47 protein-coding genes and 4 pseudogenes are annotated in these 52,611 nt (G+C 60.3%); 25 read left to right on the top strand and 26 right to left on the bottom strand.

The window, feature by feature from the left end:
• Window positions 1-58 precede the first annotated feature (58 nt).
• Window positions 59-370, top strand: a pseudogene (locus IFS44_RS19495) (YihY/virulence factor BrkB family protein); the annotation flags it as partial.
• Between the two features lie 547 nt (window positions 371-917).
• On the opposite strand, the gene IFS44_RS19490 reads toward IFS44_RS19495, so the two are convergent.
• From IFS44_RS19490 to IFS44_RS19475, 6 genes and pseudogenes are all read right to left on the bottom strand, one after another.
• A complete protein-coding gene (locus tag IFS44_RS19490; RefSeq protein WP_192003659.1) occupies window positions 918-2,204 on the bottom strand; it encodes a glycoside hydrolase family 130 protein in 1,287 nt (428 codons plus the stop codon).
• A 245-nt stretch (window positions 2,205-2,449) separates the two neighbouring features.
• Window positions 2,450-2,659, bottom strand: coding sequence for a hypothetical protein (locus tag IFS44_RS22440; protein WP_244650455.1), 210 nt, complete (start codon window positions 2,657-2,659; stop codon window positions 2,450-2,452).
• A gap of 162 nt (window positions 2,660-2,821) precedes the next feature.
• Window positions 2,822-3,249: pseudogene (locus IFS44_RS22435) on the bottom strand (M48 family metalloprotease); the annotation flags it as partial.
• A 608-nt stretch (window positions 3,250-3,857) separates the two neighbouring features.
• Window positions 3,858-4,202, bottom strand: a complete 345-nt coding sequence (locus IFS44_RS21960; protein WP_206757880.1) for a hypothetical protein — start codon at window positions 4,200-4,202, stop codon at window positions 3,858-3,860.
• An 82-nt stretch (window positions 4,203-4,284) separates the two neighbouring features.
• Complete coding sequence (locus IFS44_RS19480; protein WP_192099722.1) at window positions 4,285-6,066, bottom strand: YbhB/YbcL family Raf kinase inhibitor-like protein; 1,782 nt, start codon at window positions 6,064-6,066, stop codon at window positions 4,285-4,287.
• A 548-nt stretch (window positions 6,067-6,614) separates the two neighbouring features.
• Entirely contained in the window at window positions 6,615-7,463 is an 849-nt protein-coding gene (locus IFS44_RS19475) for a DNA/RNA non-specific endonuclease (protein ID WP_244650454.1), read from the bottom strand.
• Window positions 7,464-7,590: 127 nt separating this feature from the next.
• Here IFS44_RS19475 and IFS44_RS23005 point away from each other — a divergent pair.
• The 7 genes and pseudogenes from IFS44_RS23005 to IFS44_RS19440 all read left to right on the top strand — a co-directional run.
• Window positions 7,591-7,755: pseudogene (locus IFS44_RS23005) on the top strand (patatin-like phospholipase family protein); the annotation flags it as partial.
• A 2,055-nt stretch (window positions 7,756-9,810) separates the two neighbouring features.
• Window positions 9,811-10,245 carry a pyridoxamine 5'-phosphate oxidase family protein gene (locus tag IFS44_RS19465; RefSeq protein ID WP_192099719.1) on the top strand — a complete coding sequence of 145 codons (435 nt, stop codon included), beginning with the start codon at window positions 9,811-9,813 and terminating at the stop codon, window positions 10,243-10,245.
• A gap of 194 nt (window positions 10,246-10,439) precedes the next feature.
• Window positions 10,440-12,614: a PAS domain-containing protein gene (locus IFS44_RS19460; RefSeq protein ID WP_192099718.1), complete on the top strand. Its 2,175-nt coding sequence runs from the start codon at window positions 10,440-10,442 to the stop codon at window positions 12,612-12,614.
• Window positions 12,615-12,877: 263 nt separating this feature from the next.
• Window positions 12,878-13,348 carry a MarR family winged helix-turn-helix transcriptional regulator gene (locus IFS44_RS19455; RefSeq protein WP_192099717.1) on the top strand — a complete coding sequence of 157 codons (471 nt, stop codon included), beginning with the start codon at window positions 12,878-12,880 and terminating at the stop codon, window positions 13,346-13,348.
• A gap of 25 nt (window positions 13,349-13,373) precedes the next feature.
• Window positions 13,374-14,090, top strand: a complete 717-nt coding sequence (locus tag IFS44_RS19450) for a nitroreductase (RefSeq protein WP_192099716.1) — start codon at window positions 13,374-13,376, stop codon at window positions 14,088-14,090.
• A 121-nt stretch (window positions 14,091-14,211) separates the two neighbouring features.
• Window positions 14,212-14,958 carry an NADPH-dependent F420 reductase gene (locus IFS44_RS19445; RefSeq protein WP_192099715.1) on the top strand — a complete coding sequence of 249 codons (747 nt, stop codon included), beginning with the start codon at window positions 14,212-14,214 and terminating at the stop codon, window positions 14,956-14,958.
• A 67-nt stretch (window positions 14,959-15,025) separates the two neighbouring features.
• Window positions 15,026-15,940, top strand: a complete 915-nt coding sequence (locus IFS44_RS19440) for an NmrA family NAD(P)-binding protein (RefSeq protein WP_192071899.1) — start codon at window positions 15,026-15,028, stop codon at window positions 15,938-15,940.
• Window positions 15,941-16,514: 574 nt separating this feature from the next.
• Here IFS44_RS19440 and IFS44_RS19435 read toward each other — a convergent pair.
• The 3 genes from IFS44_RS19435 to IFS44_RS22665 form a co-directional block, all read right to left on the bottom strand.
• The gene (locus IFS44_RS19435; protein ID WP_192099714.1) at window positions 16,515-16,901 is read right to left on the bottom strand and encodes a hypothetical protein; all 387 of its coding nucleotides are present in this window, start codon (window positions 16,899-16,901) and stop codon (window positions 16,515-16,517) included.
• Between the two features lie 296 nt (window positions 16,902-17,197).
• Window positions 17,198-17,326 (bottom strand): hypothetical protein, encoded by a 129-nt coding sequence (locus IFS44_RS22670; protein ID WP_274604255.1) that lies wholly within the window; start codon window positions 17,324-17,326, stop codon window positions 17,198-17,200.
• A 167-nt stretch (window positions 17,327-17,493) separates the two neighbouring features.
• The gene (locus tag IFS44_RS22665; RefSeq protein ID WP_274604254.1) at window positions 17,494-17,628 is read right to left on the bottom strand and encodes a hypothetical protein; all 135 of its coding nucleotides are present in this window, start codon (window positions 17,626-17,628) and stop codon (window positions 17,494-17,496) included.
• A 45-nt stretch (window positions 17,629-17,673) separates the two neighbouring features.
• Between IFS44_RS22665 and IFS44_RS22430 the strand changes: the two genes are divergently transcribed.
• Window positions 17,674-18,264 (top strand): PD-(D/E)XK nuclease family protein, encoded by a 591-nt coding sequence (locus tag IFS44_RS22430; RefSeq protein ID WP_342366503.1) that lies wholly within the window; start codon window positions 17,674-17,676, stop codon window positions 18,262-18,264.
• 276 nt (window positions 18,265-18,540) lie between these two features.
• Here the strand turns inward: IFS44_RS22430 and IFS44_RS19425 are convergent, their stop codons facing one another.
• Complete coding sequence (locus IFS44_RS19425; RefSeq protein ID WP_192099713.1) at window positions 18,541-19,191, bottom strand: TetR/AcrR family transcriptional regulator; 651 nt, start codon at window positions 19,189-19,191, stop codon at window positions 18,541-18,543.
• 81 nt (window positions 19,192-19,272) lie between these two features.
• Here IFS44_RS19425 and IFS44_RS19420 point away from each other — a divergent pair, with 81 nt between their 5' ends.
• Window positions 19,273-20,415, top strand: coding sequence for an FAD-dependent monooxygenase (locus tag IFS44_RS19420; RefSeq protein ID WP_192099726.1), 1,143 nt, complete (start codon window positions 19,273-19,275; stop codon window positions 20,413-20,415).
• Window positions 20,416-20,490: 75 nt separating this feature from the next.
• On the opposite strand, the gene IFS44_RS19415 is transcribed toward IFS44_RS19420, so the two are convergent.
• From IFS44_RS19415 to IFS44_RS19400, 4 genes are all read right to left on the bottom strand, one after another.
• Window positions 20,491-22,194 (bottom strand): ABC transporter ATP-binding protein, encoded by a 1,704-nt coding sequence (locus tag IFS44_RS19415; RefSeq protein WP_342366502.1) that lies wholly within the window; start codon window positions 22,192-22,194, stop codon window positions 20,491-20,493.
• Window positions 22,195-22,738: 544 nt separating this feature from the next.
• Window positions 22,739-23,524, bottom strand: a complete 786-nt coding sequence (locus IFS44_RS19410; RefSeq protein ID WP_192099711.1) for an SDR family NAD(P)-dependent oxidoreductase — start codon at window positions 23,522-23,524, stop codon at window positions 22,739-22,741.
• Between the two features lie 136 nt (window positions 23,525-23,660).
• Window positions 23,661-26,600 carry a TonB-dependent receptor domain-containing protein gene (locus IFS44_RS19405; RefSeq protein WP_192099710.1) on the bottom strand — a complete coding sequence of 980 codons (2,940 nt, stop codon included), beginning with the start codon at window positions 26,598-26,600 and terminating at the stop codon, window positions 23,661-23,663.
• Window positions 26,601-26,823: 223 nt separating this feature from the next.
• On the bottom strand, window positions 26,824-27,540 hold the full coding sequence (locus IFS44_RS19400; protein WP_132741312.1) for a FadR/GntR family transcriptional regulator: 717 nt from the start codon (window positions 27,538-27,540) through the stop codon (window positions 26,824-26,826).
• Window positions 27,541-27,656: 116 nt separating this feature from the next.
• Between IFS44_RS19400 and IFS44_RS19395 the strand changes: the two genes are divergently transcribed.
• From IFS44_RS19395 to IFS44_RS19385, 3 genes are all read left to right on the top strand, one after another.
• Window positions 27,657-28,595 carry a dihydrodipicolinate synthase family protein gene (locus IFS44_RS19395; RefSeq protein WP_132741309.1) on the top strand — a complete coding sequence of 313 codons (939 nt, stop codon included), beginning with the start codon at window positions 27,657-27,659 and terminating at the stop codon, window positions 28,593-28,595.
• A 70-nt stretch (window positions 28,596-28,665) separates the two neighbouring features.
• Complete coding sequence (locus IFS44_RS19390; RefSeq protein ID WP_192099709.1) at window positions 28,666-29,856, top strand: mandelate racemase/muconate lactonizing enzyme family protein; 1,191 nt, start codon at window positions 28,666-28,668, stop codon at window positions 29,854-29,856.
• An 81-nt stretch (window positions 29,857-29,937) separates the two neighbouring features.
• Window positions 29,938-31,227, top strand: a complete 1,290-nt coding sequence (locus tag IFS44_RS19385) for an MFS transporter (RefSeq protein ID WP_342366501.1) — start codon at window positions 29,938-29,940, stop codon at window positions 31,225-31,227.
• Window positions 31,228-31,427: 200 nt separating this feature from the next.
• Here the strand turns inward: IFS44_RS19385 and IFS44_RS19380 are convergent, their stop codons facing one another.
• On the bottom strand, window positions 31,428-31,811 hold the full coding sequence (locus tag IFS44_RS19380) for a winged helix-turn-helix transcriptional regulator (RefSeq protein WP_192099707.1): 384 nt from the start codon (window positions 31,809-31,811) through the stop codon (window positions 31,428-31,430).
• Window positions 31,812-31,900: 89 nt separating this feature from the next.
• Here IFS44_RS19380 and IFS44_RS19375 point away from each other — a divergent pair, with 89 nt between their 5' ends.
• Window positions 31,901-32,506, top strand: coding sequence for an FMN-dependent NADH-azoreductase (locus IFS44_RS19375; protein ID WP_192099706.1), 606 nt, complete (start codon window positions 31,901-31,903; stop codon window positions 32,504-32,506).
• A gap of 320 nt (window positions 32,507-32,826) precedes the next feature.
• Here IFS44_RS19375 and IFS44_RS19370 read toward each other — a convergent pair whose 3' ends face one another.
• On the bottom strand, window positions 32,827-33,408 hold the full coding sequence (locus IFS44_RS19370) for an RrF2 family transcriptional regulator (RefSeq protein WP_192099705.1): 582 nt from the start codon (window positions 33,406-33,408) through the stop codon (window positions 32,827-32,829).
• Between the two features lie 330 nt (window positions 33,409-33,738).
• Between IFS44_RS19370 and IFS44_RS19365 the strand changes: the two genes are divergently transcribed.
• Entirely contained in the window at window positions 33,739-34,377 is a 639-nt protein-coding gene (locus IFS44_RS19365) for a PAS domain S-box protein (protein WP_192099704.1), read from the top strand.
• Between the two features lie 24 nt (window positions 34,378-34,401).
• Here the strand turns inward: IFS44_RS19365 and IFS44_RS19360 are convergent, their stop codons facing one another.
• The 3 genes from IFS44_RS19360 to IFS44_RS19350 all read right to left on the bottom strand — a co-directional run bounded on the left by IFS44_RS19360 (window position 34,402) and on the right by IFS44_RS19350 (window position 37,778).
• Window positions 34,402-34,845 (bottom strand): BLUF domain-containing protein, encoded by a 444-nt coding sequence (locus IFS44_RS19360; protein WP_192099703.1) that lies wholly within the window; start codon window positions 34,843-34,845, stop codon window positions 34,402-34,404.
• Window positions 34,835-36,481, bottom strand: a complete 1,647-nt coding sequence (locus IFS44_RS19355; RefSeq protein ID WP_192099702.1) for a putative bifunctional diguanylate cyclase/phosphodiesterase — start codon at window positions 36,479-36,481, stop codon at window positions 34,835-34,837. The genes IFS44_RS19360 and IFS44_RS19355 overlap by 11 nt, the downstream gene beginning before the upstream one ends.
• A gap of 67 nt (window positions 36,482-36,548) precedes the next feature.
• Window positions 36,549-37,778: a GGDEF domain-containing protein gene (locus tag IFS44_RS19350; RefSeq protein WP_192099701.1), complete on the bottom strand. Its 1,230-nt coding sequence runs from the start codon at window positions 37,776-37,778 to the stop codon at window positions 36,549-36,551.
• 206 nt (window positions 37,779-37,984) lie between these two features.
• On the opposite strand from IFS44_RS19350, the pseudogene IFS44_RS19345 reads away from it, so the two are divergent.
• A pseudogene (locus tag IFS44_RS19345) lies at window positions 37,985-38,107 on the top strand (IS3 family transposase); the annotation flags it as partial.
• A gap of 231 nt (window positions 38,108-38,338) precedes the next feature.
• On the opposite strand, the gene IFS44_RS19340 reads toward IFS44_RS19345, so the two are convergent.
• The 3 genes from IFS44_RS19340 to IFS44_RS19330 all read right to left on the bottom strand — a co-directional run bounded on the left by IFS44_RS19340 (window position 38,339) and on the right by IFS44_RS19330 (window position 43,776).
• Entirely contained in the window at window positions 38,339-39,259 is a 921-nt protein-coding gene (locus tag IFS44_RS19340) for a formylglycine-generating enzyme family protein (RefSeq protein ID WP_244650453.1), read from the bottom strand.
• 29 nt (window positions 39,260-39,288) lie between these two features.
• The gene (locus IFS44_RS19335) at window positions 39,289-42,099 is read right to left on the bottom strand and encodes a TonB-dependent receptor (RefSeq protein ID WP_192099700.1); all 2,811 of its coding nucleotides are present in this window, start codon (window positions 42,097-42,099) and stop codon (window positions 39,289-39,291) included.
• Window positions 42,100-42,180: 81 nt separating this feature from the next.
• Window positions 42,181-43,776, bottom strand: a complete 1,596-nt coding sequence (locus tag IFS44_RS19330) for a sulfatase family protein (protein WP_206757879.1) — start codon at window positions 43,774-43,776, stop codon at window positions 42,181-42,183.
• 139 nt (window positions 43,777-43,915) lie between these two features.
• Here IFS44_RS19330 and IFS44_RS19325 point away from each other — a divergent pair, with 139 nt between their 5' ends.
• Both IFS44_RS19325 and IFS44_RS19320 read left to right on the top strand, forming a co-directional pair.
• A complete protein-coding gene (locus tag IFS44_RS19325) occupies window positions 43,916-44,959 on the top strand; it encodes a LacI family DNA-binding transcriptional regulator (RefSeq protein ID WP_082451767.1) in 1,044 nt (347 codons plus the stop codon).
• Window positions 44,956-46,155: a hypothetical protein gene (locus IFS44_RS19320; protein ID WP_192099699.1), complete on the top strand. Its 1,200-nt coding sequence runs from the start codon at window positions 44,956-44,958 to the stop codon at window positions 46,153-46,155. The genes IFS44_RS19325 and IFS44_RS19320 overlap by 4 nt, the downstream gene beginning before the upstream one ends.
• A 211-nt stretch (window positions 46,156-46,366) precedes the next feature.
• On the opposite strand, the gene IFS44_RS21955 is transcribed toward IFS44_RS19320, so the two are convergent.
• Window positions 46,367-46,546 (bottom strand): hypothetical protein, encoded by a 180-nt coding sequence (locus IFS44_RS21955; protein ID WP_206757878.1) that lies wholly within the window; start codon window positions 46,544-46,546, stop codon window positions 46,367-46,369.
• A 634-nt stretch (window positions 46,547-47,180) separates the two neighbouring features.
• Between IFS44_RS21955 and IFS44_RS19315 the strand changes: the two genes are divergently transcribed.
• On the top strand, window positions 47,181-47,651 hold the full coding sequence (locus tag IFS44_RS19315) for a hypothetical protein (RefSeq protein ID WP_206757877.1): 471 nt from the start codon (window positions 47,181-47,183) through the stop codon (window positions 47,649-47,651).
• A 254-nt stretch (window positions 47,652-47,905) separates the two neighbouring features.
• Complete coding sequence (locus tag IFS44_RS19310; RefSeq protein ID WP_192099697.1) at window positions 47,906-48,100, top strand: hypothetical protein; 195 nt, start codon at window positions 47,906-47,908, stop codon at window positions 48,098-48,100.
• A gap of 14 nt (window positions 48,101-48,114) precedes the next feature.
• Here the strand turns inward: IFS44_RS19310 and IFS44_RS19305 are convergent, their stop codons facing one another.
• Complete coding sequence (locus IFS44_RS19305) at window positions 48,115-48,534, bottom strand: hypothetical protein (protein ID WP_192099696.1); 420 nt, start codon at window positions 48,532-48,534, stop codon at window positions 48,115-48,117.
• Window positions 48,535-48,700: 166 nt separating this feature from the next.
• Here IFS44_RS19305 and IFS44_RS19300 point away from each other — a divergent pair, with 166 nt between their 5' ends.
• The 3 genes from IFS44_RS19300 (at window position 48,701) to IFS44_RS19290 (ending at window position 49,688) form a co-directional block, all read left to right on the top strand.
• A complete protein-coding gene (locus IFS44_RS19300; protein ID WP_206757876.1) occupies window positions 48,701-48,985 on the top strand; it encodes a type II toxin-antitoxin system prevent-host-death family antitoxin in 285 nt (94 codons plus the stop codon).
• Window positions 48,985-49,410 (top strand): type II toxin-antitoxin system VapC family toxin, encoded by a 426-nt coding sequence (locus IFS44_RS19295; RefSeq protein ID WP_192099695.1) that lies wholly within the window; start codon window positions 48,985-48,987, stop codon window positions 49,408-49,410. Before IFS44_RS19300 ends, IFS44_RS19295 begins: the two co-directional genes overlap by 1 nt.
• A gap of 113 nt (window positions 49,411-49,523) precedes the next feature.
• The gene (locus IFS44_RS19290; protein ID WP_192099694.1) at window positions 49,524-49,688 is read left to right on the top strand and encodes a hypothetical protein; all 165 of its coding nucleotides are present in this window, start codon (window positions 49,524-49,526) and stop codon (window positions 49,686-49,688) included.
• 128 nt (window positions 49,689-49,816) lie between these two features.
• Here IFS44_RS19290 and IFS44_RS19285 read toward each other — a convergent pair whose 3' ends face one another.
• Window positions 49,817-50,812 (bottom strand): alpha/beta hydrolase, encoded by a 996-nt coding sequence (locus tag IFS44_RS19285; RefSeq protein WP_192099693.1) that lies wholly within the window; start codon window positions 50,810-50,812, stop codon window positions 49,817-49,819.
• A 225-nt stretch (window positions 50,813-51,037) separates the two neighbouring features.
• Between IFS44_RS19285 and IFS44_RS19280 the strand changes: the two genes are divergently transcribed.
• Window positions 51,038-51,733, top strand: a complete 696-nt coding sequence (locus tag IFS44_RS19280) for an aspartate/glutamate racemase family protein (protein WP_192099692.1) — start codon at window positions 51,038-51,040, stop codon at window positions 51,731-51,733.
• Between the two features lie 57 nt (window positions 51,734-51,790).
• On the opposite strand, the gene IFS44_RS19275 is transcribed toward IFS44_RS19280, so the two are convergent.
• On the bottom strand, window positions 51,791-52,162 hold the full coding sequence (locus IFS44_RS19275) for a hypothetical protein (RefSeq protein WP_192099691.1): 372 nt from the start codon (window positions 52,160-52,162) through the stop codon (window positions 51,791-51,793).
• 307 nt (window positions 52,163-52,469) lie between these two features.
• On the opposite strand from IFS44_RS19275, the gene IFS44_RS19270 reads away from it, so the two are divergent.
• A partial coding sequence (locus IFS44_RS19270; RefSeq protein ID WP_192099690.1) for an SDR family NAD(P)-dependent oxidoreductase occupies window positions 52,470-52,611 on the top strand: 142 nt, incomplete at its 3' end.

The following is a 52,611-nucleotide window of genomic DNA, read 5'->3' as shown; positions in this document are numbered from 1 at the left end:
CAGAGCCTGACAGGTTCATCGTCGATCCGATCCACCAGATGCCGGGACTAAACACCTAAGGTGGGCGACGCCGGGAACAGTGACCGCTACCGTTTTATGGCTACTCGCCAGTTCAGCGTTCAGTATTTACGTGTCGAATTTTGGAGATTATGGCGCAACCTACGGGTCTCTTAGCGCAATCATCGTTGCGCTGACTTGGTTGTGGCTGAGCGTCTACTCGTTCCTTTTGGGAGCGGCGCTCGATGTACAGGCCTACCGGGCAAAAAAATGCCCGTTTAATTCAATGCCAGATGATTGCGATGCTGATTTTGCCGCATTGCTCGCGTCGCATAATTTCGCGGTAAACAAATATTCAAAATACAGATTTTGAATAATGCCGATGTGAATGACCTTCTATAAGATACGTTGCTGCGATGCTGGTCAGCATGTCATACGTTCGAACGTGGTACGAGTATCGATGTCTGGGTACGGACAGTCATGTGAAACAGATTTATCTCTGGTACACGATTCACTGTTTCTTATATCTTGCAGAAAGATTGTCGTACCTACGACGTATTACTCGTTCGGCGCGGTCGCGCCATTCTCGGCGTTCTGTATGATCGCGATGCCACGCAGCAGCGAGTAGCTCCATCACTCGGAGACTGCGGCGGGCATGTTCTCGCAGGATCAGAAGGCGCACCTTGCGTTCTTCGTTATCTAGGTTGCTGAGGCTGAGAAGAGCCTCTTCCGACCATGCCAGCCTGCCCGCATGCAGCCGGGCCCGAGCCCTATATACCGCTAGGGATCGATCATCGGGAGCGTCGTTTGTCATGCGTCCTCTCAGACCCCAACTGCACACCACCGCGGTGGTAAGGCACTATAACCGATTGAAAATGTCTTCAAAAGCCAGCTTCGCCTTTCGCACCCGCTTTCTGGACCTACTCCATGCACGCAAGAAGATTATCAACTGACAGAGAGCCAAAGGCCGAGAAGCTGTCGGCGACCGCATAGGGCAGCAGCAGCGTACGTTCGCTGAGAAGCGCCCCGCAGCTGTAGACAACGTTTGGCACGTAACCATCCCGCTCATGCGGACTGGGAGCGATCACAGGCCGCGGCGTACGTGCCAGCAGCTTGGAGGGATCCTTCTTGTCGAGGAGGCAGGCACCGATGCAATAGTTGCGGACCGTGCCAACGCCATGGGTGAGCACGAGCCATCCTTCGTCGATCTCAAGCGGTGAGCCACAGTTGCCCATCTGCACGAACTCCCACGGGTACCGCGGTTCGACTAGCTTGACGCCGCTATTCCAGTGAAGGAGATCGTCTGAGACGTTCAACCAAATGTTCTTGTTGTCCTGGCGACCAAGGGTGACGTAGCGACCGTCGATCCGGCGTGGAAACAAGGCCATACCTTTGGCGCTGGCGACCTCCCCGGACAGGGCGCGCATCTCGAACGACTTGAAGTCCGTCGTCGAGAGTAGTTCCGACCGAGCTTCGGCGCCACTGAATGCCGTGTAAGTGCCGTGATAGGTGACGCGCCCGTCGTTCTCGACAAAGCGCACAAGGCGCATGTCTTCAATGCCCTGACGCTGGCTTGGCAGCGTCGGGAATAGCACGGTCTCCGATATGCTCCGGGATCCGCCGCAGTCGAGATGGACGACACCATCGTCATCGTCGCGCGGAAGGATAATCGGCGGTACGGACGTTGAGCCCGGATCGTCGATCGTAAGCTTGCCGCCCGGCGTCCAGGTGCCCGTCCGGAACGTGACCGACGAAACATGACCCTCACCAACGCCACGCAGAGACAGGACGAACCGGACCGCACCATCGGAAAGCCCCGTCTGATCGGGATGCAGAACGGCGCTGGGATTGAAGAGCGCCGCGGCCTCGTAAGCGTATTCCTGACTGAAGTAGGCACCGATCAGGCGCTGCTGCTCAGGCGAAAAACTTGCTGCGGAGGAAATGCGGTGGGCCATCTCGCCAAACCGGCGCAGGAGAGTGGTATCCACGTCGCGGTGATTCTCGTCGAGTGACGCCGTGACGCCGGTGAGTTGGCGCTGAAGCTCCTGCCCATCGAGGCTCATGATCAGTTCCACCGTCTCGTCCGTCCGTGTGGGGCCCGTGTCGAAACCCTTGGGATAACCCGGCTCGAACGGTCGTACGACGGTGCGGGAGGGATCGGGTTTCAGAACGACATCGTAGAAGTCCACATGGGCGCGCTTTGTCATTCATCATCCTCGTTGCGCCGTGAAATACGGCTTTACATCTTGAGCGGCTGCCGGGCCGCGAGCCATATCCATGTCGGGGTATGCTCGCTGGTCCTTCCCCAGCCGCCCATCCGCCTGCGCCTTCTCCGAACCGTCGGCAAGCGCAGGACTGAGCAGCGGGATCAATGCGAAGACCGGCGTCCCTGACATGCCCATAGGTCGCACGTCATCCACGATCGCAGCTTCGCCTATCCTCATATCCGCGGCTATGCGGCGACCACGAGCTTTACGAGCGTTCCGGGCTTCAGTGGCTCGTCAGCCGGAACGCCGTTGATGACGATGAAGCGTTCGCGCTTGCCGTCCGCTACCGCCATGCGCTGGCTCAACGTATCGATCGTGTCCCTTGCGCCAACGGTGACGACCCGGATGACCTTGCGACCCTCCTTGCCGTCGCCATAGGGCAGGCCATCGAGCATGCGGAGGAACGCCGTATCCTGGGTGGTTGCGAGCTCCGGCTTGCCGGTGGCCTTCGCCAGTGCCTCTGCGCGCTGTACACGATCGGCTCCATTGGGATGCGTCGATGCCCATGTCGGCGCAGACCGTGCGGTGCCGCTGGCCTGCGCCGTCAGCCCGGTCGACTAATCGAGCGCAGCCAGGATGTCGGCCGAGGCATAGGGCGAGTAGCCCGCAGCGGTGATGTAGCGGACGCCAAGCGCGTCCGCCTGATATTCCTGATCGCGTCCGTACTTCAGCGTGTACAACTGCGCCCCCGTGCCGGCGAGGCGGGTCGCAAGATCGCTTTTCGTAGCCAGGCTGACGCCGCGAGCAAGGAGGCCACCAATCGTCGCACGCGTGTTGCGCGAGGCGGCGTGGCGGGCGGCAACATGGCCTACCTCATGGCCCATCACGGAGGCGAATTCTGCTTCCGAGGTCATCAGTGCGAGCAGCTGACGGGTGACGTAGATGTACCCGCCCGGGATGGCGAAGGCATTCTCGACCGGGGAGTCTAGCAGAGTGACGGTAAAGTCGCTGCCTGCATTCGACAGGCCAGACTGGACCGCGACACNGCGCCTTGTCGGTCGCCGAAATCGAGCGGACCGTATTCTGGGCGGTGACAGGGGCGACGGGTGCGAGCAGGAATGCGCTGGCTAGCAGTGCGGCGATGTGACGGCGGATCATGAAGCTCTCCCGGTGACGAAGGTATAAACCGACCCTTACACCGTTGTTCCGGATGAGCATCGATACCGCCGCAATGATCTACCGATGACCTCGCTAGCTGCTAGCATCGGCGCTCGAACGAGAACCTAAGGCTGCCGCCTGCCATTCCATTGGCGCCGAGATCCACCGATCCAGCTGACTTCGTCAAACCAAATGCCGATGCTGCTCAGCAAGGCAGTATAACCGTTTTCTGAACGAGGCTCCGAAGTCGGGAAGCGGAAATGGACGCTGAATGTTGGATTGTGGATCTAGACAACCCGGGCACTGGATCTTGCGACCGGTAGCGCTCTGATCCGTATTCCGTTCGCGGCCGCCAAGGCGTTCGCAAGCGCTGCGGCGGTCGGTCCCTGCGCGCACTCGCCTGTCCCTAGGAACGGTGTGCCGGGCCGATCCATAACGTCGACGATCACGCTGCGCGGTGCATCGCCGAACCTCAGAATGGGGATAGGTGCCCAATCATAGTCGGTACGGCGCCCGCCATCGTAACCAGCCGCCTCGTAGGCGGTCCAACTGAGTGACTGCACGATGCCACCCTCCACTTGGTTGCGAATACCATCGGCCGATTCCGGCGTCGGGATGGGGGGTAATGTTGCTGCCGTAGATAGTGCCGAACGGCGTCTTGATCGGATAGCCGCCAGCATAGGGCCGGCCGCCTCCGGCCTGTTGGCAGCTGACGCAATTGCCGATCCGCGCCAGGTTCGCACCGCGCGCGACGAGCGCCGGGTCGAACGATCGCGGATTGGGACGCTCGACCGACGCGATGGCGGGGCGATGCGCGATGACGAAAAGGAGCCCAGGCACCGCAACTGCGATAGCGAGCGCCACGCTGGCGAACTTCAGGACGCGGGCTCGCGTCACTGCGCGCAAGTGAGTTCGGCGCTGCTCACTTCGGCTCGGCGTACGTGCCGACAAGGTCGCCCGTCGCAATCACGTGTCCGGCCGCGGCGGCAAGCAGCTGGTCGCGCGTCGCCCCAAGCGGCAGGTCAAGCTGGCGGTCGAGCCCGAGTACCTGGAAGTGGTAGTGATGTGGCTTGTCGCCCTTTGGCGGGCGCGGACCGTACCAGCCCACTGTTCCGCGTCCGCTCGCACCCTGCATGATACCTTCAAGCGGCCCGCCGCTCAGGCGGTCGCGCTTCTGCAACTCCTCGGGTAGGCGGGTGGTGCCCGCAGGTACGTTCCAGGCGACCCAGTGGACCACCGGTTTCGCCGAACCGTCCGGGTCTTCGACGACAATTGCGTAGGCAACTGCGTTCGGGACCGCGGACCAGTTCAGCGCGGGCGAGATGCCAAGGCCGTACTCGCTGTGCTGCCGCGGGATCGGGCTGTTGGCGGTGAAGGCGGTCGTGCCAACGGTGAGCCTTGCCGAGCCGCTTGCACGCGTTTCCGGACGCGTGAGCGCCAACGGGACGTTCGTGCCGCGTGCCGCCTGCTCCAGCATGGGGCCGGGCGGGGGGGCAAGCGGCGCGGCCTGGCCGGTGGCGCTGTCGTAGGTGATGCGGTAGATCACGCCGTTGGCGTCGTCCGAGAGCAGGAGGGAGCCGTCGCGCATGACTGCGACGCCACAAGGCCGTCCGTACTGGCCCGTGCCGTCGCGGCTCATGAACCCGCTGACGAACGTCTCGACGCGGGTCGCCTGACCGTTCGCGTCGAAGAGGATGCGCGCCAGCTCGTAGCCCGATGCGGGCTTGCGGTTCCAGCTTCCGCGAAGCGCGACGAAGGCGTCACCGGCCACGTCCGGGCCGAAGCCGCCGCCCGGATGGAAGGCCATCTGCATGCCCGCCGAGTGTGCGACGTGCATCAACACCGGATTTATCGACGCCGCTGCCCATTGCGCTGCGGTGATTCCGCCGGGCGGCTCATCCTGAGGGTTTCGCTTGCCGTTTTCGAACACGTAGGGCCAGCCGTAGCGGTTGCCCCGCTCGATCTTATTGACTTCCTCACGCTGGAGGTCGTTGCCGAGCCAGTCGATGCCCTGGTCCCAGCCCCACAGTTCACCCGTGCGCGGGTGCCATCCAAAGCCAATCGTGTTGCGTAAGCCCGAGGCCCATACCCGCCGCGTCTTTCCGTCAAGGCTGGCGCGGATCAGCGTCGCGTTCTCCTGGCTGGACTCGTCGCAAGCGTTACAGGTCGAGCCCGCGCTGATGTAAAGCATGTTGTCCGGGCCGACGGCCAGAGTACGGTTGAGGTGTTGCCCGGCGTCGGGCAGGTCATCGATCAGCGTCTCAATGGTGCCGATGCCGCCGTCCGGTCGCAGGGCTGCGCGGAACACCTCCTTGGCGGTCATGAAGTAGAGCATGCCGTCGTGGATCGTCAGCCCGTGTAGGCCGGGTCGGTTGACGATGACGGTTGGCGGGCCGTCCGCACGGCCGTCGCGGTTCGCATCCATCAGCCTGACGATATCGGCCTCCGAGCGCCGACTTACGTAGACCGAGCCGTCCGGTGCCACCGCCATGACGCGTGTGTTGCCCAGGCCGGTCGCCCATACGGTGGCGCGGTAGCCGCGGGGCAGCTTCAATGAGGCAGCGAAAGCGACCCCCGGCTTTAGCGGGGTCAGTTCGTTAAAGTAGGCCTGCACCGGACGCTTATCGTTGTCCTGAGGGCTGCTCTGGGCGGCCGACGGCGAGGCAACGAGGAGGAGCGCGGAAGCTAGCGGTGCGACTTTCATGAAATGCCATCCCCTTATGTCGGGGCTACAACGCGCGAGCCGCCTGAAGGGCGCACGCAGCGGGGGCACCAATTTCCGGTGAACGAGCGGCTGCTTTCGCGATTAGTCTAGGTGTCGCTGAATAGCCCGTTGTAGGTCGATGACGTCGGACTGACCAAGTCGTATGGCCGCCATTCAGAATGACACGCTATGCCGAACCGATGCATTACTGCGTTCAAATCGCTCCTCGGCCGATCGTCATCGATGACGATGGTCTTCCCGTCCCGAACTCGCACGTACTTGAGATCATCTTCCCCATCGATAGCATCGATACGGCCGCGGGCCCGACCAGTTCAATCATAGGCGCCGGCATCGCCAAGATCCTTGTAGCCGACGTCACCGTGAGGGGTGTGGGTCTCTGTTGAAGCGCCGCCTAGATGCCAACGTCAAGGCAGTGTGGGCGTTGGCCGTTGAGGTTCATGGTCTGACACAAAGAGCGGTTTGAAACGCGGAAGCCTATCGCAGCAACACGACTTTTTCGGAGCGCTGCAGCGTCGGACATAGTCTTGTCACTCAGGCGGAATTGTCGAGGGGGCGGGATCGGGCGGGGGCGGGGACGTACAACCGATTTCGCTATCGAGGCTTCGAAACGACGCTGCGTTGGCCATCGGGAATAGGATCAACCGGCTGCGAAGCACGACGTGAGTAAGAGATACCCGGCCTTTGCAATAGTCTGCAGTACGCGGTGTCGCCTGATCGAAAACGAACGCGCTGATCCGGCCATCCGCAAGCGCCACGACCTTCCAATAGCCTGATGGAACGCGTTCCAGAACCGGCCCGGCGGGTAACGGCGCCATGAGACGTTCGAACAAGGGTCCGGTGTATACGTAGACGGCGGTGTTCAGCCGTTGCGCGAGCGAGCGCTCTTGCCCTTCCAGTGCGTTCCACGGCCCCTGGTTCAGCGCCGAAGCCTGAGGGGTGATGTTCGACAGGATGTTGGTGTCAGCTGCAAACGGCGTGCCAGAGAATGCCGCAAGCGGCGCTTGATGACCGCGATCAGTCCGCAGAGCCTGATTGGCCCCGTCGTAAGCTTCCGGGGCGAGCGTCTCATTGGCAGCAAGCGAAGGGTCGGCGCGCCAGTCGCGATTCGACGACGGGCCGATCGATGAGGGCGTTACGCGATATGCGATCCAGTCCGCGAGCTTGGTTAGGTCGTTGGACGACAGCGTGTAGATCTCGCGCACGACGGTGTCGTTCGTGGCCGGCGCCCCCAAGGGACAGCCGAACAGGCAGTGGAACGTGTGCAATTCACCATCGCTAGCCAGGGCAGGGGGGGCATATACCGCTACCGCCGCAATTAGGACGATACGCCTGAGCGTTTTGGCCCAACGACGAGATCGAGCGTCCGGACGGATCATGAGGCTGTCGTAAAAACACTGCATGACCAAATTCTATAGTTGGCCGGTGACGTCTGTGCGACGATCATAGAACACCCGAGGACCTCGTATGCGCGACGACCAGAACTTCCCGGTCTACACAGCCGATATGTTCGCATCGCCCGCGGACGAATGCGACATCGTCATGAAGGGCGGCGTCACAAGCGGCATCGTCTATCCATACGCTATTCTGGAGCTTGCTCGTCGGTATCGGTTCCGCTCGATTGGCGGCACGTCTGCTGGCGCGATCGCAGCGTCGCTGGCAGCAGCGGCCGAGTATGCGCGCACGGTACGTGGTGATCCTGCCGGCTTTGTCCGCCTGCAATATCATTGTGACGAACTACCCGAGCGCATGGCCTCACTGTTCCAGCCCGAGCCTCGCTACCGCCGCCTTTTTCGGTATCTGCTTCGCGCCCAGAGCGGCAGCAGCGCGCTGCGGCTGATTGCAGGCCTGCCATTGGTCGCACCGTTTCAAGCTATGGTCGGTACCGTCACCGGGGCGATCGGTATGTGGGCGTTGAGGGCCGGACTGGCGGGTATTGTTCTTGGAGCACTTGTCGGGCTGGTTGTCGTCCTACTCGTCCATGTGCAAACGCTTATCCGAACGCAACTGCCGCAAAGCGACTTTGGTGTCTGCCCGGGCACCGATCAATCTGGCGGGAACGGGCCCGCGCTGACCAGCTGGCTTCATGCAGCGATCCAAGACATCGCTTTCGGTGAAGACTGTCGGAGCCGACCGCCGCTTACCTTCGGCCAATTGCGAGGAACCGGCTCAAGCGAGCAGATTGATCTGCGCGTTATTACAACCAACCTTGGTATGGGGCGGCCGCACACGCTGCCAACCCTCGGCATCACCGCGGCATACAGCGATACCGAGTGGCGGCGACTGTTTCCGGGCGATGTGTGCGAGTGGATGGCGGGATCCGGTGCCGAACCGGCTCAGATGCCTGGGCTCTTAAGCTTTCCCTCCCCGGTCGATCTGCCGGTCCTCGTTGCCGCGCGGATGAGCCTTGCCTTTCCGCTGCTGTTTGCAGCGGTACCGGTCCATGTCCGCGACTTCGCGAACGCCGAGCTTCAGCGCGCCACCGACGCTACGCCGATAATCGAAAACCGGCGTATCTTGTTTGCCGATGGCGGCATCAGCAGCAATTTTCCTATCCACCTGTTCGATGCCCTGTTGCCTGCTCGACCGACTTTCGCACTCAGCCTGGACGACCTTCCCCCCGGAACTACGACCGGGGACCAGCGGGTATTCATCCCTGCCACCGCCCGCCAAGGCTTTGGGTTGCCGGCGCGCGAGACAGTGTCCGTCAGTGGTCTGTTCGGATCGATCCTGAGGGCGGCGAAAGAATGGCAGGATCAGTTGCTGAGTACGATGCCTGGACAGCGCGAGCGCATTGCCCATGTCATGCTTTCGGCGGACGAAGGCGGCCTCAACCTGACCATGCCCCCAGAACGTACGCGAGCACTGATGTTGCGCGGGCTCGAGGTTGGCCGTCGATTTGCTGATGGCGCACTCGATTTCGATGAACACCGCTGGCGGCGATCGCTGGTAGCATATGACCAACTCGCCCGGATGTCGGACACCGTCCATCAAACTTGGTCGAGCGGCTTCGGTTCGTGGCTGCTTGGCTATCTGACACGTCCGAAAAGCTATCGGCGTCTCACAGTGACAGATCGGAGTACGATCCATCATGCTCTAGGCGCGGTTGCAGATCTGGATGGCGCATTTGAGCCCGGCATCAATGACGCCGTCCGCAAGTTGCCGCGGCCGGTAGGTACCTTGCGGGTTAGTCCGCGATACTAACCTGATCGAGGAAAGCCGCGACGGATCACGCCCCGCTATTTTTTCGATGAATGCCGCTAAGGATCAGCCTTGGGGGCACCTACATCTGGCCGGAATCAGCAGCCGTTCAACGCCATTGTAGCCGATCGTAGTGCAATCAGCCGATCAGATGCCGCTGGCGAAAGATTGCCCCATGCTAACGCAGAACGATGCGGAGCGGCTTCCGCCCATATCCGGGCGGCCAGTTGGGAAACCTGAGCAGCTGTCGCCGGGGAGCCGCTGGCGACGCAGTAAACCAGCTCGTCTGGCATCAGGGGGGATAAGCTGACCACGCGTGTGACTCCAATTACAGAGCGCAGCGCCTAGGTCAGTTCCGTTGCGGCATCATGACACGTATGAAAGGCGTGCCGCTATGTTATCGTTGTCTGGCCGTGCCTTCGGCTGTGTGCCGACGGTTGCATTGGCTCGCGCGACCGAACCCTCACTACGTTCGTTGCAATCGCTCGGGCAAACTTCATGGCCCCACATTGAAGGAGCAACACGATGTCGGACCTCAGCCTACACGACCTGTCAAAGAAGATGGCAAAGTTGGACTTCACGATGATGGCCACTCGCTCACCCAACGGCACCCTGACAGCCCGCCCAATGAGCAACAACGGCGATGTAGAATACCAAGGTGACAGCTACTTTTTCGCCTACCAAAACTCGCGGAAGGTTACTGACCTGCGCGCCGATTCACGCGTCACGCTTAGCTATACCGGTGCCGTCGGTATGCTTGGCGGTCCCCCACTTTTTGTAACTGTCGAAGGCGCCGCTTTGTTGATCGAGGACAAAGCCGCGTTCGCCGATCACTGGACCAAGGATCTCGATCGGTACTTTCCTGAGGGCATCGACACACCCGGTGTCGTAATGATCCGGGTCGACGCGAAGACAATCCGCTACTGGGATGGTAGCGACGAGGGGGAGATCAATGTCTGAGTGAGGTAGCTTAGCTCATACCACCTATGACTTCCGCGGCATTGTCGCGGGAGTCTTCGGTCTTCAACCTCTATATGTCGCCAATTCCGCAACATTTAACCCTTAATGGGTCTCCCTTGAACCTGATGGATCGAAGCTGCGTTTCCTTTCGCAGAACCTGCGCTTTGTGAACGCGGGATACGCGCGGATGAACGATGAAACAGCAGTCACCTGATAGCGGACAACGGGATGGCAAAGAGGCCGTCCTTCGACAGCAGGCAGTACTCGCAAAGTTTGGGGAGATGGCCCTTCGTTGCGACGATCTTGAAAAAATTCTCACCGAGGCTTGCCGACTGCTGGGTGAGGCTCTGGGTACAGATCTCGCCAAGGCCATGGAACTGCAGGACGACGGCAAAACGCTGCTGGTCCGCTCAGGCGTAGGCTGGAAGCCCGGCATCATTGGACACGTCACGGTCGAAGCAACAGCGAACTCTTCGGAAGGTCACGCACTGAAGACCGGCGATCCGGTGACATCGGACAACATCGATGAGGAGGAACGCTTCGAGTATGCCGAGTTCATCAGGGACCACGGTGTCAAAGCGCTCGTCAACGTCATCATCCTTGGCTCAGAGGGCCACCAGCCATTCGGTCTTCTACAGGTGGACAGCCGGACGCCGCGGGCGTTCGATGACGAAGACATCAACTTCCTGCGGGGCTACGCCAACCTGCTTGCCGCTGCCGTTGAACGCTTGCGGACGCTGACGGAGCGAGATCGTGCGGAAACCCGTCTGCGCGAGAGCGAGGATTACTACCGCGCCGCGGTCGAACTCAATCCGCAAATTCCCTGGACTGCCGATCCGCAGGGCAGGATTACCGGCTTCAGCGAGCGATGGCTGGAGCTGACCGGCCTCACTCGGGAAAGCTCGATGGGTGAGGGATGGATGACGGCTCCCCACCCGGACGATCTCGCAGCAATGAGCACTGCCTGGCAGCATTCGGTAGCGACTGGCGAACCCTATGATGTTGAAGCGCGTATCCGGGCGACCGATGGCGACTACCGGTGGCTTCGGGTACGGGCTTTGCCGCGCCGAAGCGATCGCGGTGAGATCACCGGATGGTACGGCACCACCGAAGACATCGGAGGCCGCCGCCAGCTGGAGGAGGCGCTGCGCCATGCCAATCAGACCCTTGAGCAGCGCGTGCTGGAACGTACCTCGCAATGGGAGGACGAGCAGCGGCAGCGGATCGATGCCGAAGAACTTTTGCGCCAGAGTCAGAAGATGGAAGCCATTGGCCAGCTTACCGGCGGTGTGGCGCACGACTTCAACAATCTGCTCACCGTCATCCGTGGCTCGGTCGACCTCCTGCGTCGCCCCGATCTTGCCCCCGAAAAGCGTGAACGATATATCGATGCGATTGGCAACACGGCCGAGCGTGCGGCCAAGCTCACCAGCCAACTGCTTGCCTTTGCCCGACGCCAGTCGCTGAAACCGGAGGTATTTGACGTCCGCACCCGGCTTGGTGGCGTGGCGGAGATGCTGGATAGCGTGACGGGAGCCCGGATCAGCATCACCACCGACCTGCCGGAGAAGCCATGCGTGGTAACCGCAGATGTTAATCAGTTCGAAACCGCGCTCGTCAACATGACAGTCAACGCGCGGGATGCGATGGATGGCGAGGGTACATTGACGATCGCGGTTCGCTGTGGCGAGGCCATGCCTCCTATTCGCGGCCATGGCGGATCGGCCGGCCCGTTCGTCACCGTGTCCCTAACCGATACCGGCAGCGGTATCGCTGCCGACGACCTGGCCCGCATCTTTGAGCCGTTCTTTACTACCAAGGAGGTCGGCAAGGGCACTGGACTGGGTCTCAGCCAGGTGTTCGGATTTGCCAAGCAATCGGGCGGAGATGTCAGCGTCGAAAGTGAGCCTGGCCGAACTACCTTTTCACTTTTCCTGCCAGAAACCGAGCAGGCCGAGCTGACTGCTGCTCGCCCGGACGCAGATACGACTGGCAAGGAAGGCGAGGGCCTCTGTGTGCTTGTGGTCGAGGACAACGTCGAGGTAGGCCGCTTCTCTACCCAAATGCTTGCTGAGTTTGGCTATGACACCGTCTGGGTCTCCAGCGCAGAGGAGGCAATCAAGCGTCTGGGCGATGATGGCGATGGATTTGATGTTGTCTTCTCGGATGTGGTTATGCCTGGAATGGGAGGCCTCGAACTCGCCAAGCATGTTCGGCAAAAGCTGCCGGCGATGCCCGTGATCCTCGCCAGTGGATACAGCCATGTGCTCGCTCAGGAAGGCAGCCATGGCTTCGATCTATTGCACAAACCCTACTCGGCGGACGAACTCACGAGCGCTCTTCGTGAGGCTGTCCGCTCACACGCTTAACTGAAGTGCGCCGAATGTCTCGAATAACCTAAGTTTCTGACGTTGCGAATGTCGCCGCTTTTGCGACAGCGGAATGTCGCATCTTGGTGGTTAGCGGACAGTCCGCTTTCAGGATGATTGATGCCAACGCGGACATGGCGCCGCGTCGCCTTTCCACAGATAATTGTGAACGGACGCCCCCTTACAATTTTTTACATGAGGCCGGATAACCAGAACATAATCGCCCTCTTGTTGCTCAACCAAGGGCTATTATATAGTGCACTATGGAAACAGGTGCTTCACATATCTCGGATCAGCTAGCTGCGGCATCAGGCGCGGGGAGCGAACTGGCTTTCGCCCTGTACGGCGCTGCCAACCGCATGGCCCGGATGCACAAACCGTTTCTCGAACCGCTCGGGTTGACATTTTCCCAGTACCTCGTGCTGCTCGAACTGTTTGCGGGAACGCCTCGGACGGTCGGAGACCTGTGCGCCAAACTTGCAATGGAAACGGGCACGATCACGCCGCTTCTCAAACGGCTCGCGGCCGCAGGGATGGTAACGCGAACGCGCGATGTCACTGACGAGCGACGCGTTCTGATCGAGCTAACCCCAGCCGGGGAGGCGCTTCGTGAGCGCGTGCAAGCCGTCAGTGGTCAGATCAAAAGCGCTTGCAAGCTAGACGAGCGAGGGATCGCAGATCTGCGCGGTACGCTCGACGACCTCGCCTGGCCAGCCGACAGAGCCGACCGATAATTCAGTCTTAATTTGAAAGGTAGTTATGGCAACGCAGCTCATCGAACGCGATTTGGACGCGATCTCGGCCGACCTTTTACCGTTCGAGGACGCGGTCCGCACCCGTCGCTCTATCCGTGGCTTCCTCGATCGGCCGTTGCCTGAAAACATCATTCGTGCGGTATTGGATGACGCACAATTTGCTCCATCCAATTGCAACACGCAGCCTTGGAACACCCACATCGTACGCGGCGAGAAGCTGAAGCAGCTGTCGCAGCTACTTCATGCCAAGAACGATGCCGGCGAGTTCACGCCCGACTTTTCGTTCGACGTAAATGACTTCTACGGTGAATATCGCGAGCGCAACAACGCTCTTGGCAAGGCATATTACGAAGCCATGAATGTGATGCGCGAGGACAAGGAGGCTCGTCACCGCGCTGGAGCGAAGAACTATTCGTTCTTCGATGCCCCCCAGGCGGCGTTCCTGTTCATGCCGTCCTTCGGCGACAATGTCCGCGTTGCCGGTGATATGGGCATGTACGGACAGACCCTCCTGCTGTCGCTTGCCGCACGTGGACTTGGCGGCATTCCGCAAACGGCGCTTGGCTTTTTCGCAGGCACTATCCGTGAGTTCTTGGGCATTCCAGACGATCTGAAGCTGCTATTCGGCATCTCATTCGGCTATCCTGACGACGACGCGCCGGGCAACCGGGTACGTATGGATCGCGTGCCGCTCGAGACGAGCGTGACCTTTCACGCCTGAGACATATCCGGGGCGGACCATAGTTCGTCCCGGCTTTCCAAACGAAACCGCACCAAGCTCGAAGACCTTCCGCCGGGAGGTGATCGGGCGCTGATGGCGCACGAATGACGAGGATCAACACATGAAGATCGGGATATTGGGCACTGGCAATATCGGTGCGACGCTGGCGACGAAACTGAGCGCGGCCGGGCATGCGGTGAAGGTCGCAAACTCGCGTGGTCCTGATACTATCGATGTCGACATTCTGAAGAACGGCGCGCGTGCGGTTACGGCCGCAGATGCCGTAACCGGGGTCGATGTGGTGATCATGTCCACCCCGCTCCGCGCCCTGCCCAAGATTGCACCTCTGGTCGCGGTTTTGCCGGAGGATGTAATCGTAATCGATACCTCCAACTACTATCCAGCCCGCGATACCGAGATCAGTGCGATAGAGGCTGGCATGGCGGAAAGCGTGTGGGTGGCGAACGAACTTGGTCGACCGATCGCCAAGGCATGGAACGCCATCACCTCTGCCTCCTTTGCCGAAAAGGGCGTTCCGGCTGGATCAGCTGGGCGGATTGCGATTCCCGTTGCGGCCGATGGCGAGCGGGAGCGTGACGTGGCGATGGCGCTGGTGGAAGAAACCGGCCTCGATGCCTTCTATTCGGGCACGCTGGCGGAGTCCTGGCGCCAGCAGCCCGGATCGCCTTGCTATTGTACCGATCTTACCCGCGACGAGGTGCCCGCCGCGTTGGAATCAGCAGAGCGCAAACGTCTTCCGAAACGTCGCGATCTCGCCATCGAAGCGATCATGGAGCGGGTCGGCGACAGCACCACCAATCCAGACTCGGACTACGCCGTACGGCTCACTCGCGCACTTTTCATGTGAGCGCTGCCGGACTGACGTGCCTGTGCGTCCGCGCCGATCTTCACCGCCCTCAATCGAGAGACCAAAGATGACCACCGAATCCAGCCCCCTTATTTTCCTCATGGGCACCACCGGTCAGACCGGCCGATTGATTCTGGAAGAGCTCGACCGCGATGCGGGCAATTCCCGCATCCGCATCGGCGTACGCAAGCAGACGGATCTGGACCGGCTGCTGGCCGAAGGGCGCGATGCAGTCCTGTTCGACCTGGACGATCCGCGCACCTTCGGTCCGGCGCTGTACGGCGTCGATCGCATGAATATCCTTACCGGCTACACCATCGCCATGACGCACCAGACCAAAACCGTGGTGGACGCGGCGAAGAAGGCGGGGGTGAAGCATATCGTCAACCAGGGCGTGTTTGCCGCGGACGATGCTACCGACTCCAAATACTGCTGGTTTGCGCTCGTTGAAGCCTACATCGAGGCCAGCGGGATCGCCTGGACACACTTGCATCCCAACGTGTTCCTTGAGAACATGCTCAGCGTATCGCAGCCCGTTGGCGGCACAATATCAACGTTCTGGGGCGAGAACCGCGTCGGCTATGTAGCACTTCATGATCTCGCTGCCGTCACCGCCAAGGTCCTACGTGACGGTCCGGAACGCCATGGTTCGAAAGATTATTTTCTCAGCACCGAAACCATGACCAGTTCGGAACTCGCCACGGCATTCAGTGAGGTGCTCGACCGTCCGATCCGCAGCAATTCCCTGGATGCGGCCGATATGGAAGCGCTGTTCAAGAAGGGCACGGTGCAGGTCGAAGACTGGTACGCACGTAGCTCGTTTGAGCTTCTGACGCAGTTTAACGATGGTCGCATGGGCTATATGGGCACCGTCAAGAACGACGTCCCCTACCTGCTGGGAAGGCCGGCAATTGGAGTTCGTGCTTGGGCGGAAATGCATAAAGCGCAGCTTTTGAATTTGGTCGATCAGCCCAGCAGCTAATCAATCAAATTCAGGGGCGGCGCGGTGTGCCGCTTACCTGACTGATTGTCGTGTCGCGGAAATGGTCGTGTTGAACGAAGACCGCTTTCGGGGTGCGAATTGTGCACCGGGACGTCTAAGCATGGGCGTAGGCGGAATGGCCGCTTTTGGAAACACGGATTGTCCGCCGGAATGGCCGGGTTTGGGCGTTAGCGGGGGTGTAGCAATGAGCTACGACCCGAGTTTTCGGCGCCCCATTGCCGCTCCTGCATAATACATTTACACAAACCATTAGTTTAACAGGATCAGCAGCTTACCACCTCGTAGATTGGTAAGTAGCGGACATTCCGCTCCTTTCCGCCTGTATGACATGGTCGCGCTGCCAACGTGACGGAATCGGTAGACGTATAGCTACAGCGATCCTCAACGACGGGGTTCAGATTCGATTCCCCGCCGCTGGGAATGGCTGAAAAAGGGCGGACGTGCCGGATATCGATCGTTGGGTTGGCCGCAGAACTCGCGACAGCGAATATGTCACTATTTCATGGCTAACAATGAGCGTTCCAGCGGCCTCCCTGCCTTTTCTACGTTCGCCTCATTGGGAAACAATAAAGTTATACGTCAGCACGTTCGACGCGTTGCCACCGCCGTAGCCCATTGGGACTGCTGCAATTTTCAAGGCTTTCCTGCCGGGGTGAATGAACTGGATTCGCATGTTTGTAGCATCGCGGAGCCGTTTCGCCGGGTCATCTCCAACGCGAGGAGGTTGCGTGATTTTGTAGATTGGGTCTGGCCGGGGCGTCCAATATGTTCCGGTTCCCAGATAAGCAGGCAATACGAATGCGACAGTATCACCGACCTTGACATCGATTTCTCTGCCCGCGTCGTCATAGCGGAGGGTGTGCGTGACATTGGATTTTGCAACAGCTGACGTCGACAAAGCTATAGTGATTCCAACCAGGAATTTGTTAGCGTAGGACATTTGTCTCTCCAGGTGTCATACCGGCATTGATCATGCTGCGCGCAGTCGCAATATAGCGCAATGAGAGAATGCGTGTGTTTCAATCGCATCGGCCGCTTCCTGCCGTTCCGCTTTGACGCCTTAAACCGGCCCGTCGGCTTTTTCGGGTGATCTGGTTGGCTCGGGGCCTCCGGAACGACCACGCCTGGTGGAAAGCGGACAGACTGCTTTTTCGCGTTTATCCGCATTCGCGCCGCCTCCAGGCCGAATGGCCCATTGTAGTGGGCGGCGGACCTTTAAGTGCCCTTCGGCCACTTCTACCAGAGCATGTGATCTGTAATCACGCCGAACCTGACGAGAAAGCCGAGCGTCGCGCCGATCAAAAGAAGGGTCAGGTACACGGCGATGGCTCGCGTCCGGCTCCGACGATCCGTCTCGTAGCTCATGCTTCATCACCTTGTAGCTGACGCTGCCGCCAAGGTAAACGGTCCAAACAACGTCCGGCATTGGCCGGAAGAAAAATGGCCCGTATGAATAGAAAAGGCAACGTTGATTAGGTAGGAGTCAATGTCTGAAATACAGGGCGAGTGAGGCCGAGCAGCTCGTTAAGCTCTTAGACGGGCTTCCAGCCTTTGATGCGTCTCAATACCCCGACGATCCGCAGATCGCTGCCATCGGTGCGGGAAACGCGCAGACCCGCGAGGTCTTCGCGGACGAAGCGGCAGGCATCGTCCAGCGCCAGGTGCACCTGAAGTGGGTTGCGCCGAGCCGCGACGAGGCGTCGGCGGGACCGGTGGTGCTCGAGGAGGTGCCCGACGTATGGGCCGGCGGGGAGGCGGGGCCGCCGCTAGATCTGCCCGAGCCGCCCGCGGTGCAGGGCGGGCGGGAGCGTGGACTCGTCCTCCACAAGCTAATGGAGGAGGTGCTGACCTGCGAGCTGTCCGAGGAGCCCGCCGCGCTGGAGACGCGCGCGGCGGAACTGGTCCGCGCGCTTGGTAAGGAGCCGGTCGCGGACGCGTCGGTTGGTCTCTCGCCCCCGGAGCTCGCCGACTGCGTCGCGCGGACACTCGCCATCGACGAGGTGGTGCAGCTTCGGCCCGGGCTCCTCGCCGAATTGCCGGTCTATGCTATGGCCGCCAACGGGCGTGAGCTTCTGGCCACCTCTGGCGTCGCAGATGCGCTCGCCGTCGATGCCCAGGGCCGGCCGCTGGTGGTGGTGGACTGGAAGACTGACGTGGCGCCCGACGCCCAGACGCTCAAGCACTACCGCGCGCAGGTCCGAGCCTATCTCGACGTGACAGGAGCCACTCGCGGCCTCATCGTTCTGATGACGAGTGGCACCGTTGTCGCCGTCACGCCGACGCCGCAGGCGATTGACGCCTGATGTACCGCTGCTGGTCCTGTTCCGCCAGGTTCAGCACCGGTAGCTGGCGCTGATGTTCCGCAGGCAGGCCTACCCGGTAGCCATTCCAAGTACTTGCCGAGAGCAGTCCCAGCTGGACCAGCGTCGTAGCGAGGTAATGGCAGGCCGTCTGAAATCGCAGCCGGATCGACCAAGAGCAGTCAGACCTTAAACGGCCAATACCAACTGCAACATCGCACCTGAACCAATGGCTGGTTTCGGGACACGCTGAAACAGTGGTGAGCGGCCGAAATTGGGTCAAGAACCTGCGGCGTAAGGCGTATCATACAGGGCAGCATGCGTACCGCGCACTCCTCGGTCGACCAAGGCCAGGAAAGTGCCCTTCGCTGCATGAACGTCGCCGGTTTCGCTCATTTTAGCATGCGACCGTACGAAAGCGGTGCTCCACGCCGATGTAATCAGCGCAGCAGCAAGGTAGGCATCGGCATCATCGCTGGGGCGATCTACAGCTTCCGCTAAAACAACGGCTAGAGCGCGGATAAAGTCGTCCCGCATCTGCCGCGCGCGTGCCTTCAGCGCCTCACTTCCCTGTGCCGTCTCGACAAAGGCCTGGGTATCCGCAAACAATGGGAAGGCCGGTTCACGCTGGTCGGCCATACGATGGGCAAGCTCGCTAAGGGCCCCGATTGGTGACGTGCCCGGTGAGCGCGATCTGATGGCCTCGAAAACGACATCATGGGCCTCCTGCTCGCGGTCGAAGAACATGTCTTCCTTTCGCGGGAAGTGGTTGAAGACCGTCATGCGTCCGACGTCTGCCGCCTCTGCGATCTCGTCGATCGTCACCCGGTCGAAGCCACGCTCCATGAACAGGCATGTGGCGGCATCCGATATCGCCTGTCGTGTCGCGAGCCTCTTGCGCGTTCGACGGTCTGGGGTCGGTCCAGTCATGGCTTGAACATCAATATATACTCAGTATAGCTATGTAGCGTATCCACTTTTGAGGACGTTTCTATGCCTTCGTCAACTGTCATGATAGCCGCGATCAAAGCAGGCCACAAATCGGCACTCGTCAGTGGCGCGAGCTTTGCCGGACTCGCTACTGCCTACTGGCTGAACCGGCTCGGGCACAGCGTCACGATCGTCGAAACGGCATCTGAACTGCGGCGAGGCGGCACGCCCGTCGATATCGAAGGAGAGACGATCGAAATCCTGGGTCGCATGGGACTTGCAGATGCGGTGCGCGCCAAGGCGCTGCCCCCGCGTGGCTTTGAGTTCAAGGACGCGGATGACGTCACCTTGGAATCGATCGGTATCGGCAACGAACCAGAGGCGCACGAACGATACGAGATTCACCGTGATGATCTGCTGGATATCCTTTCTGCCGCGGTGAAGGACGAGGTCGAAATCCTGTTTGGCCAATCGATCGTCGAGCTCGATGAGGGCATAGACGGCGTGGCGGCGAGCTTCAGCAACGGTGACCGGCGCGACTATGCTCTGGTCTTCGGGTGTGACGGCAACCGGTCCAATACGCGCAAGCTCGTTTTTGGCGAGGGCGAGCAATTCGCCTACTTCATGGGCGGCTATTTCTTCCTGAAGGTGGTGCCGCACATCGGGTTGCTTCCCGCCAACATGTCACAAGTTTTCAGCGTGCCCGGACGTATGGCGATGCTGAACGGCTATGAGGATCGAACCGACATCGGCTTCGGTTTTCGGACTGCCGGCGAGATCGACTATAACTACCGCGATCGCTCCCAACAACGCCGCCTTATCCACGACCAGTTTGACGGTTTGGGGTGGAAAGTGCCGGCAATGCTCGACAGCATGGACGGGGACGACAACTTCTATTTAGACAGGATCAATCAGATCAGGATGCCCTGCTGGTCGCGCGGTCGTGTGACCCTGGTCGGCGACGCGGGCTACTGCGTCTCGCCGCTTGCAGGGTTCGGCGGCTCGATGGCGATCATCGGCGCGGGCCGGCTAGCGGACGCGCTCGAGCGATATCCCGACGATCACGGTGCGGCCTTTCGCCATTACGAAACCGAATTGCGGCCGTTCGTCGAAGAGGTCCAGGAGCACGCCGCCACCAATGGCTTGGCGATGATGTTTCCTGCCGACGAGACCGAGCTTGCGGAGCGCGATCGCAAGCTCTTGGCGGGTGAGATGGACATGTAGGCGTTACCGCACGTCGATCTACCCGACAATCCTATGCGTCTCTCTCTCGTGGGCGCGACGCTTGGCGGCCACGAATCACCGATAGCCCGCGGCCTGAAGCTCGAACAGTTCGGCATAGCGGCCCCCGGCAGCGAGCAGGTCGTCATGCGTACCTGATGCTTCCACCTTGCCATCGCTGAGGACCAAGATGCGGTCCGCCATGCGAACGCTGGAGAAGCGGTGCGAGATCAGCACCGCCGAGCGTCCTGCGCTGAGTTCCCGGAAGCGCTGGAACACCTCGTACTCGGCGCGCGCGTCCAGCGCTGCGGTGGGTTCGTCGAGGATCAACACCTGGGCGTCGCGCATATAGGCGCGAGCGATCGCCATCTTCTGCCATTCGCCACCGGACAGGTCGACACCGTTCCGGAACCGCTTGCCGATCATCTGGTCGTAACCATCGGGCAGTTTGGCAACAACGCCGTCGGCCAGCGCGGCGGAGGCTGCCGCCTCGATCCGCGCGCGATCGCCGCGCGCCTCGATGCGGCCAACCGCGATGTTGTCCGCGGCAGGCAGGTTGTAACGCACGAAGTCCTGGAAGATCACGCCGATCGCGGCGCGCAGACCGTCGAGATCATAGTCGCGCAGGTCGCGGCCATCGAGCAGGACACGGCCTTCTACCGGATCGTACAGCCGGGCCAGCAGCTTCACGAGCGTGGTCTTGCCTGCGCCGTTCTCGCCGACCAGCGCCACCACCTCGCCCGGTCCCAACGTGAAGGACAAATGCCGCACCGCCCATCGTTCGGCGCCCGGATAGCGAAAGCCAACATCCTCGAAAACGAAGCCTTGGCAAACGGGATCGGGGAACGACAGCGCCCCCTCCGGTGAGCGGATGCCGGGCTCGGTACGGAAGAAGGAGAACAGGTCGTCGATGTACAATGCCTGGCCGGCGGTCGACGAGAAGCCGGTGAGCAGTCCTTCCAGCAGTCCGCGGAGCCGCAGGAATGAGGCCGCGAGGAAGGTAAGGTCGCCGATCGAGATCGACCCGGTGACCGCGCGCCAGGCGATGTAGGCGTAGGCCGCGTAATAGGCGATCGTGCCAAGAGCGGCGAACCCCGAGCCCCAAATCGCCCGGCGCAGCGCCAACCGTCTGCTCGCGCTGTAGGTATCGCGTGAGACAGTCCGATAGCGGTCGATCAGGAAAGGGCTGAGGCCGAAGATCTTGATCTCTTTGGCGGTGTCCGCGCTGGCGGCGACCTGACGCACGTAATCGAGCTCGCGCCGCTGCGGCGTGCGCATGTAGCTGAGCGCGTAGCTCAGCGCGTTGAAGTGCGCTTCGCCGAGGAACGAGGGCACCAAAGCGACGGCCAGCAGCACGATCAGCCAGGGGGCGTAAACGACCAGGCCCGCGGCGAAGGTCACGACCGTGACGATGTCCTGAGCCTGGCCGAACAGCTGCCCCATCAGCGACATGCGCCCGCTCGCCTGCATACGCGCGCGATCCATGCGGTCCTGGAAGGCCGCGTCCTCGAAGTCGGCGAGATCCAGGGTCGCGGCGTGCTCCATGAGCCTTACGCTCGCGTCGTTGCTTACATGGTCGGAGAGGAGCCCGTCGACGAGCGATACGATCCGACCAAGGAGGTCGGACGCGACCGCCAAAGCGAACTCGGCCAGTAGCAGTGCCTCCAGCCGATCGAGCAGGCCGGAGCTTAGCCATCCCGTGAGTCCGGCCGGACGGGCCGTCAAATGGGTAAGGTGCACGACCTCGTCGATGATGAGCTTGCCCACGAACAGCGTCGCCACAGGCAAAAGCGCTCGGACCAGCCGTACGGCGACCGTCGTGGCGGTAAGAGCCCTGCTGCTACCCCACACCATGGCGAGGAAGGGTGGGAGATTGCGCAGCGCGCCCAGCCGCTCGCGCCAAGTGGTAGGACGGCCGGGTACGCCGCCGCGCCCTTGTCTCACGCCGTCTGCCATTCAGCTGCTCCGAGGTGACAGGCTGTCGCCCGCTTCGGACCTGAGTGCTGGAGGTGATGAGGTCAGCTGCATGCCCCCCGATACACAGTCGGTGGTATCAGGGGTACTCGCGGTTTCGCCTCAGCGTTACCAGCCGGGATGTCGGGTTGAGCTGTGGTCGCACCTGGCGGATGAATGAGGGTCTGAAGTTGGGAAACGGGGAAGGGCGCGCGAATGGCCAACTATGGGTCACCGCTACATCAAGGAAATAGGATAAACTGCTGTTTAGCTGCCGCCTGCGTTCTGAATTACTGAACTCGAACGTAATCGGGTAAGGTCTGATACGGATTGATTATCAGGTTGTGATGAAACCCTAACCTTTTCTGATGATTTATCGCCACCCCGCATCGACAAAGTAGTCATGACCAGTGCACATTTTCGCATCGTCCGACGCGAGAAATAGAACTAACGCCGCAACATCGGCTGGTTGCACTCTGCTTTTTAAGCACTGTGCAGAAACGATCGCTGCCTCACCCTCGGGCGTATACCATAGCTCTTGACGGGGAGTCTGAACGTTGCCCGGTACGATCGTGTTCACTCGAATGTTATCGCATCCGAGATCACGCGCCAAGCCACGAGTAAGGCCTTCGATGGCGGCCTTACATGTTTGGTAAAGGACGAGCTCGGGCAAGCCCAAGTGCCAACTTATCGATCCAAAATTTAGGATGACACCACCGCCGGCACGCTTCATCGACGGAGCAACAGCTTGGGCTGCAAAGAACTGATGGCGAAGATTGACGTTCAGGCGCTGGTCCCAATACTCGGGCGTCACGTCCTCAAGTGCGTGTCGATCATCGTTGCCGGCGTTGTTGATGAGAATGTCGATCCCCCCAAGGAATTCCGCAAGGTCCGTGATCGCCGTCTTCAAATTGGCCAGATCGCTGAGGTCGCAGTGAAGGTAGAGAGGGACATACGCCGCGTCGGAACTCAGGCGGGAGACCAGGGCCTTGCTGGCATCGTCCGCGATGTCGACGAAAGCGACGCGACATCCCTGAGCGACGAAGGCTTCCACGAGACCTTCGCCGATACCGGAACCGCCCCCCGTGACGAGAACTCGCTTGCCCGAAAGGCTAGGATAGATCGCACGGACAGTGGCGAAACTTAAAAGAGATGACATGCTGTTGGTCTCCAGCGGTGACGCCTGGTCATCTTGGCGCCGCAGGTCAATTTAGATCGGATTCCGAGTAGTATCGGTTCCGCAGTCCGTTCGAAAATGCTCCGGCGAAGGCGATAGCCGTCGCCGGAGATCACGCCTAAAGGCGGATACGGACGCCAGTTGTTATGTATCGGCCAGTAACGTCGTAGATCGAACGGAACGTCGAGATGGCGAGACCGGGATTCGATCCGATCCCGGTGATCGGATATCCCCGGTCGAATAGATTATTCACCGTTGTGAAAACCTGGAATGTTCCGGACGCTGTCTTGATATCGTAGCTTAGGTTTAAATCGGTATATGAGACGGCACCGACCTTGTTCTTGTCGTACACGAAGATCTTCGAACGATTATAGCTGCCGATGTAGCGTTCTTGCCCACTGATCGTGAAGCCGCCGTTTGTATAGGTCAGATCGAGCGTGCCCCTCCATTTCGGCATTGGAAAGGGCTGGTTCCCGGTATCGGAGAAGTCGGCGTTGCCAGCGTATTCGAGCGGGGCGGATCCGGCAACGCTCTGCGAGGTGTAGCTAAACAGCCTCGTCGTCAGCAGCCGGCTCGAAAGGCTGCCGCCGAACAATGACGTCCGGTACGACGCTTCCACGTCCAACCCCTTGATGCGGACACTGGCGACGTTCGTCTGGAATATGTTGACTCGACTTGGGAAATTCGCGGCCGAGGTGTTGGTCGGGCCGAGTGGCCTGACGACTTGGCTGCAGACCGGGCTGGCGTAGTTGCTGTTGGCGCAAAGGTCGAGCACCTGGACGCTCGTATACTGGCTGGCGATCGCGTCCCTGATCCTGATGCGGTAGTAGTCCGCCGAGATCGCGAACCCAGGCAGGAACGTCGGCTGGAAGACCAAGCCGGCAGTCAGCGTCGACCCGATTTCCGGCGTCAGGTTGGGATTGCCTTGATTCACCTCGTTGTACTGGGCGAGCTGGTTGGTGAGCTTGTCCGAGTAGCTCTGGACCCGCAAAGAAGGGCCGGCGAACAGCTCGTAGAGGGTGGGTGCCCTGATATCGCGCGACAGGGTCACTCGCGCCTTGAGGCCTGCGCCCGGTTCATAAGTGCCGCCCAATTTCCATGTCTGGACCGAGCCGGATGTGGAATAGTCCGTGTACCGGAACGCGCCGTTCAAATCGAGTGACTTGCCGATGACGGAGTCCTTCGCAAGCGGCAGGACGATCTCGCCGAAACCCTCCTTGATGGTGTACCTGCCCTTGGCGAACGGGACGTTGGTGAACGAGAATGCGCCGGCATTGGTCGGCACGCCCCGGATGCCGGTGAAGTCGGGTGGCGTCGCCGGGTTGCTATTGCTGACCTGATCCAGCGTCTGACGGCGGTATTCTCCGCCGACGACTATCGATACCGGACCAGCCCAAGTCGAAAACGGTTCTCCCGAAATGCTTCCCTGCGCGTCGTGCATGGTGTTGGTCGCGCGCCAGAACGTCTGCTGCATCACATACGACATCGCCGCTTGCGACGCGTTTCCGACGCCGAGGATATTGAGCGGAACGCAGCCGTCCTGCAGGCCGGGAATGGTGACGGTGATCCGGCACGCGATCTGCCCTGCTGAATTTCGCACGGCGTCGACCGCGGCGTAGTACCGCGGCAGGTTCAGATCGCGTGCCGACGAGTCCAGGCGAGTCCAGCCATAGGTGTAGTTCAGGTCCCATTTGAAGCTGCTGCTGCCGAACCGTCCGTCCAAACCCGCGGTGCCGATCGCCGACTGGGTCTTCTGCCGCGCCGAATAGAAGGGGAAGTCGGCGAGGAAACGGCCCGTCGTGAAGCTGGGCGTGGCTCCAAGCAGAGAGCGATCTGCCGGGTTCAGGAACGCATTCTCCGCAAAGATCCGCGTGCTGGCGGTCGCACCGTTGCGCGTGACCGGCTGCGGCGAGTCCGAATTCACCGCTCGGTTGTACGTTCCTTGGACGTAGGCGGTGATGTCGCTGCCCAGGTCGTACGATACCCGCCCCAGATACTGCTCGGTCGTCGCTGCCGCGCTCAACGTACTCCGATCCGCTGGGAAGACCGTCCCATCGCCACCGAACGCCAGACCCGCGCGACCCGTGGGCGTGCCGGCGTTGAAGGGGCCTACCCGACCGTTCGGGAGGAATTGCTGCCCCCGGAGCGGTCCATCCACGATGTAGCCGCCATCGGCTACCGTGGAGAACCGCACGTTGGCGACGTTCCTGAAGGGATCGGCCGTAGTGCCGGAACCGATCACCGCATAGTTCTCGTTGATACCGGCGCGCGACGATTTCAGTGCGATGCCATCCGAATGATATCGCTCGGCACTGCCGATGACATGAAGCCTGTCGTCCAGGAAGCTCTTACCAAAGGCCGCGCCAATCCGCGTCGATCCGCTGTCGCCGCGCGTCGAGATGCCGGCCTGGCCGAGCAGCTTCAGGCCAGTGAACTTCTTGTCCAGCACGAAGTTGACCACGCCGGATACCGCGTCCGAGCCATAGGCGGCGGACGCGCCACCGGTCACGACGTCGACCCGCTCGATCAGCAGTTGCGGTATCATGTTGGCGTCGGTGCCGCCCGCGTTGCCCGTCGGCGGCAGGCGGAGCCCGTCCTGAAGGATCAGAACGCGTTGTGGGCCAAGGGAGCGCAGGTTCAGGTAGTTTCCCGTCCGTACCCGCCCGGCGTTCGAGCCACGATCCTGTGCGTTGCTGATCGACCCGGTGAAGACGGGCAACTGGTTCAGCCCGTCCGCCAACGTGCCAGGGGCCTTCGCATTCAAGCTGTCGGTGGACAGCATCGTCACGGGGGTCGGAGCCGAATAGCCGGCGCGCGCGACACGCGATCCGGTGACGACGATGTCCTCGACCGCAGTGGCGTCCGGATCGTCCGGTCCGGACTGCTGCCCTGCCGATGCATCAGCTGTGGGGGGCGCATCGGCCGACGGTCCCGCGGCCACCGTTGCGTCATCGCGCTGAACGGCCGGCGAGATTGGCGCTTGGTTCGTCTGCGCCTCCGCAAGAGGCGGAACTAGGGCGCTGCTTGCGAGCAGTGCGATTACGAGACTCTTGTTCATGCATCTCTCCCCTATCGTGCGGCTTCGTTGGCCGATCCGTTCGTTGCGCACGGCCTTTCGGAAACGTGCGGCGAACACCGCCTTGAAGAGGGCTGAGCCCTCTTCAAGGCGGTGTTCAGCAGGGGTAGAGCTCATTTCGTCGGCGCGCTCGCCGACGAAATGTGACCGTTGACCCAAAGCCACATGTAAACTGAACTAACAAGTGGCTGGCGTCAATAGTCGTTTACTGGTCTCGTGATCCGTCCGTCACGCGCTGTCGGACCCGGTCGAGATGATAGCGCATCGCTAGGCTCGCGCCCTGTGAGTCGTGGCGTGCGATCGCGTCGTAAATCGCCCTGTGCTCGTCCAAGACGCGTCTTGCGCGCTCCGGGCTGCGCTCCTTCGTCAGTCCTAGCGCGATGACCATGCCACGGCGGATCGCGTCGTCGAGCGACTGAAGGACTTGCTCGAATAGGATGTTGCCGCTCGCCGCGGCAACGGCCTGATGAAAGGCGAAATCGGCCGACGCGGTGATCGCGCCATCTTGCATCTGCTGCTCCAAGAGTTCTAGCGCGCGTCCGATTCGTTTCAGTTCGGGCAGGGAGTGACGGGTCGCAGCCCACGCGGCAGCCTCCCCCTCGATGGCGAGGCGCAGTTCCAAGCAACGCAGCATGTGAGCGACGTCGCTGGGCTGTGAGAATCGCGTAAGACCTTCGGGAGGCGCGTTCTGAACGACGGTGCCGAGACCCTTGCGCGTCAGCACCATACCGTCGGCCTGGAGGCGGACGAGTGCCTGCCTGACAACGGGCCTGGACACGTTAAATAACTCGCACAGCTTGTTCTCGGAGGGCAGCTTGTCTCCGGGGCGAAGGGTACCGGACGCGATCTGCTCCAGGATCTGGCCGTAGAGCCTGTCTCCGAGACGTTCCTTCTTTTCGGGCACCAGGATCAGATTGCTCATTTCAGTACACCTTCAAGGAACATCCCGACGTTAGCTAGCACGATTGCATCGAGTTGACAGCGGACGCTCACCTGTAAATAAGGGTTACAAGATAGATCAACGGGAGGGGTAGCTTGATGGCCACGGAAGCGGAAGGTCGCCTGCGGCAGGCGCTGCGGGGCGTGTCGGGCATTCTGGTCACCCCTTTCGACCCTGACGACGCGATCGCTCCTTTGCGGCTCGCGCCGGTGGTGGATCGCGCGGTGAAGGCAGGGGTGTCGGTTCTCGTCGCGAACGGCAATACTGGCGAATTCTACGCGCTGACGACGGGCGAGGCCGAGGCCATGGTTCACGCGACCTCCGAGCTGATCGACGGTCGGGTACCGTTAGTTGCTGGCGTTGGTCGTGGCATCGGCGACGCACTCGCGCTGACGCGCGCATCGCGGAAGGCGGGCGCGAGTGCGTTGATGATCCATCAGCCGCCAGACCCGTTCGTCGCACCGCGTGGTGTTGTCGCGTATGTATCCCGGATCGTCGAGGAGGCGCAGGGGCTTCCGGCCCTGCTCTATCTGCGCGACGACGGCATCGGCTTGGACGCGATTGTCGATCTCTGTGGCATTCCTGGGGTAGTCGGAGTGAAATGGGCGTGTCCGACGCCGTTGAAGCTGGCTGATGCAATCAGGGCGACGGATCCGCGATTGGTATGGAGCGGCGGACTCGCCGAAACTTGGGCACCTGCGTTCTACGCCGTGGGCGCACGTGGCTTCACGTCGGGTCTGATCAACGTCTGGCCCGAGCGCTCGGTCTCTATTAGCGCCGCGTTGGAATCGGGCGACTACGTACAGGCTCGATCGTTGATCGAGGGGATTGTCGGCTTCGAGGTCCTGCGGTCCGAAGAGCGGAACGGCGCGAATGTGTCGGTTGTGAAGGCAGCGCTGCAGATCCTCGGCGACGATTGTGGATCGCCCCGCGTCCCCGCGGCCTGGCCGCTGCCCGACGACACGTGGCGAGCTCTGCGTCAGCTGCTCGAGGAGATTCCTGCCTCGGCCTCTGCTGGTTTGCCGACGGTGCGCTGACTTCCCGGGCCAGATCTCGCGTGAAACGAAACGGCGCAACCACCGCCAGGCTAAGGATAGGGACGGCGTTATGAAGATCGATCGGCTCCGCGCATTCATGACCAGGGACGGCGGGCGGCCTAGGGTCCTCGTAGCCATCGACACCGACGAGGGGGTCACCGGTTGGGGCGAGTGTTACAATCACGGACCCGATCGCGCCCTGCTGCCGATTCTCGATTATCTGGCCGACTTTATCGCGGGACATGATCCACGCCGGATCGAGTACCTCATCCAGTTGCTGGTTCAGCAAGCGCGCTTTCCGCCCGGCGCTCTGGGGTTGGCGGCGATCTCCGCGATCGACCACTGCCTATGGGACATCTCAGCCAAAGCGTTGAACGTACCGGTTTACATGCTGCTCGGTGGCCACGCACGCGATCGGATCAGAGTCTATTCGGGTGTCTACACAGCGCCCGACGTTCCCGCGGCCGCTGAGACGATGGCTATGCTCAACGAGGATTGGGGCTTCAATGCCTTCAAGCTCAGCCCGTACAGGATCGATATACACGCAAACCGCTGGGGCGAGGTTGTCCGTACCAGCGCGGAGTATTTCCGGACGCTCCGCGAGACGACCGATCCGACCTTCGATATCGCATTCGATGCGCATGCGAAAATTTTCGAGCCACGCCTAGCTTCGCAACTCGGCAATGCGCTGGCGCCGTACGACCCGCTGTTTTTCGAAGAGCCGATCAGGCCTGAAAACTTCGAACGATGGGGGGAACTTCATCGCAGTCTGAATTGCACGCTGGCGACCGGTGAATCCCTTTACAGCCGTTTCGAGTTTCTGCGTCTGCTCCAGGTCGACGGATGCGACATCATCCAACCCGATATCTGCGTCGTCGGGGGCTTGTTGGAGATGCGGAAGATCGCTGCCATCGCGGAAGCGCACTACGTGACCGTCGCACCGCATAACCCGATGGGACCGCTCGCGACCGCGGTGAACCTGCACTTTTGCGCCGCCCAACCCAACTTCAAGATACTCGAATATCGGTTGCCGAACGCCGACGTCCTACCTGCAGGCCGCGCCGGGATGGTAGGGGAGGCGGTCGGAGACGCACACTATGTGACCGACCCCTATCTGCCACGCGAGGGTCATCTGGAACTGCGCGCGGATCGGGCGGGGTGGGGCGTCGAGATCGACGAAGCCCATCTCGCGACCGACCGGTACGTCCACTGGGAACGCCGCGTTCCCAGACGGCCCGACGGTTCGATAGCGTTCGCCTGAGCCATGGATAGAACAGATCCGGAGACGTCAAAGCGGCTGGACTCCGATGGGAAGCCGCGCGGGCGGCATCGGCGCTTCTTAGTGCTGGCCTTGATCACGACCGTACTCGCGTTGAGCACGGGTGACCGAGCGACGCTTTCGGTGGCGGCGCCCGGCCTCGCAAAGGATCTCGCGATCGATCCGCTGTCGATGGGTTGGCTCTTCTCAGCATTCTCGTGGAGCTACTTCCTTGCGCAGATACCCGCGGGCTATCTGGTCGATCGCATAGGCTCGCGCATCGCCATCCTGGTGGCCCTCGTCGGCTGGTCGATCGCGACGATCCTGACCAGCGGCGTAGGGTATGTGGCAGCGCCAATCGTCGTGCTTTATGCGCTACGCCTTCTGCTCGGAATCCTGGAGGCACCGGTGACCCCTGCATGTTCGCGGATCATCGCCGCCTGGTTCCCTTCAGACGAACGCGGCGTGGCAGGTGCGATCTTCAATTCGGCGCAGTATCTCTCGCTGGCGGTGTTCACACCCTTGATGGGCTTTCTCTTCCACTACGCCGGATGGCAACACATCTTCACCGTCATGGGCGGTCTGGGGCTGGTCATCGCCATGATCTGGTGGTGGGAGTATCAGGCTCCTGACAGCGACGCACGGCTTTCGCGCGAAGAGTATGACGACATCACTGCGCGGGGCGCGCTGACACAGCTCGGAAGCGCGTCGTCGAAGGTTGATGTGACTCACATGGTTCCGGCGGGGAAAGTAATCCGCAGCCTTCTGTCGAACCGGATGCTGCTAGGGATTTTCTTCGCCCAGTATTGCGTCGCTTCACTGTCGACCTTCTTCATCTCGTGGTTCCCGAGCTACCTCGTCGAGGCCCGGCATTTCTCGATGCTCCAGGCCGGGTTCGTGGCGGCGCTCCCGGCGATCTGCGGATGCCTTGGCGGCGTGTCCGCCGGCTTCTTCTCGGACTGGCTGCTCCGCCGCACGGGCTCGCTGACGATCGCGCGTAAATTGCCAATCACTCTTGGTCTCGGGCTGAGCGCCACCATCATCCTGTGCAACTATACCGCTGCAAATGCCGTCGTGGTCGCGATCATGTGCGCGGCGTTCTTCGGCAAGGGCTTCGGCGCACTCGGTTGGACCGTAATTGCCGATACCGCGCCCAAGGAGGCGATCGGCGTCACGGGCGCGCTTTTCAATGCGGCAGGCAGCGTCGGGGGCATCATCACGCCGATAGCAATTGGAGCGATCGTCAGCCGGACAGGCTCGTATGATGGCGCGCTGATCTATGTCGGGTGCCACGTCCTGGCGGCTGTTGCCGCGTACTGGCTACTCGTAGGGCGGATCGAACGGTATCTACTCGCCGAGCCGAAGGCAGGATAGGGCGTCACGCGTGACGTGCACCTGCCCGCCGATCGAAACACGCCTGCCCCTCACCATCGTTTCAAACAGTTTGTTCGGTCGTTGCCAGTGACCGACACCATGAACGAACGTCCGAAGTTGGGAGGCGGCGAGGGGCACGTGAACGTCCGTTTGTGGGTCGTTTGACGGGTATAGAGCACAAAGGCTTCGCCCTTGCAGTTCTAGGCGGGCAAGCTGTCTCTCGCCTCGTCGAACGCCAACCGGTTGCTCTCGATTTCCGCAATGTTCGTGCCGGCCCAAAATCCGAGTTCGCGGATCGGATCGGCTAATGATCGGCCAAGGGCGGTGAGGGCGTACTCCACCTGAGGCGGCACGGTTGGGTGGACGGTGCGGGCCACCATGCCATCGCGTTCGAGCGCACGCAGCGTGCGGGCGAGCATCTGTTGGCTAATGCCGCCAATGGTGCGCTTAATGTCGTTAAAACGGCGCGGCCGCTCAGTGAGCGTAAGCACGATCATTACGGTCCACTTGTCGCCAATCAGGCTGAGAACACTGCTGAACCGTTTGCATTCAACGTGAATTGGTTCGGGGGTGGTCAGCTCCATGTGACTAGGTCCTGCGAAAATGCCTTCTTGGCGGGGCGCTTGAGGTCACATAGCTGGTCCTGGTCACTTTTCCAGACCGGAGCTGCCCTATGAATATCCTGCACATTGATTCAAGCGCGAGCGACAGCGCTGTCTCGCATACACGCCGCCTCTCCAGTGAACTCGTCGAGCGGCTCAAAACCGCCAATCCCGGCGCAACAATCGTGTACCGCGATCTCGTCGCCAACCAGCTTCCCCACGTGGACATGACGATCCGGCATGCCTGGACGGCCGAGAACACCGGCGACACCAAGCTGGCCGAAACGATGTGCCGGTCAAAGGCGCTGGTTAACGAGCTCAAGGCGGCGGACGTGGTCGTGGTCGGCTCGCCGATGTACAACTTTACGGTGCCCTCGACGTTAAAGGCGTGGGTCGACCATGTAGCGATCGCCGGGCAAACCTTCAGCTACACGGCCGAGGGGCCACGCGGCTTGCTGAACGGCAAGGTCTATCTCGTCCTCTCATCGGGCGGAATTTATTCCGAAGGACCGTTCGCCGCGTACGATCATCTGTCAACTTACCTCGAGGCGATCTTCAACTTTCTTGGCATCCTGGACGTCGAGGTGATCCGAGCGGAGGGCATCGCGTACGGACCGGAGCAGGATCAAGCGGCGATGGCGAACGCCGCTCAGGGAATTGAAGCGATCGTCGCCTGAACAGGTCGGCAGGGAGGTCAGCCTGGGAGATCAAGCCGCGGCTGGCCACCTAATTAGAACTTGGAGTAGACTTGACAGAACGGTCGGGTTTGGAACGCGGTGGGTTCAGTCCGAACGATCGGTATTGGGTCATTCGATGTTTGCCAGTGCGTGAACGCCCTAAAGTCGACCTTCCTTTGATATTTCAGCAATGCGCTCACGGACCGTCTGAAGGCATTCGTCTGCTCTAATACCGATGATAGGCTCATTGCATCGATCGGCAATATCCACGGCTTGCTGAGCGGCTTGCTCTATCAAAGCAAGCTGTTGCAAACGTACTCTTACTTCTGGCATCCTTGTATCTCCGGCACTTTAGCGGATTTCAAAATGTCTTGCGGCATATGCGATCTTTGCCTTCGCGTTTGAGCCTGGTTTTCTAACCACATTCGGGTCTCTGCTCGAAACTCGCTAGGAACTCGTTTGGCGGCCTGATCAGCCATGTCACGAAGTGTTCTCGCTCTCAGAACATCCTTCATTCGCGCGTCGGCTTCCAGCATCACGGCATGGATCCCGCATACGCCTGAGGTCGCCCAAGCAGGGGGCGTTTGACCGTACAGGGGACAGGCATGTCTGACGTTGCGGCAGTCGAAAAGTGCCTTTTGACCATCGACTGCGACCACCACGTCGTAAAACGATATGTCTTCCGCCGGGCGGGCAAGGCGAATGCCGCCTCGCATGCCTTCGGTTGCAACGATAATCCCTGCCTTGTTCAGCTTGGTCATGACGCCTGCCATGAACTTCACCGGCAGCGCGCGCAGGGTAGCCAGATCCTTCGAGCTTGGCGCCGCTGCCTCTTCCGGCAAGTCTATGATGTAAAGCAGGGTATGAAGCGCATACTCAACCGCCGTACTTATATGGCTCAATTGAAACTCCGACTACGTCGGTGGCAGTTATAGCCGCTCGCTAGCTCACGACAACCGTTCAATTTGCCGCGCCTCGAAAAGTCGTCTGGGCTTCGCGCACGCCTCAGCGCGAAGCGCTAGGGTGATGGACGCGCCCGATCGTCACCGCTTCAATCACAGAATTGCTGTGCATTTTGGATGGTTTCTAAAATGTGCTAGAAGGAGTCTGTGTCCGCGGCTAACAGAAATATACGAACTGATCGAGCCAAGTTGAGCTCGCTTAAGGGCGGCAGGACCACAGCATATTCATTTGGAAGGCGCTAAATGCCCGTCGCTCATTGTGTATCTAGTATGACAGGTATCATTTTGGACTTTGACGAGGGATTTTGTCAGCTAGTTCGACGGCGACCAGATCAGCTCGTTGGATTGTCGTATAAGGCCATCACTGCACCTGACGATCTGTTTAAGAGTAGTGAAATGCTTGTAAGTTTGATTAACAAAGCCTCGCCAACGCACATACGCAAGGGATATGTACGTCCGGATGGGAGCGTGATCAAAGCGGATCTGCTGGTGTCAAAGTTCGGTAATGAAGGGCGCTTGATAGCGACACTGTCTTGGACAGAAGGGCCGCAAGAATCGTCGCCGTCAAAGCTTTGGAAAGCCGCGTTGCGGGTCAAGCATATTTATGATGCGCGAATAATAGAGCTTGGAAAGGACCTGTTTAGTGATCATGTCGGACTGATCCTATTGCATATGTATTTGGCAGAAGCAGAAGGTCGAGTGGTCACGGCATCCCAGGTTGCCAAACTCATAAGCCTTCCCGCCCAGTCCATGGACCGTTGGGTAAAGGCACTGACGCAGCGTGGATTGCTGGAGGTCATTGACGATGCTTCGGGGTATATTCAGCTTAGCCAGGATGGTATTTTGAGGCTGGAACGCTTGTTCGCGGCGACATTAGCACCTGAAGCGCTTGCGGTCGAAGAGTCGTAACGACCAAGGAATATTCGTGGGCAACTAAACTACCGTATTCTCTTCTTCAACTGCGAGCTCACGAAGAACCGAATGCAACCTGTCGCCGCTGAGCCGAGACGGATCGAAGTCGCTTGCTGTTGCGACATTTGCGAAACGAGCGGCATTCGCGTCGGATAGGCCTACGAACCCCATCGCCCAATTCGGGAAGCTGCGCTCTGCAATTGGCTCCATCGCAAGGAGGGAGACTTCGCTATGTCGATCATCCTGCTGAATCCTCTCGAACGCGATCTCCACCACGTCAAGCGGCCCCTCAAGCACTTGGGCGAAGCACCCGGCATTGAACATCAAAGCGCCGGTGATGCCGTCCCGCTCATTGTTAACACGGCTAGTTGCGAGGATGTCATCCACCTCTAACGCAAATCTGTTAGCGTCATCCGCTGTAAGGTTGCGGCTGTAATATACCAAACGATAAATGTTAGCGGACATCGCCGTCTCCTTTGCGTTTGATAGTAAGAAATGACTGGACGTCAGCTTGCGCCATTGGCCGTTCAGTAAGGTACCCTTGCACATGGGTACAGTTCTGATCACGTATGCGCTTAAGCTGCTCGGCGGTTTCGACGCCCTCGGCTGTAATTGCCATACCGAGGCTAGTTCCCAGACTGGAAACCGCTCTCAGGATGGCCTCGCTGTCGGGATCGTCGCCAGCAACGAACGAGCGGTCGATCTTGATCTTGTTAAATGGAAATTTCTGAAGGTAGCTCAGCGAGGAATAGCCCGTGCCGAAATCATCCATCGAAATTTTCACACCTAAGGCCCGCAGCGCGTGCAGTGTTGCCAGCACGTTGTCCGTGTCGGCGAGGAGGGCGCCTTCAGTAATCTCAACCTCAAGGCGTTCTGGCTTCAGCCCTGATCTGGCAAGCGCTAACGACACGGACGCGAGCAACGTGTCGGCCTTGAACTGTAGCGGCGAAACGTTGACTGCCACCACGAGATCACCAGGCCAGGCTGCCGCTTCCATACATGCCTTCAGGAGTACCCACTCCCCAATCTTCACGATAAGCCCGTTTTCTTCGGCGACGGCGATGAAGTCGAGCGGGGGCACATTGCCGCGGACAGGATGATGCCAGCGCAATAGTGCTTCAAAGCCCATCACGGTATCGGTCGAGAGATCGAGAAACGGCTGGTAGTGGAGCTCAAACTGCTTGAGCGCTAACGCGCGGCGAAGGTCGATCTCCAACTCACGGCGCTCTTGGAGAAGCGTGTCCATGCCGTGTTCGAAGAAGCGGTAGCGTCCGCGGCCTGCCCGTTTCGCCTCATAAAGTGCCAAATCAGCATTCCGAAGGAGGTCGCGAGGCTGCATCGAACCGACCCCGAGCGCTACACCGACGCTGATGCCGATGTTCACCGTGTGCCCACCGAGCACGTAGGTCCTGCCGATAAGGTCAACCAGACGTTCGGCAAGCAGCTCAGCATCGCGCGGCGAGCGGATCCCACGTTGAAGAATGACGAACTCGTCGCCTCCAAGTCTGGCAACGAGATCGTCCTTGCGCGAGGCTTTGCGCAACCTATCCGCTACCTTCTTAAGTAGCTGGTCGCCGATGCCGTGGCCCAGCGTGTCGTTGATCATTTTGAAACGATCAAGATCGAGGCAAAGCACCGCGACTGGCTCCCCCCCCTCGGCGGTGCCCGGTAATGCACGTTCAAGTGTCGCCATGAAGGTATTGCGTAAGGCTAATCCCGTCAGGTCATCTGTCTTGGCTTCCGTCTTCTCAATGGGAGCTAGGGCAACCGGCCAGAAACTAACGCAGATATTGCCCCCACCTACTGGATTGAGCAGTGCGTCGTATGCTTCGGACTGACGCGTCATGAGCCGCATGCTCGATGGGCCGTCGCCGATCGACGCAGGGCGCAGGTAGTCGGAAAAGATATCGGCCAGTGTCAGCCCGACGATCCAGCCACCAAAACTGGCCGCAGCGGTTGCATTAGCGTAGGTAATTTCACTGTTGGCATCAACGACTAGGATTGGGTGCTGCAACGATTCGAGGATCTGCGTCGATGAGACCATTTCGGCCTCGGAATTCTGCATAACGTGCTGAAACATAATCAATTGCTCCGCTGCCATGGCAGGTTAAAATTTGTTGCAAGCACGGAAATGGGTGGGCGCTACAATCCGTAGCTACTGAGCAAAGCTAGGTGGCAACAGCGCCGGGCGTCCGGCTTTCGCGAATTAAGCAACTTACAGATTGGAAACTCGAACCCTGGTCACAAGCAAGGTACAGGTTCGGCAAGGTATTTGAGGCCAGTACAGCCCGGGAACGCCCTTCTTGCTTCGCAGCGTACAATGCCCCGTCTGCATCGAGCATCAAGGTTGAGAGGTCTGGGCCTGCTTGCGACCGGATCGAGATGCCCACGCTTGCGCTGATTTTCACCACGTTGCCGTTAACCACGAACGACGTGCCGCGTAGCCTGTCGATGAGGCGCTGCGCGGTCTGACGAGCGGTGGTAGGATCCATCTCATTGGCAAGAATGATAAATTCGTCGCCTCCAATCCGTGCAACGGCGTCCATCGTCGGCGTTACTTGTCTCATCAACTGGCTGACCTCGACTAGCAGTTGATCACCAGCCGCATGGCCGAGCGTGTCGTTGATCGTCTTGAAGCCGTCGAGGTCGATATAGAAAAGCGTGGCTCCGCTCTCAGTGCTGTCTGCACGACGAGCAACGACGTCCTCAAGACCGGCACGGTTTAACAGGCCGGTAAGCGTGTCCTGACATGCGCGACGTCCGTTCTCACGCTCTGATCGCATTGTCTGAACAAGCATCGCATTCAGCCGATAGGCGGCATGCGTCATGGCATAGATATACATCGGTATCTGCAGCGCGGTTGCGAGCATGATCAGTTTACCGGATATGACACCAGCCATGGCGCATGGCCCGAGGCTAAGCATGATCATCACCATTACGAGCCGAGGTGCCGAAAAGTTACGAAATGCCACGCCGCCAGTCATTGCTGCAGCGGAGAGCACGACAAGGGTGGCAGCAAGCCAGTCCCCACTTAGAACCGTTATGAAGCAACCATAGCCTACCGATGCGGCCCAACACACCGCCGCCAATATATAGAGATCGATATGAGCTCGTTTGCCGCTCTTCGCGGCGCGAGACCCTTTGACGAGCAGCGGAAGCCGCAGCGTAGCAAGCCCAATCTCCAGCGCAGCCCAGAACAGGAACGCCGGTGTGGGAATTCTAATGGCAACGATCGAGGAGACGAGAATCGTATTGAACACACCGCCCAGGAAGATCGGGAGCGATCCGTACAATCCTTGAACCAGGGATGGGCGGATCTCAGCTGGAACAACTCCAGCACATTCAACCAACCACCGCGTGACTGCCCAACGCGGCAGTACACCATCATCCTGTGGCATCACGATTACTCCCGGATCTCCCCCCGGGAGCTCTCCCTATTAATTGCCGTTTTGGGGTTAAATTTTGGTGAACCCGGCCCGGCGCAGTTAGAGGATTGACCTTACATGACGGGCTGAAAGCAGAGGCGCCTCGGCAAATCTGGACAGGCTGCTGAGTGGAGTTTCGGCCTGAAGGCAGCCAGCATGGCTGCCGAACAGGAGATGAGATGACGAAGCGAACACGCCGGAACCACAGGCCGGCCTTCAAGTCGAAGGTGGCCCTGGCTGCCGTGAAGGGCAAGAAGACGCTGGCCGAGCTGGCGCCGCAGTTCGACGTTCACCCGAACCAGAAGTCCGGTCATGGGTACGCGGCGCTTACCAACTGCGGCGGCCAACGTGGGGTCGCAATTACATCGCAGATCCTCGAACGCATCTCCCTCAGATCACCAAGCACCTAGCCAGATCAAAGGGCGGGCCGATGAATGAGCGTCCAAAGATCGGAGCCGTCTTAGTACCGTTGAATGGCGGCTTGTGGGTCCTTTCGGAAGATGAGGTTTTCAACAGGCGTGCGTCATGCATTCCTAGGAGTTAGCATCGACCGCGCACCTGAACCCGATATGGACCGATGCGGTGTCGACCATTTGCGCCTGCCGCGCTGCTGGCCGATATCGCGCACAGTAATTCGGCGCGCACAGGAACGAGCCGCCTTTCAGAACGCGTCTTGGAATACGGATGTGTGGCTGTTCGGGGTCGTAGCTATCGTCCGGTGCCAGGCAGCACGAGGAGGCGGGACGCGTGTGGCAATCCGTTCGATACCAGTCGCTGGTCCATTCCCAGACGTTGCCGATCATGTCGACCAGACCATAGCCGTTGCTCGGGAAGCTGCCGACGCGGGTGGTGAGATGTCCCTTGGGACGGCGATCGCGGTGCGGGAACTCGCCCATCCAGATATTGGCCATGCGCTTGCCGCCCGGCGCCATCTCATTGCCCCAGGCGTACGTGGCTTTCTCGATACCGCCGCGCGCGGCGCGTTCCCATTCCGCCTCGGTCGGCAGCCGCTTGCCCGCCCAGGCGGCATAAGCGGCCGCATCCTCATGGGCGACGCAGGTGACGGGATGATCAAGGCGGCCGGCGAACACCGTGGTCGCTGCCTCGGGCCGGCGCCACTGTGCGTCCGGGACATAGACCCACCAGTCACCTACGTTCCGAGCGGATGCCCCACCGCGGGGCGCACGGAATACCAGCGCCCCGGGCACGAGCCGATCTGCGCCGACGCCGGGATAGTCCGCTGGATCGAGCGGACGCTCGGCAACCGTTACATAGCCGGTGGCGGCAACGAACCGCGCGAATTGTCGGTTGGTGACCGGATGCCGGTCGATGCGGAACGCGTCGACTTCCACCGGGCGCACCGGACCTTCTTCCGGGTAGTGATCCTCCGCGCCCATCCAGAACACGCCCGACGGCACGGTCATCATCGGATCCGGGTCGGCAATGTCGGTCATCGCGTCTCGCCTTCAAGGTTGCTCGCGCGTCAGAACTTGCCACGCACGCCGATTGCGTAGCGGCGATCGGCAATCCGTTCCTGCCCGATCGGCCCATCGATGAATATCGCCCGCTCGCGATTGGGCTGGTTGGTGAGGTTGACGCCCGAGAAGGTGATTGCGAATTGCGGGTTGATGTCGACCGATACAGTTGCGTTCAACTGGCTGCGTTCGTCCTGGTACAGGGGCAGGTTGTTGGTCAGATCGACCGCCTCGACGCGCAGAAACGGGTCGCGAAAGGTGTAGCGGACGCGCGCATTGATACCGTATTTCTCGTAGAACAGCGTCAGGTTATAGTTATTTTTCGAAAGGTCGCGCAGCGGCAGCTCGAATTGCTGGGCGACCCCGCCTGTCGCGAACCCCGGCACGGTGAACGTCGTCTCGCGCTTGCCGTCCTGATAGGTGTAGTTGGCGATGATCCCCAGGCCGTCTAGTCCTTCGGGCAGATAGGTGAAGCTGTGCTGGAAATTGACCTCCAGCCCCTTGAGCGTCGCGCCGCCTGCATTGACGGGCTGGTTGATGCCGACGCATTCGCCGACCGCTCCGGATTGGTCGATCGACACCGGGTTGAAAATCCCCGTTGCGCAGTTGTTCGGATCGAACGGCCCGCGCGCCGGATTGATCAGCGTGGGTGCGACCGCGACCGTCGTTACCAGGTTCTGGTACTTCTTGTAAAAGCCGCCGATCGACAACAGGCTGTTCCGATCGAAGTACCACTCGACCGCGGCGTCATATTGATCGACCGTCTGCGGTCGCAGATTGGGGTTGCCGGCGCTGACATAGACGTCGAGCAGCGGGAACTGCACGGTCGGCGACAACTGGCCGAAGTCCGGCCGCCGCAGCGAGCGGCCATAGGACGCCCGCATCAGCACCGACTGAACTGGCTCGGCGGTCAGGACCGCGTTGGGGAGCCAGTAGGTATAATTCTGCCGAACATCGAGGTCGCCTGCGACGCCGTTCGCCAGCGTGACGCCCGATGCCGTCTGGCTGGTGCGTACGACGCGCACGCCGGCGTTGCCGCGCAGGCCGATAGAGCCGATCTGCGTGTCGAGATTCACGCGCAGATAGCCCGCGTAGCTCTCTTCCTTCACGCGGAAACGCGCGCTCAGATCCTCGGGCGGCACGGCCGCCAGCCCCAGCGCCTGGCGGACGTCGCCGGGGTTCCGGGTCAGCAGGCCCGACGGCACGACGAAGCCACCCAGATACTGGTCGCCGGTAAAGTTGAAGAAGTCGGTCGGGGCTGTCGCATACAAGTCCGGCCGGCTGGCGGCGGTGATGCCGGGGAACTGGCGCGACGCCTGGGTCGTGCGACGGCGGCGGGAATCAGTCTGGTTGAACCGCGCGCCGGCCTGGATCGATCGGATCGGGCCGAGATCGGCCTTCCATTCCAGGTCCAGCCGCTGGGCATTCTCGATGTTGCGGAAATAGCTGGCGTTGTCGCGGCCGATGAACGTCTGGTAATAGGCGGGGTTGCCGATGTTCGCGAACAACGGGCTCGACGTATCCGGAGCGAAGAACAGGTCTTTGCCGGTGATATCGAACAGGAAGGGCGGGCTGATCCGGCCGTTGGCGTTGCCGAAATTGGTGCTCGCCGGACTGTTGTACTGGCTGACCAGCTGAAAATTGGCGTCCGTCGTGTCGGATCCGGCGCGGCTTGCCTCCGCCTTGATCGTCAGGTCGCCGAATTCCCATTCGGCGCCGCCGGCGGCAAGATAGGACCGGGTGTCGCGCAACGGGCTGTTGTTCTGTGGCCGAAACTGGGTGCCGCCGATCTTGCCGCTGACCAGCTGGTCATAGCTGAAGCCGCTCGCGTCGCGGCTTTCGATCACGCGGTCGCCGGGGAATGCCAGCTCGGCGACATCGGCGGTCTGCTGGATGAACACGCCGGCCTCGTTGCCGACGATTCGCTGGTCGACATAGGTACCGTCGAGGAACAGCTTCAGGTTGCTGGCCGCCTGCCATTCGACTGAGCCGCTGGCCGATGCGTTGCGGCGATCCCGGGTCGAGAAGAATTGCTGTGCATAATTGGGCCGCAGATAGGGGTCGGCGGTGCCATCCCCGTCGAGGTCGACCCCGGTGCGCGCGGCATAGCGTACGTTGAGCACATCCTCGCGAACCGACTGTTCGCCATAGGCCCCTGAGACGACGACCCCGATGTCACCGATGCCGGTTTCGAACGTACGCCCAAACACGGCGGACACGCGCGGATTGAACGCGTCGGCATTCTCCGCATATTCCATGTCCGCGCGAATCGAGGCGATCGGCTTGCGCAGGCCCAGCCCGCGATAGGTGCGCAGGTCGACGATGCCGCCGACCGACCCTTCGATCTGATCGGCGGTCGCGACCTTGGTCACGCTGACCGAGGCGATCAGTTCGGCGGGTAGGTCGTCGAAGCTGATGCCGCCGCGCGCATCGCCCGACGGGGTGGTCGCGCGCCCGTTGATCAAAACGAGGTTCTGGTTCGACCCGCGGATCGACACGTTGCTGCCGACACCCTGCGAACGGTCGATCTGCACGCCGCTGACATTCTCCAGCACTTCGGCCAGGTTCTGGTCGGGAAGCTTGCCGACGTCCTGCGCATTGATGACGTCGACGATCGTGTCCGACGCGCGCTTTTCGTTGATGGCGCTGGCCAGGCTGGCCCGGATACCGGTGACGACGATTTCGGCTTCGGCGGCCGGCTGCTGCTGCGCGGCGACTGTTGCCTCCTGTGCGAACGCCGGACCGGCGATCAGCGCCGATACCGCCGCGCCTGTCCCCATTGCAGCCCGCAAACGGCGTTTCAGTGTCGAACCACTCATGATGACATCCCCCTTATCCACCGGCTGTTCGCCGTATGCTGGGGAGGCCCATACCGTGGTCGAACCGCTATGACAATATTGTCATTGCGTTCGCCGGCCGCCTTCTGTCTTGGTTGCGTCGGTTAGATCGGCTTCTTTACCGTTGCGCAGCCAGCGCTGGGGAAACTGGGCTGCGGTGGATCCATCGCGACGGCGGAAGGTAGATCCTTCGCCAAGGCGTTCGGTAAAGTTCACGTGATGACCGCCGCCGCGTGCATTCAGCTGCCCGAACAAGTCGCGGCGCATCGCCGTTACGACTGGCTGCAGATCCTTTGACGCGATCAGGTTCCGGGTTTCCTGCGGATCGGCCTGAATGTCGTAAAGCTCCTCGGTGTCCCAGACGCCGTGATACTGGATCAGCTTGTACCGGTCCCCGCGCAGCGCGAAGGTGGTGGGGGTCTGCGGATAGTTATATTCCCAGTAATATTCGTAAAGCAGCGAACTTCGCCACGGGCGGGCAGGGGCTTGCCCTTCAAGCTGCGGTACGAAGCTCGCGCCGGAGAATTGCGCGGGGCGCGCGACGCCGGCCAGATCGAGGATCGTCGGCGCGATGTCCAGATTGGCGACCATGTCCGTCACCGTCTTGCCGCGCTGGATCACACCCGGGCCGTAGGCGATCAGCGGAACGCGCATCGATTCCTCATACGCGTTGCGCTTGTCGATCAGCCCATGTTCGCCGAACATGAACCCATTGTCGCCCATGAACATGACGACGGTATTGTCGAGCAGCCCGTTCTTGCGGAGATGGTCGAGCAATCGGCCGGTGGATTCATCAACAGCGGCCAGCGTCTGATGATATCGGCGTTTGTATTCCTTGATATCGAGTGTTGAATGATAGGGAAAATCGACGCCATGCCAGCTGTTGCGCTGGTCATGCACCCAACGGGGCTTGCCGTCGCTGTCTGGTGACTTTGTCTCGTCATACGTTGCCGGCAAGGCGATCGGAGTATTCCTGTACAACTCTTTGTGCCGCGTCGCCGGTTGGAAATCGGCATGCAGCGCCTTGTGCGAAAGGTACAGGAAGAACGGTTTCTTTGCGTCGCGCTGCTTAAGCCAGTCGAGCGCGTAATTAGTCAATTCGTCGGTGATATAGCCCTTTTGCGGTACGTGCCGCCCATCGACGTTCAACTGTGCGGTGCTGCCATCAGCCAGTCTTGGCCAATAGACACCCTGACCTTCGAAACTCACCCAGCGATCGAAGCCGGGGCGCGGGTCGTCGTTCAGTGCGCCCATATGCCATTTGCCGAAGAACGCGGTTTGATACCCCGCTTTCTGCAGATATTGCGGGAAGTAGATCTGGCCGCTCTCGTCGCCGGCATTGTTGTCGACGATGCCGTGGTCGTGCATGTACTCGCCGGTCAGGATGGTCGCCCGACTGGGCGAACATAGCGATGACGTGACGAAGGCGTTCTTCAGATGGACGCCGTCCCGTGCCATTCGGTCGAGCACCGGGGTGCGGATCTCGCGGTTCATGAACCCGAGTTCGTCGTAACGCTGATCATCCGTCAGGATAAAAATTATGTTCGGATGGCGCGCCGCCGGTGCTTCTTTCGCGGCGCGTACCACCGCCGGTCCTGATGGGCGAGCATGGGCCGGCACGTGGATCATCGCCAGCACTAAAATACTTGCGCTGCGCATCGTGCGCCAAGTGCATGTACCGGATTTCATACGCCGTCCCCCCGCTCAAGCATTGACCGATGCGTGTCTGCCCCGCATCCCTAACAGGCCAATTCGTATTCGACAATATTGTCGGTGCAAGTAGAGGAATCGGGGTACCGTGACGCAGTCCAGTCGACCAAAGCGGTCAACCCTTGCGGACATTGCCGCGGCTGCGGGCGTGTCGATCAAGACGGCATCGCGCGTCATTCGTCACGAGCCAGTGGCGGCGGCAACCCGGGAGCGGGTAGAACGCGCGGTGGCGGAACTGGGATACCGACCGATCACCGCGCCACGTAGCGCGGCCAGCGATCGTTCGTACCTGATCGGCCTGCTCCACTTTCCGCCGATTGCGACGTTCGTGTCCGGCCTGATCATGGGTGCCAGTGAACGCGCTCGGCAGGAAGGATATCATCTTGTCGTTGAGGCATGCTCGGTCGGAACATCTGACGAGCGCGCGAGATGGGTACGGCAACTGGTCATTCAGTCCAACCTTGATGCCATGATCCTGGCTCCGCCGCTGGGTGACGATCCTGTTATCTTGGCGACGCTGGCCGAACTGGCGCTACCGACATGCAGCATCGCGCCGGGTGACATCTCCCCCAACTATCCTTCGGTCGCGATCGACGATCGCAGCGCGGCACGGGAGGTCACAGAGCGGCTGCTGAAATGGGGGCACCGCCACGTGGCATTCCTGACTGGCGCGGGGGGGCGCACCACGACAACCCGCCGCCTCGCCGGTTTTCGAGATGCCGTCGCCAAATTCCCTGAAGCACGTGCGACGGTGGTCGAGGGCGATTACAAATTTCGCTCGGGGTTTGAGGCAGGGCAGGAATTGCTGTCAGGCAAGGATGTGCCAACCGCCGTATTTGCCAGCAACGACGAAATGGCGGCAGGTATCCTGGTGGCCGCGCACAAGCTGGGGCTGGCAATGCCGAGCCAGTTGTCGGTATTCGGGTTCGACGACGATGTAATCGCCAACGCGGTATGGCCGGCTTTGTCCACTGTGCGCCAGCCGGTTCACGAAATGGGTAGCGCCGCGATCGCGCTATTGGTCGAAGGATCGCTTAGGCCCTCCGCGGGAGCCGGTGACGTGCCCTTGCACCAGCAAATCCCGTATGAGATCATTGAGAGAGAGACCAGCGGTCCGGCGCCAAATCCGTGACCAAAGCATGGCAAGGCTGTGACGCCGTTCGCCCCTATCGTCGCGCCTATCTCGGCTGGCACGGTCTTGCATGGGCCGGTGCGACGATCGCCTATCAGCCATTTCTTTCGTTCCTGCTGCCACTCAAGATCATCGGGATCGGCGGGCATCCCGATCCGATATTGCTCAGTAAGGCGGTCCTTCTGGGCGGGGTGACTGCGGGGTTTGCCAATTTAGGTTGGGGGCTCGTCGGCGACCGTGTCGTGGCGCGGGGCGGCGGGCGGCGATGGTTGATCTTAGCGGGACTGGTTGGGGTTCTACTTAGCTATGTCATGCTTGCACTGGCCAGCACGCCTACGGGATTGCTCTTGGCGCTTTTCGGCTTTCAACTCGTGCTGAACCTCTTGTTGTCGGCGCTGGTCGCAACCGCGGCGGACGAGGTGCCTGTTCATGACAAGGGACTGTTAGGGGGCGTACTGTGCATCGGCGCGCCCGCCGGGGCACTGGTCAGCGTGGTCACTACGTTGCCTGGCATGTCGGTTGAGCGCGGACTGCTTTGGATCGCGGCCATGATCACGATACTTGTTTTACCCTACGCTCTTCAACAACGGTACCCGGTGCAGAGGGGGCCTCAGCAATCGCCAACGACTGTGGGGGAACCCGCCGAAGCGCAAAGTTTCATGGTGTTATGGCTGGTCCGCTTGCTCTTACAAATTGCGAGCAAGGCAGTCTTTTTCTTTCTCATCTATTATTTTGCTGAAACTGTTGGGCAAGTCCTGCCAGCCGCGATCGCGCAACTGACTTTGATCGCCGCCCTCATCGCACCGCCCGCCGCGTTGTTCCTGGGGCGAGTGTCCGACCAGTACGGCTGCCACCGCGTGGTGCTGTTGGCAATGATCGCCGTCATGGCGAGCGGGTTGGTAATCATGGCGATACAAAGCGACTTGGTATCTGCAGTATTAGGATACCTCGTGTTCGCAAGCTCCGCAGCGATCAGTCTCTCGCTTCACTCGGGATATTCGATGCTCCGGCTACCTGTCGGGTTGGCCAGCGGGAAAGGACTAGGTTTGCTGAATCTCGCAAACACGTTACCGGCGGTTGCGGTTGCCGCTCTTGGCACGGCCATAGTGCCCCAGCATGGATATAGAACGCTATGCTGGATCCTTGCCGGTGCGGTAGTGGTGGCGGGCAGTTTCTTGATCCCGCGCAAATCCTGAGGCAGATCGGCCTTCTATGGTAACAGCTTGGAACCGATAGCGGACAGCGAGGCGGCGGTCTGCTCGAGTGCTTAGCGTCACGGCGTCAACCTGAACGGGCGTCTGATTTCAAGGAGGGAACAAGACTTCCTAAGCGTCTGTTTGTGGGTCTATTTAGCCGTGAAGCCGCCGTTCTGCTTATTCTTGTAGATCTGAATTTCCGAGGTTCCCGCTATTCGTCGTCTGAGTAAAGCCCTGAAAACCTTCCGTCCTTAAGTCCACCAATAAGCCAAGTCTGCGGCGTGCCTTTCTCAAACTTCACCACGTAAGTCTCCTCGCGGCCGCCCGCCAGATCCGCTTTCAGGAGAGTCAGTTTCTTGATCGGTCCCTTTTTTGTCAGCGGAGGACCCATTTTAGATATCTGCTGTTTGCACGCCTGAGAAGTTTTGGCTGCATCATGTCCGAGGGGCAGGTACCGGTAGCCGTTCTAGTTAAGATCGTCCTCAGTGCAGCAGAGTAATTACCCTGCGCAGCGGCGACAGGTGCTGACATTGCAAGTACCGCGCCAGCAAACAGAAACGGGAAGGTATAATTCATTACCAGTCCCCCATTGATCTTGCATATTTTCTAATGTCTCAAAGGGGCGGTGGCCATAGCAAAAGCGCGGTGTTGGGGGATTGGTAGCTGACGGCTCGCTTGGTTGTGCCAGCCCGGCGAGCCTTATTGCAGTGACACTCAGCGGATTGCCCTTGTTCCGTTTTAGCACTGGCGCTTCCTGCGTGCTGCTGTTCTGGGGTGGGTTCATCCTGCCGCATCTGCCCGGCGCGACCGTCGGCGATTTGTCTGGATTAGCTGTCGCGACGTGTGGACTGGATTTCGGTCGTCCGCTGGCCTCAGCATCGCTCGCAGATGATCGAGCACAAGCCAGCTGCGGCTAGACACAGAAACGCAAGGCCGATAATAAGTGTTATGTTAAATCAAACGCTTATCTGCATTTTTGACACCGTGGTTAGCTTAAAGTTCGGGCCGAGGGCAACCGACTTTGCATGTTGGGCATTCTCGTGTGCCGCACTCCCGAGGACGCCCTGGTGCAATTTAAGATCGCGCTGCTGAAGCAGCAGCATGACGAAATCCTGTCAGCCGTTGCCGAGCTCACCAAACTGTTTGCGGGCTCTTTCGAGGACGCTGTACCGCAGCTCGGAACTGCACGTACAACGCTAGCCCGACTGATTGCAAAGCACCTCAAGACCGAAGAGGAAGAGTTGCATGCGCCCTTGCGGGCGCGCAGGCTTACGACACAGATCCCAGCTTTCGCCGATATCGCCGCGGAAACGCGTGATCTTCGCTTGGCATATTCTGCCCATATCGGCGACTGGCATGCTCGAGCCGTTCAAGCCGATTGGTCAGGATATACCGCCAGCGCACGCCGGCTTCATGCTGCACTCGAACGGCTAACCAGGCGTGAGGAAGAAGAGATTTACCCAGCTGCGCAGCGGCTCTTGTCCGAGTTGCGCTAACGCCCTCACGCGCTGAAACGATAATGGGGCCGGAACCGATAGCAGCGGTCCCGACCCCGTCGATCGAAGGATCCCCCGTCGAAACGGTAGATAGACAGGCTCAACGCATTAGCGACGATTCCGGTCCACCACCCCCGTTATACGGTTCATCCTCAATTTTCCATGAACGAGCCGTTCCGGCCGTTCCACTCGCCATACGGCACACCACCCGAAGGACTTCACCCGAAGGACGTCAACCCCGAAGGGACATCAACATGACCGTCATTGCACTTTCGGCTCGCCGCAGCTCGCTCGCGTCATTCGAGAACGTTTACGCCGTCGCCATTCAGCTTCGCGAGAATACCGGGGTCAACCAGTTCGTGGTCCGCACCGACAATCCCATCCAGCCCTTCCGCGTCTCCCGGTGCCGGCCACATCACCCGGAGAGTCTTCTTGCCCTGGTCGCCTGACCGGGCGTCGATTGTCAGCCTGCGCTCGATACATTGGTTATGATCTGCGCAGCCGTGCAGCCTTCACACAGTTCAGCGTTCGTCGCGTACAGCACCGGTAGCTTCTGCTCACGCATCACGTTGCACATCCGGCCACGACGATACGTCAAGCTCTGCAGCCAGGCCAACTCGGTGATCGCCTGCTCGATCGGCGTGTCGTACAGCAGATACCAAAGGCGCATCTGGTACGGGTTCTTGTCGCGCAGGATCTCCTCGATATCCTTGTAGCCTTCTCCGTATCCCGTCGTGTTGCGAACGTCGCTCGCGAGCGCGGTAAACGCCTCCTGCAACTCCGTGATCGCGAGATAGGCAACGTCGAGGCCGATGCCGACCGTGGCGCCTGCAAGCACTCTGCGATCGACCGATATCTGCGGATCGCCGTTGTCGTCCTTCATTGTTGTTCAGCACGTTGAGCAGCGGCAGGTCGTAATCGTACCCCCGCATCATGTCCTGGACCTTCATCATATTCTCCTTCGGGTGAGGCCTCGGACTTGCTCCGACCGTCACGCGCCTGGTTTCATGGCCGCATGACGAACATTGACAATTCCGCCACCTGCGGCAATGTCTGTACGTCACGACAAACAAGGTCAACCAGAAATGCAAACTTTTTCCAGTCGCGACTTTAATCGCGAACCGGGGCGCATAAAGCGCGCTGCCGTGGACGGTCCCGTCATCATCACCGAGCGCGGTCGGCCGATCATCGCGGTGATGCCGTTTGCTGAATATGAGCGGCTAAAGGCACCCCCCGGCAACATCCTCGACGCGCTGGACATGGACGAGGTCGGCGATATCGAGGTCGACTTCACGCGACCGCAATCCTTCCCGCGGCCGGCAGTATTCGACTGATGTACCTACTCGATACCAACGTCCTCTCCGAACTGCGCAAGCGCCGCAGCGGAAAGATCAATCCAGCTGTGGAAGCATGGGCGAGCAGCGTCGATCAAGCCGACATGTACCTTTCAGTCATTACGATCATGGAAGTCGAGCTCGGCATTGCGCTACTCGAACGACGCGATTCTAGACAGGCGGGCGTGCTACGGCTCTGGCTTCACGGGAAGGTTATGCCGGCGTTTACCGGTCGCGTCCTGCCTGTGGACACGGCGATCGCGGTGCGCTGCGCGCGGCTGCACGTCCCGGAAACCAAAAGCGAGCGCGACGCGTGGATCGCGGCAACGGGGCTCGCGCACGATCTGACGGTTGTTACCAGGAACCTCGCCGACTTTGCGGGAACCGGCGTGACACTCCTTGACCCCTGGACCTTCGCCGACTGAGCAACACGACGTCGATATGCGCAAAATCAAAAGGTTGCGACGCAGATCCAGCGCACGATTTCGGAATCGTTCATCATACCCCGTCTAATCTCGATCAAGGTATTGGAGGTTGGATGACTGATGCACTTCCGGACTCCCCTTCTGCCAATCGGCAGCCGGTGGATGTCCCGCTGAACCTGATGGAGATGGCGCTCGCCCTGCTGGATCGCGAAGACCAAGGCGGAAGCGTTTCGGCGTTTCTCCTTCAGGAGGCGATCGAGGCCCGGTCCACTCAATAAGGGGACCGGCAAGAGGATGTTCGGAATCGTACGCTAAGCGCTCCGACCGTCCCGATTGGGATCGAGTTTCGGGAAAGTACCTACTGATCTATCCAGCCGGTAAGCTGCCGCTTACCGCTCCCTCTCGGTCATAACATGCCGATGTTATGCAGCCATTGCTTGACCTGTCCGGGCCATTCCCGCGAAATCGGATCAGCCGTGGGCCGCATTCCGAAAGCGTGCCCCCCCTTGGCATAAAGCCGCATATCAACCGGCACCCCGGCATCACTGAGTGCCAAGGCATAGGCCATAGGTTGCCGGATTGGGTCCGTAGGGTCGTTCATTGCGTGAAGGATAAACGTGGGCGGTGCTTTCGGGCTGATTGTCACCCATGGCTTGAGTTCGAGGCTGTTCCTGCCCTTGCTGTCGTTCAGCATACGCGCCGTGTAGGCGACGATCGCAAAGTCTGGCCGGGGCGATTGCTGGTCAGCCGCATCCGTCAGCGGATAGGTGCGCTCATCCGTGTTGCTCATGTTCGCTGCCAAATAAGCACCCGCTGAAAAGCCGATTACACCGACTTTATGCGGATCGAACCCGTGGGATGCTGCCTGCTCCCTCAAAAGCCCCATCGCCCGCTGTGCGTCCTCCAAACCCAACAGCACCTTCGGCCGCTGGCCCTGAGGCCACGCTTGCGGCACCCGATATTTCAGCACCGCACAGGTCATACCTTGTTGCACCACCCACTCGCAGATTTCGGTGCCCTCTAAATCAGTCGCTATGACCTCAAATCCGCCGCCCGGCAGGACCAGTATTGCGGTGCCGACATTACGCCCTTTCGGTCGATAGAGGGTCATTGTGGGCCGGGTGACATAGCTCGCCCAATGCCATTTACTTCCTCCCACAAGTCCCGTCCCATTACCGGTCCCCTCAGGCCGATCGCCGGAGTCCGGTTTGGCGAGAGGCGTGCTCGCAGGCCAGAGCGGCGCCTGAACCCCCTCCTCAGGGGCCTGCCATGTGCCCGCCCGCTCATTTTTGGCGAGAACAACCTTGGCAGGCAAATTGTCGGCCTTGCTGATCTGCCCGTAGGCCGTACCGGCGATGCTGATTGCAAGGAGAGAGGGCACGACGAACCGGAACCGCGACAAACCATATCTCCTGCTTTGAGGAAGCAACCTTCCTGTGGGATCAGGCGATTGCAGAAGTGGAGGTTAGCGGGCCAAGCTCATCGCGCAACTGGTCGCTCCCCGAATGGGAAGGGCATGGGGATGGCCGGGACATTCTCATTGGGATCGAAAAATGAGAACGTGACGGGGTTTTCGCAACTCATATGTGGTGATTAGACGGTACATGAAAGCGGGGGATGCTAGGGCATGAAGACGATTGGCCTGATCGGTGGCATGAGCTGGGAAAGTTCTGCCGAATACTACCGCATTATCAACGAGGGCGTGCGAGACCGGCTCGGCCCGACCGCATCTGCCCGCTGCCTCCTGTGGTCGTACAATTTCGCGGAAATCGAGGATTTGCAGCACAAGGGCGATTGGCTGGGTCTGACGACGCGGATGATCGATGCGGCACGACGCCTCGAAGCGGCGGGGGCGGACATGCTGCTAATCTGCACCAACGCCATGCACCGCATGGCGACCGACGTTCAGGCCGCGGTAGATATTCCCCTGCTCCATATCGCCGATCCTACGGCCGAACGCATCAAGGCGGCCGGCTTTAAGAAGGTCGGACTGCTCGGCACCGCGTTTACGATGGAACACGCCTTCTACAAGGGAAGGCTTACCGCCCAGCATGGTCTCAACGTCGTCGTGCCGGACGACGATGACCGCGCTACCGTTCATCGTATCATTTATGAGGAGTTGGTTGCTGGTAAGATCTCGCCGGCATCGCGGGAAGCTTACCGCGCGGTCATTGCCCGCCTCGTTGAGAGCGGAGCGCAGGCCGTGATCTTGGGATGCACCGAAATCATGCTGCTGGTTCGGCCGGAAGACAGCCAGGTGCCGATCTTCAACACAACCGCCCTCCATGCGGCAGCGGCGATCGATATGGCTCTGGCTAGCTGACCGCGCGCTCCCCGGAATGATGAAATCTCAGGAATGCATACTTGAGGGGGGAGCGATCTACCGCATCGCCTTTCGATCGTAATCGTCCGAAGCGAACGATTTCCAGCGGGAGAACCCGGGATCACTGAACGCCCGATCCGAGCAATGTTTACCTGCGGAAGATACTTCTGCCGGGTACTTTTTTATAGCCTCAACAACACCTTGAGCCTCACCAAGACGCTCTCGTTTTATCTTTGAGAAGTACCAGGTCTGAAGCACATAAAGCCCCTTTCTGGCGGTAGCATTGGCTCCAAGCTGGTCGGCGTTCCTTTGCAATGTCCGGATCACAACAGCGCAGTGTAGATCGTCTGAAGGATTGATCGCAGAAGCGCTAGCAGACGCACAGCCCGCTAAAACGAGCAGCGTCGCCCCTAAATAAGCCTTGTTCATACCTGCTCCTGATCTATCGCCCCTTGAGGTAGCGCGTGAACGGTAAATGCTTGATTGCTTGGCAAACGTAATTGCCGGAGGCCCTGACAAAGGTGCAGATATCAGGAATTCATGTCAGGTCGCGAAGCGGAATGTCGCGGGCATTCCCGAAACTCTATCTAATTTTGGGAATTGCAGCCGATTGATCGTTGACGTAGCATCGTCACGTTCTCGGGAGTCTTTCGAAATGATCCAGCGTCACCGCTAAAGCGGCAAAGCATACGCCAGCGGAGTAATCCGCCGACTGGACTCTGTTTTCGAGAACATCATGCAAAGACTGAATAACAAGACGTGCGTCGTCACCGGCGCTGCGCGTGGTATCGGCCGCGCAATCGCAGCACGCTTCCATAATGAAGGTGCGGTCGTCATCGTCACCGACATCGATGAAGCAACGGGAGCGGCAACAGCGG

This window comes from Sphingomonas sp. CFBP 13706 (assembly GCF_014842355.1).
GTDB classification, from domain to species: Bacteria; Pseudomonadota; Alphaproteobacteria; order Sphingomonadales; family Sphingomonadaceae; genus Sphingomonas; species Sphingomonas aerolata.
The sequence above is the reverse complement of the archived record's forward strand: the minus strand, read 5'-3'. Positions and strand labels throughout refer to the sequence as shown.

Bases quoted from the DNA above. Each gene is read 5' to 3' on its own strand.
- IFS44_RS19435 (WP_192099714.1), bottom strand. From the start codon at position 16,901: ATGTCCTACGCTAACAAATTCCTGGTTGGAATCACTATAGCTTTGTCG.
- IFS44_RS19405 (WP_192099710.1), bottom strand. From the start codon at position 26,600: ATGAACAAGAGTCTCGTAATCGCACTGCTCGCAAGCAGCGCCCTAGTT.
- IFS44_RS19440 (WP_192071899.1), top strand. From the start codon at position 15,026: ATGACCACCGAATCCAGCCCCCTTATTTTCCTCATGGGCACCACCGGT.
- IFS44_RS19375 (WP_192099706.1), top strand. From the start codon at position 31,901: ATGAATATCCTGCACATTGATTCAAGCGCGAGCGACAGCGCTGTCTCG.
- IFS44_RS19400 (WP_132741312.1), bottom strand. From the start codon at position 27,540: ATGAGCAATCTGATCCTGGTGCCCGAAAAGAAGGAACGTCTCGGAGAC.
- IFS44_RS19465 (WP_192099719.1), top strand. From the start codon at position 9,811: ATGTCGGACCTCAGCCTACACGACCTGTCAAAGAAGATGGCAAAGTTG.
- IFS44_RS19480 (WP_192099722.1), bottom strand. From the start codon at position 6,066: ATGAAAGTCGCACCGCTAGCTTCCGCGCTCCTCCTCGTTGCCTCGCCG.
- IFS44_RS19425 (WP_192099713.1), bottom strand. From the start codon at position 19,191: ATGACTGGACCGACCCCAGACCGTCGAACGCGCAAGAGGCTCGCGACA.
- IFS44_RS19305 (WP_192099696.1), bottom strand. From the start codon at position 48,534: ATGAAGGACGACAACGGCGATCCGCAGATATCGGTCGATCGCAGAGTG.
- IFS44_RS19395 (WP_132741309.1), top strand. From the start codon at position 27,657: ATGGCCACGGAAGCGGAAGGTCGCCTGCGGCAGGCGCTGCGGGGCGTG.
- IFS44_RS19290 (WP_192099694.1), top strand. From the start codon at position 49,524: ATGACTGATGCACTTCCGGACTCCCCTTCTGCCAATCGGCAGCCGGTG.
- IFS44_RS19490 (WP_192003659.1), bottom strand. From the start codon at position 2,204: ATGACAAAGCGCGCCCATGTGGACTTCTACGATGTCGTTCTGAAACCC.
- IFS44_RS19420 (WP_192099726.1), top strand. From the start codon at position 19,273: ATGATAGCCGCGATCAAAGCAGGCCACAAATCGGCACTCGTCAGTGGC.
- IFS44_RS19355 (WP_192099702.1), bottom strand. From the start codon at position 36,481: ATGGCAGCGGAGCAATTGATTATGTTTCAGCACGTTATGCAGAATTCC.
- IFS44_RS19335 (WP_192099700.1), bottom strand. From the start codon at position 42,099: ATGAGTGGTTCGACACTGAAACGCCGTTTGCGGGCTGCAATGGGGACA.
- IFS44_RS19365 (WP_192099704.1), top strand. From the start codon at position 33,739: ATGACAGGTATCATTTTGGACTTTGACGAGGGATTTTGTCAGCTAGTT.
- IFS44_RS19360 (WP_192099703.1), bottom strand. From the start codon at position 34,845: ATGTCCGCTAACATTTATCGTTTGGTATATTACAGCCGCAACCTTACA.
- IFS44_RS19450 (WP_192099716.1), top strand. From the start codon at position 13,374: ATGGCAACGCAGCTCATCGAACGCGATTTGGACGCGATCTCGGCCGAC.
- IFS44_RS19295 (WP_192099695.1), top strand. From the start codon at position 48,985: ATGTACCTACTCGATACCAACGTCCTCTCCGAACTGCGCAAGCGCCGC.
- IFS44_RS19390 (WP_192099709.1), top strand. From the start codon at position 28,666: ATGAAGATCGATCGGCTCCGCGCATTCATGACCAGGGACGGCGGGCGG.
- IFS44_RS22670 (WP_274604255.1), bottom strand. From the start codon at position 17,326: ATGAGCTACGAGACGGATCGTCGGAGCCGGACGCGAGCCATCGCCGTG.
- IFS44_RS19380 (WP_192099707.1), bottom strand. From the start codon at position 31,811: ATGGAGCTGACCACCCCCGAACCAATTCACGTTGAATGCAAACGGTTC.
- IFS44_RS19445 (WP_192099715.1), top strand. From the start codon at position 14,212: ATGAAGATCGGGATATTGGGCACTGGCAATATCGGTGCGACGCTGGCG.
- IFS44_RS19350 (WP_192099701.1), bottom strand. From the start codon at position 37,778: ATGCCACAGGATGATGGTGTACTGCCGCGTTGGGCAGTCACGCGGTGG.
- IFS44_RS19410 (WP_192099711.1), bottom strand. From the start codon at position 23,524: ATGTCATCTCTTTTAAGTTTCGCCACTGTCCGTGCGATCTATCCTAGC.
- IFS44_RS22440 (WP_244650455.1), bottom strand. From the start codon at position 2,659: ATGCTCGATGGCCTGCCCTATGGCGACGGCAAGGAGGGTCGCAAGGTC.
- IFS44_RS19315 (WP_206757877.1), top strand. From the start codon at position 47,181: ATGTTGGGCATTCTCGTGTGCCGCACTCCCGAGGACGCCCTGGTGCAA.
- IFS44_RS19275 (WP_192099691.1), bottom strand. From the start codon at position 52,162: ATGAACAAGGCTTATTTAGGGGCGACGCTGCTCGTTTTAGCGGGCTGT.
- IFS44_RS19460 (WP_192099718.1), top strand. From the start codon at position 10,440: ATGAAACAGCAGTCACCTGATAGCGGACAACGGGATGGCAAAGAGGCC.
- IFS44_RS19280 (WP_192099692.1), top strand. From the start codon at position 51,038: ATGAAGACGATTGGCCTGATCGGTGGCATGAGCTGGGAAAGTTCTGCC.
- IFS44_RS19340 (WP_244650453.1), bottom strand. From the start codon at position 39,259: ATGACCGACATTGCCGACCCGGATCCGATGATGACCGTGCCGTCGGGC.
- IFS44_RS19310 (WP_192099697.1), top strand. From the start codon at position 47,906: ATGACCGTCATTGCACTTTCGGCTCGCCGCAGCTCGCTCGCGTCATTC.
- IFS44_RS19455 (WP_192099717.1), top strand. From the start codon at position 12,878: ATGGAAACAGGTGCTTCACATATCTCGGATCAGCTAGCTGCGGCATCA.
- IFS44_RS19475 (WP_244650454.1), bottom strand. From the start codon at position 7,463: ATGATCCGTCCGGACGCTCGATCTCGTCGTTGGGCCAAAACGCTCAGG.
- IFS44_RS19330 (WP_206757879.1), bottom strand. From the start codon at position 43,776: ATGCGCAGCGCAAGTATTTTAGTGCTGGCGATGATCCACGTGCCGGCC.
- IFS44_RS19300 (WP_206757876.1), top strand. From the start codon at position 48,701: ATGTCTGTACGTCACGACAAACAAGGTCAACCAGAAATGCAAACTTTT.
- IFS44_RS21955 (WP_206757878.1), bottom strand. From the start codon at position 46,546: ATGGGTCCTCCGCTGACAAAAAAGGGACCGATCAAGAAACTGACTCTC.